General features: G+C 63.7%; 56 protein-coding genes and 2 pseudogenes (2 of these 58 running past the window's edge). 27 read left to right on the plus strand and 31 right to left on the minus strand.

Annotated features, from left to right (window positions below; all coding sequences use genetic code 11):
• The 4 genes from AC1DEK_RS24755 to dctA form a co-directional block, all read left to right on the plus strand.
• Positions 1-575, plus strand: the final stretch of a protein-coding gene (locus AC1DEK_RS24755) for a CaiB/BaiF CoA transferase family protein (RefSeq protein WP_478127955.1). Its footprint begins 616 nt before the window's first position; only the last 575 of its 1,191 coding nucleotides appear in the window; its start codon lies beyond the left edge, outside the window; its stop codon occupies positions 573-575.
• A 10-nt stretch (positions 576-585) separates the two neighbouring features.
• Positions 586-1,416, plus strand: a complete 831-nt coding sequence (locus AC1DEK_RS24760; protein ID WP_478127956.1) for an HpcH/HpaI aldolase/citrate lyase family protein — start codon at positions 586-588, stop codon at positions 1,414-1,416.
• Positions 1,417-1,458: 42 nt separating this feature from the next.
• Positions 1,459-2,805, plus strand: a complete 1,347-nt coding sequence (locus AC1DEK_RS24765) for a class-II fumarase/aspartase family protein (RefSeq protein ID WP_478127957.1) — start codon at positions 1,459-1,461, stop codon at positions 2,803-2,805.
• 79 nt (positions 2,806-2,884) lie between these two features.
• Complete coding sequence (dctA, locus tag AC1DEK_RS24770; RefSeq protein WP_478127958.1) at positions 2,885-4,219, plus strand: C4-dicarboxylate transporter DctA; 1,335 nt, start codon at positions 2,885-2,887, stop codon at positions 4,217-4,219.
• Between the two features lie 38 nt (positions 4,220-4,257).
• On the opposite strand, the gene AC1DEK_RS24775 is transcribed toward dctA, so the two are convergent.
• The gene (locus tag AC1DEK_RS24775) at positions 4,258-5,187 is read right to left on the minus strand and encodes a LysR family transcriptional regulator (RefSeq protein ID WP_478127959.1); all 930 of its coding nucleotides are present in this window, start codon (positions 5,185-5,187) and stop codon (positions 4,258-4,260) included.
• Between the two features lie 121 nt (positions 5,188-5,308).
• Here AC1DEK_RS24775 and AC1DEK_RS24780 point away from each other — a divergent pair, with 121 nt between their 5' ends.
• Positions 5,309-6,280 (plus strand): Bug family tripartite tricarboxylate transporter substrate binding protein, encoded by a 972-nt coding sequence (locus tag AC1DEK_RS24780; protein ID WP_478127960.1) that lies wholly within the window; start codon positions 5,309-5,311, stop codon positions 6,278-6,280.
• 1 nt (position 6,281) lies between these two features.
• Positions 6,282-8,306 carry a 4-oxalomesaconate tautomerase gene (locus AC1DEK_RS24785; RefSeq protein ID WP_478127961.1) on the plus strand — a complete coding sequence of 675 codons (2,025 nt, stop codon included), beginning with the start codon at positions 6,282-6,284 and terminating at the stop codon, positions 8,304-8,306.
• A gap of 72 nt (positions 8,307-8,378) precedes the next feature.
• Here AC1DEK_RS24785 and AC1DEK_RS24790 read toward each other — a convergent pair whose 3' ends face one another.
• From AC1DEK_RS24790 to AC1DEK_RS24820, 7 genes are all read right to left on the minus strand, one after another.
• Complete coding sequence (locus tag AC1DEK_RS24790) at positions 8,379-9,230, minus strand: SDR family NAD(P)-dependent oxidoreductase (protein ID WP_478127962.1); 852 nt, start codon at positions 9,228-9,230, stop codon at positions 8,379-8,381.
• Positions 9,231-9,291: 61 nt separating this feature from the next.
• Positions 9,292-9,816 carry a carboxymuconolactone decarboxylase family protein gene (locus tag AC1DEK_RS24795; protein WP_478127963.1) on the minus strand — a complete coding sequence of 175 codons (525 nt, stop codon included), beginning with the start codon at positions 9,814-9,816 and terminating at the stop codon, positions 9,292-9,294.
• A gap of 109 nt (positions 9,817-9,925) precedes the next feature.
• The gene (locus AC1DEK_RS24800; protein WP_478127964.1) at positions 9,926-10,927 is read right to left on the minus strand and encodes a Bug family tripartite tricarboxylate transporter substrate binding protein; all 1,002 of its coding nucleotides are present in this window, start codon (positions 10,925-10,927) and stop codon (positions 9,926-9,928) included.
• Positions 10,928-11,036: 109 nt separating this feature from the next.
• On the minus strand, positions 11,037-11,600 hold the full coding sequence (locus tag AC1DEK_RS24805) for a carboxymuconolactone decarboxylase family protein (RefSeq protein ID WP_478127965.1): 564 nt from the start codon (positions 11,598-11,600) through the stop codon (positions 11,037-11,039).
• A 22-nt stretch (positions 11,601-11,622) separates the two neighbouring features.
• A complete protein-coding gene (locus AC1DEK_RS24810) occupies positions 11,623-12,495 on the minus strand; it encodes an SDR family NAD(P)-dependent oxidoreductase (protein ID WP_478127966.1) in 873 nt (290 codons plus the stop codon).
• Positions 12,496-12,688: 193 nt separating this feature from the next.
• A complete protein-coding gene (locus AC1DEK_RS24815; RefSeq protein WP_478127967.1) occupies positions 12,689-13,747 on the minus strand; it encodes a LacI family DNA-binding transcriptional regulator in 1,059 nt (352 codons plus the stop codon).
• Positions 13,748-13,829: 82 nt separating this feature from the next.
• Positions 13,830-14,879, minus strand: coding sequence for a LacI family DNA-binding transcriptional regulator (locus tag AC1DEK_RS24820; protein ID WP_478127968.1), 1,050 nt, complete (start codon positions 14,877-14,879; stop codon positions 13,830-13,832).
• 169 nt (positions 14,880-15,048) lie between these two features.
• On the opposite strand from AC1DEK_RS24820, the gene AC1DEK_RS24825 reads away from it, so the two are divergent.
• The 3 genes from AC1DEK_RS24825 to AC1DEK_RS24835 are packed head-to-tail and all read left to right on the plus strand — an operon-like array spanning position 15,049 to position 17,620.
• Complete coding sequence (locus tag AC1DEK_RS24825) at positions 15,049-16,020, plus strand: Bug family tripartite tricarboxylate transporter substrate binding protein (RefSeq protein ID WP_478127969.1); 972 nt, start codon at positions 15,049-15,051, stop codon at positions 16,018-16,020.
• A gap of 14 nt (positions 16,021-16,034) precedes the next feature.
• A complete protein-coding gene (locus AC1DEK_RS24830; RefSeq protein WP_478127970.1) occupies positions 16,035-16,835 on the plus strand; it encodes an HpcH/HpaI aldolase family protein in 801 nt (266 codons plus the stop codon).
• Positions 16,832-17,620: a TSUP family transporter gene (locus AC1DEK_RS24835; RefSeq protein WP_478127971.1), complete on the plus strand. Its 789-nt coding sequence runs from the start codon at positions 16,832-16,834 to the stop codon at positions 17,618-17,620. The genes AC1DEK_RS24830 and AC1DEK_RS24835 overlap by 4 nt, the downstream gene beginning before the upstream one ends.
• A gap of 3 nt (positions 17,621-17,623) precedes the next feature.
• On the opposite strand, the gene AC1DEK_RS24840 is transcribed toward AC1DEK_RS24835, so the two are convergent.
• Genes AC1DEK_RS24840 through AC1DEK_RS24875 form a run of 8 tightly spaced genes read right to left on the minus strand, consistent with a single transcriptional unit; the run spans position 17,624 to position 25,434 of the window.
• Positions 17,624-18,673, minus strand: a complete 1,050-nt coding sequence (locus AC1DEK_RS24840) for a tagatose 1,6-diphosphate aldolase (RefSeq protein ID WP_478127972.1) — start codon at positions 18,671-18,673, stop codon at positions 17,624-17,626.
• A gap of 6 nt (positions 18,674-18,679) precedes the next feature.
• Positions 18,680-19,603, minus strand: a complete 924-nt coding sequence (locus tag AC1DEK_RS24845) for a PfkB family carbohydrate kinase (protein ID WP_478127973.1) — start codon at positions 19,601-19,603, stop codon at positions 18,680-18,682.
• A gap of 48 nt (positions 19,604-19,651) precedes the next feature.
• Positions 19,652-20,716 carry an ABC transporter ATP-binding protein gene (locus AC1DEK_RS24850; protein ID WP_478127974.1) on the minus strand — a complete coding sequence of 355 codons (1,065 nt, stop codon included), beginning with the start codon at positions 20,714-20,716 and terminating at the stop codon, positions 19,652-19,654.
• A 4-nt stretch (positions 20,717-20,720) separates the two neighbouring features.
• Positions 20,721-21,707, minus strand: coding sequence for an alcohol dehydrogenase catalytic domain-containing protein (locus AC1DEK_RS24855; RefSeq protein WP_478127975.1), 987 nt, complete (start codon positions 21,705-21,707; stop codon positions 20,721-20,723).
• Positions 21,708-21,717: 10 nt separating this feature from the next.
• Positions 21,718-22,530 (minus strand): carbohydrate ABC transporter permease, encoded by an 813-nt coding sequence (locus AC1DEK_RS24860; RefSeq protein WP_478127976.1) that lies wholly within the window; start codon positions 22,528-22,530, stop codon positions 21,718-21,720.
• A gap of 13 nt (positions 22,531-22,543) precedes the next feature.
• Positions 22,544-23,413 carry a carbohydrate ABC transporter permease gene (locus AC1DEK_RS24865; protein ID WP_478127977.1) on the minus strand — a complete coding sequence of 290 codons (870 nt, stop codon included), beginning with the start codon at positions 23,411-23,413 and terminating at the stop codon, positions 22,544-22,546.
• A 9-nt stretch (positions 23,414-23,422) separates the two neighbouring features.
• Positions 23,423-24,154 (minus strand): SDR family NAD(P)-dependent oxidoreductase, encoded by a 732-nt coding sequence (locus AC1DEK_RS24870; RefSeq protein ID WP_478127978.1) that lies wholly within the window; start codon positions 24,152-24,154, stop codon positions 23,423-23,425.
• Positions 24,154-25,434, minus strand: a complete 1,281-nt coding sequence (locus AC1DEK_RS24875; RefSeq protein ID WP_478127979.1) for an ABC transporter substrate-binding protein — start codon at positions 25,432-25,434, stop codon at positions 24,154-24,156. Before AC1DEK_RS24875 ends, AC1DEK_RS24870 begins: the two co-directional genes overlap by 1 nt.
• A gap of 163 nt (positions 25,435-25,597) precedes the next feature.
• On the opposite strand from AC1DEK_RS24875, the gene AC1DEK_RS24880 reads away from it, so the two are divergent.
• Entirely contained in the window at positions 25,598-26,626 is a 1,029-nt protein-coding gene (locus tag AC1DEK_RS24880; protein WP_478127980.1) for a LacI family DNA-binding transcriptional regulator, read from the plus strand.
• On the opposite strand, the gene AC1DEK_RS24885 is transcribed toward AC1DEK_RS24880, so the two are convergent.
• Complete coding sequence (locus tag AC1DEK_RS24885) at positions 26,623-27,000, minus strand: hypothetical protein (protein WP_478127981.1); 378 nt, start codon at positions 26,998-27,000, stop codon at positions 26,623-26,625. The genes AC1DEK_RS24880 and AC1DEK_RS24885 overlap by 4 nt on opposite strands.
• A 228-nt stretch (positions 27,001-27,228) precedes the next feature.
• Here AC1DEK_RS24885 and AC1DEK_RS24890 point away from each other — a divergent pair, with 228 nt between their 5' ends.
• Complete coding sequence (locus tag AC1DEK_RS24890) at positions 27,229-28,320, plus strand: mandelate racemase/muconate lactonizing enzyme family protein (RefSeq protein ID WP_478127982.1); 1,092 nt, start codon at positions 27,229-27,231, stop codon at positions 28,318-28,320.
• Between the two features lie 15 nt (positions 28,321-28,335).
• Here the strand turns inward: AC1DEK_RS24890 and AC1DEK_RS24895 are convergent, their stop codons facing one another.
• Positions 28,336-29,868 (minus strand): tripartite tricarboxylate transporter permease, encoded by a 1,533-nt coding sequence (locus AC1DEK_RS24895; protein WP_478128031.1) that lies wholly within the window; start codon positions 29,866-29,868, stop codon positions 28,336-28,338.
• Positions 29,869-29,870: 2 nt separating this feature from the next.
• The gene (locus AC1DEK_RS24900) at positions 29,871-30,290 is read right to left on the minus strand and encodes a tripartite tricarboxylate transporter TctB family protein (protein WP_478127983.1); all 420 of its coding nucleotides are present in this window, start codon (positions 30,288-30,290) and stop codon (positions 29,871-29,873) included.
• Positions 30,291-30,556: 266 nt separating this feature from the next.
• Here AC1DEK_RS24900 and AC1DEK_RS24905 point away from each other — a divergent pair, with 266 nt between their 5' ends.
• Positions 30,557-30,847: a DUF1330 domain-containing protein gene (locus tag AC1DEK_RS24905; RefSeq protein WP_478127984.1), complete on the plus strand. Its 291-nt coding sequence runs from the start codon at positions 30,557-30,559 to the stop codon at positions 30,845-30,847.
• Between the two features lie 2 nt (positions 30,848-30,849).
• Positions 30,850-31,104 carry a DUF1272 domain-containing protein gene (locus tag AC1DEK_RS24910; protein WP_478127985.1) on the plus strand — a complete coding sequence of 85 codons (255 nt, stop codon included), beginning with the start codon at positions 30,850-30,852 and terminating at the stop codon, positions 31,102-31,104.
• Between the two features lie 39 nt (positions 31,105-31,143).
• On the opposite strand, the gene AC1DEK_RS24915 is transcribed toward AC1DEK_RS24910, so the two are convergent.
• Genes AC1DEK_RS24915 through AC1DEK_RS24925 form a run of 3 tightly spaced genes read right to left on the minus strand, consistent with a single transcriptional unit; the run spans position 31,144 to position 34,651 of the window.
• Complete coding sequence (locus AC1DEK_RS24915) at positions 31,144-31,857, minus strand: TSUP family transporter (RefSeq protein ID WP_478127986.1); 714 nt, start codon at positions 31,855-31,857, stop codon at positions 31,144-31,146.
• Entirely contained in the window at positions 31,854-33,296 is a 1,443-nt protein-coding gene (locus tag AC1DEK_RS24920) for an amidohydrolase family protein (RefSeq protein ID WP_478127987.1), read from the minus strand. Before AC1DEK_RS24920 ends, AC1DEK_RS24915 begins: the two co-directional genes overlap by 4 nt.
• A complete protein-coding gene (locus tag AC1DEK_RS24925) occupies positions 33,293-34,651 on the minus strand; it encodes a uracil-xanthine permease family protein (protein ID WP_478127988.1) in 1,359 nt (452 codons plus the stop codon). Before AC1DEK_RS24925 ends, AC1DEK_RS24920 begins: the two co-directional genes overlap by 4 nt.
• A gap of 146 nt (positions 34,652-34,797) precedes the next feature.
• On the opposite strand from AC1DEK_RS24925, the gene AC1DEK_RS24930 reads away from it, so the two are divergent.
• The gene (locus AC1DEK_RS24930) at positions 34,798-35,826 is read left to right on the plus strand and encodes a LacI family DNA-binding transcriptional regulator (protein WP_478127989.1); all 1,029 of its coding nucleotides are present in this window, start codon (positions 34,798-34,800) and stop codon (positions 35,824-35,826) included.
• 30 nt (positions 35,827-35,856) lie between these two features.
• Here the strand turns inward: AC1DEK_RS24930 and AC1DEK_RS24935 are convergent, their stop codons facing one another.
• A complete protein-coding gene (locus tag AC1DEK_RS24935) occupies positions 35,857-36,570 on the minus strand; it encodes a sugar transferase (RefSeq protein WP_478127990.1) in 714 nt (237 codons plus the stop codon).
• Positions 36,571-36,595: 25 nt separating this feature from the next.
• A complete protein-coding gene (locus AC1DEK_RS24940; protein ID WP_478127991.1) occupies positions 36,596-36,910 on the minus strand; it encodes a hypothetical protein in 315 nt (104 codons plus the stop codon).
• A gap of 317 nt (positions 36,911-37,227) precedes the next feature.
• Between AC1DEK_RS24940 and AC1DEK_RS24945 the strand changes: the two genes are divergently transcribed.
• Positions 37,228-38,343 carry an OmpA family protein gene (locus tag AC1DEK_RS24945; RefSeq protein WP_478127992.1) on the plus strand — a complete coding sequence of 372 codons (1,116 nt, stop codon included), beginning with the start codon at positions 37,228-37,230 and terminating at the stop codon, positions 38,341-38,343.
• Between the two features lie 49 nt (positions 38,344-38,392).
• On the opposite strand, the gene AC1DEK_RS24950 is transcribed toward AC1DEK_RS24945, so the two are convergent.
• Positions 38,393-39,412: a chemotaxis protein CheB gene (locus AC1DEK_RS24950; RefSeq protein ID WP_478127993.1), complete on the minus strand. Its 1,020-nt coding sequence runs from the start codon at positions 39,410-39,412 to the stop codon at positions 38,393-38,395.
• A 120-nt stretch (positions 39,413-39,532) separates the two neighbouring features.
• The gene (locus tag AC1DEK_RS24955; RefSeq protein WP_478127994.1) at positions 39,533-40,522 is read right to left on the minus strand and encodes a helix-hairpin-helix domain-containing protein; all 990 of its coding nucleotides are present in this window, start codon (positions 40,520-40,522) and stop codon (positions 39,533-39,535) included.
• Between the two features lie 155 nt (positions 40,523-40,677).
• On the opposite strand from AC1DEK_RS24955, the gene AC1DEK_RS24960 reads away from it, so the two are divergent.
• Both AC1DEK_RS24960 and AC1DEK_RS24965 read left to right on the plus strand, forming a co-directional pair.
• Positions 40,678-41,130, plus strand: a complete 453-nt coding sequence (locus AC1DEK_RS24960; protein ID WP_478127995.1) for an SET domain-containing protein — start codon at positions 40,678-40,680, stop codon at positions 41,128-41,130.
• Between the two features lie 145 nt (positions 41,131-41,275).
• Positions 41,276-41,635 carry a hypothetical protein gene (locus AC1DEK_RS24965; RefSeq protein ID WP_478127996.1) on the plus strand — a complete coding sequence of 120 codons (360 nt, stop codon included), beginning with the start codon at positions 41,276-41,278 and terminating at the stop codon, positions 41,633-41,635.
• A 16-nt stretch (positions 41,636-41,651) separates the two neighbouring features.
• Here the strand turns inward: AC1DEK_RS24965 and AC1DEK_RS24970 are convergent, their stop codons facing one another.
• The gene (locus tag AC1DEK_RS24970; RefSeq protein WP_478127997.1) at positions 41,652-42,725 is read right to left on the minus strand and encodes a tartrate dehydrogenase; all 1,074 of its coding nucleotides are present in this window, start codon (positions 42,723-42,725) and stop codon (positions 41,652-41,654) included.
• 102 nt (positions 42,726-42,827) lie between these two features.
• Complete coding sequence (locus AC1DEK_RS24975; RefSeq protein ID WP_478127998.1) at positions 42,828-43,763, minus strand: LysR substrate-binding domain-containing protein; 936 nt, start codon at positions 43,761-43,763, stop codon at positions 42,828-42,830.
• A gap of 157 nt (positions 43,764-43,920) precedes the next feature.
• Here AC1DEK_RS24975 and AC1DEK_RS24980 point away from each other — a divergent pair, with 157 nt between their 5' ends.
• From AC1DEK_RS24980 to trhA, 9 genes and pseudogenes are all read left to right on the plus strand, one after another.
• The gene (locus AC1DEK_RS24980; RefSeq protein ID WP_478127999.1) at positions 43,921-44,922 is read left to right on the plus strand and encodes a Bug family tripartite tricarboxylate transporter substrate binding protein; all 1,002 of its coding nucleotides are present in this window, start codon (positions 43,921-43,923) and stop codon (positions 44,920-44,922) included.
• Positions 44,923-45,269: 347 nt separating this feature from the next.
• Complete coding sequence (locus AC1DEK_RS24985; protein ID WP_478128000.1) at positions 45,270-46,457, plus strand: ShlB/FhaC/HecB family hemolysin secretion/activation protein; 1,188 nt, start codon at positions 45,270-45,272, stop codon at positions 46,455-46,457.
• A gap of 62 nt (positions 46,458-46,519) precedes the next feature.
• Positions 46,520-48,079 carry a hypothetical protein gene (locus tag AC1DEK_RS24990; RefSeq protein ID WP_478128001.1) on the plus strand — a complete coding sequence of 520 codons (1,560 nt, stop codon included), beginning with the start codon at positions 46,520-46,522 and terminating at the stop codon, positions 48,077-48,079.
• Between the two features lie 714 nt (positions 48,080-48,793).
• On the plus strand, positions 48,794-49,210 hold the full coding sequence (locus tag AC1DEK_RS24995; RefSeq protein ID WP_478128002.1) for a hypothetical protein: 417 nt from the start codon (positions 48,794-48,796) through the stop codon (positions 49,208-49,210).
• Positions 49,211-49,301: 91 nt separating this feature from the next.
• Positions 49,302-49,778 carry a hypothetical protein gene (locus AC1DEK_RS25000; RefSeq protein ID WP_478128003.1) on the plus strand — a complete coding sequence of 159 codons (477 nt, stop codon included), beginning with the start codon at positions 49,302-49,304 and terminating at the stop codon, positions 49,776-49,778.
• Between the two features lie 119 nt (positions 49,779-49,897).
• A complete protein-coding gene (locus AC1DEK_RS25005) occupies positions 49,898-50,473 on the plus strand; it encodes a class I SAM-dependent methyltransferase (protein ID WP_478128004.1) in 576 nt (191 codons plus the stop codon).
• Positions 50,474-50,617: 144 nt separating this feature from the next.
• Positions 50,618-51,199: a hypothetical protein gene (locus AC1DEK_RS25010; protein ID WP_478128005.1), complete on the plus strand. Its 582-nt coding sequence runs from the start codon at positions 50,618-50,620 to the stop codon at positions 51,197-51,199.
• A gap of 189 nt (positions 51,200-51,388) precedes the next feature.
• The gene (locus tag AC1DEK_RS25015) at positions 51,389-52,342 is read left to right on the plus strand and encodes an RDD family protein (RefSeq protein ID WP_478128006.1); all 954 of its coding nucleotides are present in this window, start codon (positions 51,389-51,391) and stop codon (positions 52,340-52,342) included.
• Between the two features lie 218 nt (positions 52,343-52,560).
• Positions 52,561-52,830 (plus strand): annotated as a pseudogene (gene trhA, locus AC1DEK_RS25020) (PAQR family membrane homeostasis protein TrhA); the annotation flags it as partial.
• A gap of 40 nt (positions 52,831-52,870) precedes the next feature.
• Here trhA and AC1DEK_RS25025 read toward each other — a convergent pair.
• Together AC1DEK_RS25025 and AC1DEK_RS25030 are read right to left on the minus strand one after the other, a co-directional pair.
• Positions 52,871-53,035, minus strand: a complete 165-nt coding sequence (locus AC1DEK_RS25025; RefSeq protein WP_478128007.1) for a hemolysin III family protein — start codon at positions 53,033-53,035, stop codon at positions 52,871-52,873.
• Positions 53,036-53,071: 36 nt separating this feature from the next.
• Positions 53,072-53,966, minus strand: a pseudogene (locus tag AC1DEK_RS25030) (IS3 family transposase).
• A 242-nt stretch (positions 53,967-54,208) separates the two neighbouring features.
• Between AC1DEK_RS25030 and AC1DEK_RS25035 the strand changes: the two are divergent.
• Positions 54,209-54,523, plus strand: coding sequence for a hypothetical protein (locus AC1DEK_RS25035; protein ID WP_478128008.1), 315 nt, complete (start codon positions 54,209-54,211; stop codon positions 54,521-54,523).
• 4 nt (positions 54,524-54,527) lie between these two features.
• Here the strand turns inward: AC1DEK_RS25035 and AC1DEK_RS25040 are convergent, their stop codons facing one another.
• Positions 54,528-55,833, minus strand: partial view of a hydroxysqualene dehydroxylase gene (locus tag AC1DEK_RS25040; protein WP_478128009.1) — the 3' portion only. Its footprint extends 185 nt past the window's final position; only the last 1,306 of its 1,491 coding nucleotides appear in the window; its start codon lies off the right edge, out of view; it ends in the stop codon at positions 54,528-54,530.

Below are 55,833 nucleotides of genomic sequence, written 5' to 3' on the forward strand. Positions count from 1 at the left end.
TGGCGGAGTGGACAAGCTATCCGCTCTACTACGCCTTCGACGGTGCGGAGCCGCCGCCGCGCACCGGCGCGAGCCACGCGACGATCTATCCGTACGGTCCGTTCCCGGCCGGTGACGGCACCACCGTGATGCTGGGCCTGCAGAACGAGCGTGAATGGGTCAGCTTTTGCGACAAGGTGCTGGAGCAACCCGGACTCGCAAGTGACCCGCGCTTCACGGCGAATTTCAAGCGAGTGGCAGAGCGCGTGGCACTGCGCCAGATCATCGTGGACGCTTTCGAGCCGCTGAGCGGCAGGCAGGTGGTCGAGCGGCTCGAACTTGCACAGATTGCCAATGCGCAGGTCAACACCATGAAGGAAGTCTGGGCGCATCCGCAGCTCGAGGCACGGGGGCGCTGGACCCAGGTGGGCACTGCAATGGGACCGGTACCGGCCATGCTGCCACCCGGCACCTGGGACACAGGGCCCCGCATGGACCCGGTGCCTGCACTCGGCGAGCACACGGACGCAATCCTGACCGAGCTCGGCTACAGCGCGTCCGAGATCGTCGGGCTGCACACATCCAAAGCCGTCTGAGGTCGCTGTGATGCCCGCCGAATTGCAATCTGCCGCTCGCACCTATCTCTTCGTGCCTGGGACCAGGCCGGAACGTTTCGACAAAGCGCTGGCCAGCGGCGCCGACACGATCGTGTTCGACCTCGAGGACGCTGTGGCCTTTGACGAGAAGGCCCAGGCGCGCGGCGTCATCGCGGCGTGGCTGCAAGCAGCAAAGCCGGCAGAGCGCTCGCGCATCGTGGTGCGCATCAACGACGCTGGCTCTCGCTGGTTCGCTGCCGACCTCGAGGCTCTGCGCGTCATCCCTGGAACCAGCGTGCTCCTTCCCAAGGCCGAGACCGCTGCGCAGATTGGTGAAATCCAGGCTGCGCTGCCCGGTTCCGCTGTCCTCGCCCTCATCGAAAGCGCGCGCGGCGTCTCCGAAGTGAACCGCATCGCGGCCGCCGGTACGCGGCGCCTCGTGTTCGGCACGCTTGATTTCGCCTTGGACCTTGACATTGACATCTCGACGGATAGCGCAGGGCTTTCCTATGCGGCGAGCCGCATTGCGGTGGCGTCGCGCTTGGCTGGCCTGCCTGCGCCGGTAGCAGGCGTCACCCCCCAGCTCGACGACGAGCGGCGGCTGCTGTCCGACCTTGCCGAGGCGCGACGGTTTGGCTTCGGTGCCAAGCTGTGCATTCACCCACGCCAGGTTCTGCCGGTCCACGCGGGGCTGCGTCCGAGCGCGGAGGCGCTGGACTGGGCCCGGCGGGTGCTGGTCGCCGATGCCGCATCTCCCGGCGTTGCGCGGCTTGACGGACGCATGGTCGACCGGCCCGTCGTCCTTCAAGCGCAACGCACGCTCGCGCTGGCCCGCGACTGACAGACCTGATCAACAACATCCACATCAGAAAGAGACAACAGCATGGCCTCCACCATCATCGATTCGCGCATCTTTGGCGACATGTTCAGCGACGCACGCATGCGCGACGTGTGGTCCGACGAGAACCGCACCGCGAAGTACCTCGACATCGAGCGGGCTCTCGCGAAGGTCCAGGGCGAGCTCGGCATCATTCCCAAGGAAGCAGCCGACGAGATCGTCCGCAATTGCAACCTGTCGCAGATCGACTGGCCCAAGCTGAAGGCCAAGACCGAGCAGATCGGCTATCCCATCATTGCCGTGGTCAACCAGATCAATGCGAACTGCCGGGACAAGCTCGGCGAGTATTGCCATTGGGGCGCCACCACACAGGACATCACCGACACGGCCGCCGTGCTGCAGATGCGCGAAGGGCTCGCACTCGTCGAAGCAGATCTTGATGAGATCGGGGAAGCACTTGCCGCGCTGGCGAAGAGGTACCGCGACACGCCTGTCATCGGCCGCTCCAATCTCCAGCAGGCGACGCCGATCACCTTCGGCTACAAGATGGCCAGCATCCTGGCCGGTGTCGATCGTCATCGTGAACGCCTACGGCAACTCAAGCCTCGCGTCCTGATGGGCGAATTCGGGGGTGCATCGGGAACCTTGTCCTCGCTGGAGAAGGGCGCCATGGAAACCCAGACTGCGCTGATGAAGGAGTTGGGCCTGGCGCAGCCCTTGATCTCGTGGCACACGGTGCGCGACACCATCGCGGAAGTGGGGGCCTTCCTCGGCCTGGTCGGCGGCTCGCTTGGCAAGATCGCCATGGACGTCAAGCTGATGATGCAGACCGAAGTGGCCGAAGTCTTCGAGCCGTTCGCGCCGGGCCGCGGCTCGTCGTCGACCATGCCGCAGAAGCGCAACCCCATCTCCTGCCTCTATATTCACGCCAACATTTCTGTTGCGCGCCAGCATGCGGCGGCGCTGATGGATGCAATGGTGGCGGACCACGAACGCTCGACCGGGCCATGGGAAATCGAGTGGGTGTCGCTTCCCGAGATCTTCTGCCTGATTTCAGGGGCATTGAAACAGACCAAGTTCGTCCTGAAGGGGCTTGAGGTCGACACGACTCGCATGCGCGCCAATATCGACATGACAAACGGTCTCGTGATGTCAGAAGCCGTGATGATGGGGCTTGGCCCGTACATCGGCCGTGAATATGCCCACGATCTGGTGTACGACTTGTGCCGCCAGGCACTCGCCGACAACCGTCCGCTGATCGAGATCCTGGTCGACCACCCGGAGATCCGCAAGCACGTCTCGCGTGCCCAACTCAATGCAATGTGTGACCCGGCCAACAACCTCGGCCAAGCCGGTGTCATGGTCGATCGCGTGCTCAGCGCGCGGCGCTGAGACCGTTCAGTCCGCCGCTTCAATCCAGCCGGCGCAGACCGGTATGCATTCGTGCGCCTTTCAAACCGGAGACAACGTCGTGAACACCCGAAAACTCTTGAAGCTTCTCTATGTGCAGGTCCTGATCGGCCTGATCCTCGGCATCACCGTAGGCCACTATTGGCCGGATTTCGGCGCCAGCCTCAAGCCGATCGGCGACGGTTTCGTCAAGCTGGTGAAGATGATGATTGCGCCGGTGGTGTTCTGCACGATCGTCACCGGCATCACCTCGCTGGGTGATTCAAAGGAAATCGGCAAGACGCTTCTGAAGGCCATGGGTCTGTTCTATGCCCTGACGATCCTCGCGTTGATCACCGGTCTCGTCACCGTCTTGGTCATGCAACCAGGCGCCGGCATGCACATCGATCCAAAGAACCTGGATGCCTCGGTGGCGACACGGTTCGCGAATGAAATTCACATCCATGGCTTTACCGACTTCGTGCTTCACATCATCCCCAATGCCTTCTTCGGTGCGTTCGCCGACGGCGAGGTATTGCCGGTGCTGTTGCTGGCCGTGTTGTGCGGCTTCGGCCTGACCCGCATCGGAACGGCAGCCAAGCCGGTGCTCGAAGGCATCGACGGCTTCTCGCACATGCTTTTCGCGGCGTTCGGCATCATCATGCGACTGGCACCGTTCGGCGCTTTTGGGGCGATGGCCTTCACCGTCGGCCGCTACGGCATCAAGTCGATCGGTTCGCTCGGGTTGCTGATCGGCACTTTCTATGTGGCCTGCATCTTCTTCGTCGTTGTGGTGCTGGGGGTACTGTCGCGTCTGCACGGTTTCAGACTGTGGCAGCTGATGCGCTACATCAAGGAAGAACTGCTGGTCGTGCTCGGCACCTCCTCGAGTGAACCGGTGCTCCCCCGTCTCCTGCTCAAGCTTGAACGGCTGGGTTGCAAGAAGGGCGTGGTCGGGCTGGTGCTGCCGACAGGCTATTCGTTCAATCTCGACGGAACGGCCATCTATCTCACGCTGGCGTCGATGTTCATCGCCCAAGCCTGCGATATCCATCTGTCATGGGGCCAGATCGCATCGATGCTGGGGATCATGCTGCTGACCTCCAAGGGCGCGGCAGGCGTGACCGGCAGCGGCTTCGTCGCGCTGGTGGCCACGCTCACCGTCATGCCCGAACTGCCGGTTGCCGGGGTGGCGCTGATCGTGGGCATCGATCGCTTCATGTCCGAGGCGCGCGCACTCACCAGCACCATCAGCAACGCCGTGTGCTGCGTCGTGGTTTCGATCTGGGAGAACGCCTGCGACAGGGAGGTGCTAAGGCGCGAATTGGCCGCCAACTACGGCGATACCGAGCACGAACTCGAAGGGGGCTCCGTGGACTTGCCAGTGCCGCTCGGGAACACCGGCGCTGCGCACTGACATCCGTCCGAGCCCTGGGCACGGCCCGTTCCTGATCGTCAACTCACCGCGCGGCGGCCTTCCGGCTTGCCGCGCTTTGCTTTCATCCCGGAGAAGAAGGCATAGAGTTGCTGCGCTGCCGGCGACAAAGTCCGGCCTTTGCGCCGGATGAGGCCGATCTTGCGGGTGATCACCGGGTCATGAAGCGGAATGCTCACCAGCAACGGGTGGTCCGCGTCCGGCATCGCGATCGAGGGCACCGCAGCCACGCCGAGTCCCGCTTCCACAAGGCCGAGCATCGTCGTGACGTGCTGAGTCTCGTAGATGCTCTGCGGACGGCCAGGCAGCCCGGAAAGGGCCTGATCCAGCAGCAGCCGGTTGCCCGACGCCTTGCTCACCGAGATGTAGTCGTATTGCGCCAGTTCGGTCCAGCTCACACGGCGCTTTCCGGCAAGCGGATGGTCGCGCCTGCAAGCGGCTACGAAACGCTCTTCCAGCAAGGGCTTGAACTCGATGTCCGGCTCCTCGCCGCCGACGAAGTTCAGCCCGAAGTCGGCCTCGCCCCGCGAAACGGCCGAGAGCACTTCGTTGGCGCTCGCATCGAAGACCCTCACCCGGATCTTGGGGTATCGCTCGTGGTAGCGCGAAATCACCTGCGACAGGAAGTAATAGACGGTCGAAGGCACGCAGGCGATCGTCACCTCGCCCATTCGGGTGGCCGCCACGCCGCGGATGCCCAGGAGCGTGTGGTCAAGGTCGTCCAGGAGTTGCTGGACTTTTCGATCGAAGTCGCGCCCCACTGAGGTCAGGCTCACGCGCCGGGTGGTGCGATCGAGCAGTCGCACGCCCAGCGCCTCCTCGAGCTTTTCGATGCGTCGACTGAAGGCCGGCTGCGATACATGCAGCGCCTCGGCAGCCTTGCGAAAGCTGTTGAGCTCGGCCACGGCCCGGAATGCTTGCAGGTCGTTGAGATTGAAGTTGATGGGCATGACGGAAAGCTCCTGAGCAACATCACTGATCCACAGTTTGCATCAATCGATCATCAACATGCAATTCACAGAAGCCTGCGAAGAGCGGACCATTCGATCCAGGTCCACCGGAGCAGACAAATTGAACACCCAGAAGATTCGCGGGATTGCCGCGGTTGCGTTGGCGGCATCCTTGGCTTGTGGCAGCGCGGCAGCGGCCTTTCCTGAAAAGTCGCTCACGCTCATCGTCCCGACTGCGCCAGGGGGCGCCAACGACGCCATGGCACGCGTCATCGGGCAAGCCATGTCCGCGATCCTCAAGCAGCCCGTCATCGTCGACAACAAAGCTGGCGCCAACGGTGCGATCGCCAGTGAATATGTGATGCGTGCGGCGCCTGACGGCTACACACTCATGCTGGGCTATATCGCCACGCATGCAATGAACCCGGCGCTGCAAAAGCTGCGCTACGACCCTTCCAAGGACTTCGAACCCGTCGGCATGGTCGGGTCGTCGGCCACGGTGATGGTGCTCAATCCAACTGTCAAGGCAGGCAATGCGAAGGAAGTCGTGGCGATGCTGAAGGCTGCGCCGGACAAGACCAGCTACGCATCCGCGGGCAATGGCACCGCGCCGCACTTTGCGGCCGAGATGTTCAAGCTTTCGACCGGCACCAGCATGCTGCACGTGCCCTACAAGGGATCCGCGCCGGCGATTACCGACACCATGGGTGGCCAGACGCAAATCATGTTTCCAAGCCTCTTTACGGCGATGCCCTATGTCAAGGCCGGCAAGTTGAGGGCTGTGGGCGTGGCAGGGCCCAGGCGCTCGGCGCTCATGCCCGACCTGCCAACCCTGCAGGAGCAGGGCATCGCGGACGTCGACGTCTCTCAGTGGTACGGCATCTTCGCGCCGGCCAAGACGCCGAAGGCGGTGATCGAGCAGCTCAACAAGGTGCTCAATGAAGCACTTGCCGACAAGAGCGTGGTCAAGCGCCTGGAGGACCACGGTGCCGAAGTCTCGACCATGACGACCGACCAGATGCGCACCTACGTCGCGCAGGAGCAGATCAAGTGGAAGAAGGTGGTTCAGGCCGCCAAGATCACCGCAGATTGAGATGAACAGGTCTATCCCTTGCGTGCTGATGCGCGCCGGTACTTCACGGGGTCCATTCTTCCTGCGCGAATGGCTGCCGGACGGCGACGAGGCCCGTGATCAGGCGCTGATCGGCGCCATCGGCGCGTCGGACCCGTTGCAGCTCGACGGCGTGGGCGGCGGCAGCACGCTCAACAGCAAGGTCGCCATCGTGTCGCGTTCGTCTCAGCCGGGCTGCGACATCGACTATTTGTTCGCGCAGGTAGGCGTCGGCCATCGTTCCATCGACACCCGGCCGAATTGCGGGAACATGCTATCTGGCGTCGCGCCTTTCGCGATCGAACAGGGGTTGATTCCTGCGACGAACGGCACCACCAGCGTTCGGGTCTACAACGTCAACACCAGATCGCGCATCGACGTGACGGTGCGAACGCCCGGCGGCCGCGTCACTTACGAAGGCGACGCGCGCATCGATGGGGTGGCCGGCACGTCGGCGCCGATCCTGCTCAACTTTCTCGACGCGTGGGGGGCGGTCACGGGGCAGGTCTTCCCGACCGGCCGGCGCATCGACACGATCGGCGGTATGGAGGTGACGTGCATCGATGCCGCCATGCCGCTGATGATCGTGCGCGCCGGCGATCTCGGTCTCACCGGGCGCGAGAAGCCTGCGGCGCTCGATGCGGACGCGACCCTGCTCGAGCGCCTGGAGACCCTTCGGCTGGAGGCCGGGCGCAGGATGGGTCTGGGCGACGTATCCAACAGCGTCATTCCAAAGCCGGTCCTGGTGAGCGCTGGCGAATTGAAAGACAGCATCACCTCGCGCTACTTCACTCCGCGCAAATGCCATTCATCACATGCCGTGACCGGAGCGATCGGAGTGGCGAGCGCGTTTGCGCTGCCGGGGACAGTCGCGAGCGGGCCAGCGCGCGAACCGGGGCTCCACAAGCTGGTCGTATTGCATCCTGCGGGACAGATCGACGTCGAAGTCGAGTTGAGGGGCAGCGGCGGTGCCGCGCGCGTGGAACGCGCGGCCCTGGTCCGCACGGCGCGAAAGATCATGCAAGGCGAACTGCATCTACCCGACTATGTGTTCTCCCGTCCTGAAGCACGAGACGCGGAGTCGTGCGACTTCCCGCACAAGGCTCTGACCATCATCGTGCCGACCCGCGCTGGTGGGGGCAACGACACCATGGCTCGCATCATCGCGGCCAAGCTGGCCCCGCTGCTCGGCCAGCAGGTGCTGGTTGACAACCGGGCCGGGGCGAATGGCGCCATCGCCAGCGAATACGTGGTGCGCTCTGCGCCCGACGGACATACGCTGATGTTTGGCTACGTCGGTACGCACGCGATGAACCCGGCCCTGCAAAGCTTGGGCTACGACCCGGTCAGCGATTTCGAGCCGGTCGGGCTGATCGGTTCTTCGCCGACCTTGATGGTCACTCATCCTGATCTGGATGCTGCCGACCTGCACGCGATCGTCGCCAGGCTCAAGGGCGCACCGCGCTGTTTCAGCTACGCATCCGCCGGCGAAGGGACGCCGCCGCACTTTGCCGCCGAACTGTTTCAGCTCAGCACCGGGACGAGCATGGACAGTGAAACATACGAGGGAGCGGCGCCTGCGATTGCTGACACAGTCATGGCTCGAACGCAGATCATGTTCCCCAGCTTGTTCACCGCATATCCGTTCATCCGTGCGGGCCAGCTGCGCGCGTTGGCAGTGGCAGGACCGAAGCGTCTGAAGGCGCTTCCTGCGGTGCCGACACTCGCAGAGATGGGCGTAGCGGGGGTCGATGTCGTGCAATGGTATGGACTGTTCGCGCCAGCCGGTACACCGGCCGCAGCCATTGATCGCCTCAACAAAGCGCTGAACGATGTGCTTGTCGATCCAGAGGTCGTCGAACGCTTCGAAAGCCACGGCGCGCGCACCGAGCCCGGAAGTGCCGATGCGCTTGCGCAAAGGATGAAGGAGGATCTGGACCGTTGGCGCCGAGTCGTCGCTCAGGCAGAGATTGCACCGAAAGAGTCGCGCCCACTCGATCTTGATTGACGCGTGGGTCCCAGCGGCTTGGTGCCAGCGTGACGAAGGCCCTCATCGTCTGTGGGGCAGGCGTCGGGCGGCTTACGTGCGAGCCACGCCCACGCCCAGCCCGCCATCGACCATCAGCGCGTGCGCGTTGACGTAGCTCGATTCATGAGAGATCAGGAACAGACAGCTGTATGCCACTTCCCAGCCGGTGCCCTGGCGGCCGAAAGGCACGGCCGCCGCGCGGCTCGGCCGGCGCCGTGAGGCGTCGCGGCCCATGGGGGTGTCCATGAGGCCCGGCAGCACTGCGTTGCAGCGGATGCCCTTGGGCTCGCCAGCTACCGCGATGGAGCGCGCGAGCGCCACCTGCGCTGCCTTCGATGACTCGTAGGCCGGATTGCGCCCGGTGTTGCGCACCGCTGCCAGCGAGGACATCAGGACGATGGACGAGCCCGGCGACATCACCTCCAGCGCCGCTTGACTGAACAGCATGTGACTGCGCACGTTGACCGCGTACTCCTCGTCCCATGTAGCAGCAGATTGGTTGGCGAGCGGCAGCGCGCGAGAGATGCCGACGTTGAGCACCATCCCGTCGAGTCCGCCCAGGCGTTCAGTGCAACGCCGCACCAGCGGCGCAATCGCGGCGGCATCGCGCACATCGGCCACTTCGGCGAAGGCCCTGCCGCCTTCGCGTTCGACCAGTTCGCAGGTCCGGTCCACCGCGGGCTGCGACATGTCCACGCAGGCCACACTCGCGCCTTCGCGTGCGAACAGCAGCGAGATCGCACGGCCGTTGCCCACCGGCGGGTCTTCTTCGGGAATGTCGCGCTGGCCGGCGCCGATCACAAGCACGCGACGGCCCTGTAGCCGGCCGCGGCCGGGCGCCCGGCCCAGCGTTTCTTCGTGCATCTGAAGGGCGGGTGCGAGTTCCTGGGGAGCGAGGTTCATGGTTCTGGGAGCTGTTGTTGTCGGAAAGAGCAAAGGGTGGATGCCCGGCGGGCGGTGCGGTTCACTCGATCGTGCCGGGTGGTTCGATGTCGACTTCGAAGTTCTCGAGAAATCGGCTGACCAGCATGTAAAAGCCGATGACCAGCGTGAGCTCCGCGACGATGCCCGGCGAAAGCCGCTCGCACAGCGCCTCGAACATCGCGTCGGGCGCCTTCACATGCAGCAGCACCTGGTCGGTGTAGGCAAGCACCATCTTCTCGGTCTCGTCCAGCGCGGCGGTGTTGGCACCTTTGTCGAGCGCCGCGATCTTGTCTTCTGCGAGTCCCACGCGGCGGGCGACTCGCTTGTGCTGGTGCACCTCGTAGGACGCGCCGCTCAGGATCCCCACGCGGAGGATCGCAATCTCGCGCAGCCTGGAGTCGAGCTTGTTGTCACGCAGGATCGCACCGCCCAGAGCGAGGAAGCCCTCCGCGGCCTTGCCCGCGTGCGGGAGCATTCGGTAGAGGTTGAGCGGCGGGCGCGAAGCGATGAGGCGCGTGTACGACTCGGGAGCCTGCGCGAGGTCGAAGTAGGGAATGCGGGCCATGTGTCTCGTGAAGTGGTTGGAGGGAATGAAGGAATGCCCGGGCCCGCGTTGCGGGCGCCGGCCGGTCACACTGCTCGAGGCAGATCGCCCGCGTGCGGCGTTTGCCGCCTCAACGGGTTTCTCCGACAGTGCTCGCGATCAATGATTTGTAGAGCGCCACTTCGTCGGTCAACATCTTCTGGATTGCGGGCAGGTCATCCATCATCGGTTCTGATCCGTTCGCGCGGAGCGATGCCGGGTACTCGTGACCATTCAACACGCGACGGACCGCTGCCTTGAGCTTCTCGGTGACGGGAGCGGGTGTTTCGCTGCGGACCAGAAAGATGTCCCAGCTGTAGTAGGAGAACTCGGGAAAGCCGCTTTCGGCCACCGTCGGTACGTCGGGATAGTTCGGATGCCGCGATGTGCCGGTCACTGCGAGCGGGCGGATCTTGCCAGCCTTGATGAGCTCCTGTGTTGCCGTGGCGTCGCCATAGGCGATGTCGACACGCCCGGCAGCAAGATCTGGCAGGGCGACCGGATATCCCTTGTACGGCACGTTCTGCAGCTTGATGCCGGCCATGTTGGCGAGCCGCTGCGACGTCAGGTAGTAGCCATCCGAGTAGGTGGCAATGGTGAGCGGATTGGGCCTGGTTTTCGCGACTTCGGCCAAGGCACGCATCGAGGTGATTTTCGAGTCGGGCGGCACGGTGAAGATGGCCGGCGCGCGCAGCATGCCTCCTATCGGCTTGAAGTCCTTGAACGGGTCGTAGGGCAATGTTTTGCCGAAGGCGACGGGGATGGTCATTCCTGAGGAACTCCCCACCAGCAAGGTATAGCCATCGGCCGGCGCCATTTTGACGCCCGAGAAAGCAATCACCCCGTTGGCGCCGGGACGGTTGTCCACCACCACCGGCTGGCCGATTTCCTTGGAAAGCGCATCGGCAAAATTGCGTGTGCTGGTATCCAAGCCGTTGCCGGCGGGAAACATCAGGATGATTTTGAGCGGTCGGTCCGGAAATCCCGACTCCTGCGCCGCAGCGCCAGCACTCATCAAGAGCGCAGCGCTCGCGGTCGCGGCCATCGCGAGAACCGCCATTTGTCGACGAGTTCCGATAAAGGTGATGTTCACTGGTCTTCTCTCCTTCGCTTTCAGGCCATAGGCCTAGACACTGTCTCCCTGAGTAAAAAAAAGACGGCTTGACTGTCGCGTTGTCTCCTGAGGCGAAAACCAGGCCCTCTCACATGCGCGCGAGGTACTCCTCGTAGCCCGGCTCGAGTTCAACGTCCATCGTCTGCAGGAAGCGACTCACGCACACGTAGAAGCTTGCAGTCAGCACCAGCTCTACGACGGCCGCATCGTCGAAGCCGCAAGCCTTGAGCTGCACTACCGTGGCCTCGGAGGCCGAGGGGCCACGAGTGACCTCCTCGGCGAGCTGAAGGACGGCGCGCTCGCAGGCATCGAAGAGGTCGGAGGCGCGCCAGTTCGCGAGCGCATCGATCTGCGCATCGCTCACGCCGGCGGCGATGGCCATCGGCAAGTGGTGCGCCCATTCGTAGGCGGTGCCGGCGACCTGCGCGCCACGCAGAATCAGCAGCTCACGCACGGGGCGCGAAGTCTTGGCGTTCAGGCGCAGCGGCCAGGCGAAATCCAGCCAGGCGCGAAACATCTCCGGCGCGGTTCCAAGCACGCGATACAGATGGGGCATGTGGAAGTCGGGCCCGCGCGCCGCGCGAACCTGATCAAACAGGCTTTTCGCGGCGGGGTCTTCGGGATGATCGGGAAGCAGGGGAACGCGGGGCATGGCGTGGTCTTTCGAAATGGGCTCAGGCGGCCTTTGCTTCGGGCTTCGGGTCGGGCTTGAGGCCCGGCGAGGGCGCGTTGCCCGCGGTGGTGCCAGCGTCCACCGGCAGGATCACGCCCGTCACCCAGCGAGCCTCGTCGCTTGCAAGGTAGGCCACGGCATGGCCTACATCCCACCCAGAGCCCTCTGTCTGCAGCAATGAGCGCTTGCGGCGCTGTTCGCGCACCTCGGGGGTCATGCGCCCTGCGACCATCGGCGTGTAGACCATGCCCGGCGCCACACAGTTGACGCGGATGCCCTCGACGCCGTGGTGCGCGGCCATGGCGCGGGTCATGTTGACCACCGCCCCCTTCGAGGTCGGATAGAGCAGGGCCGGTGTGCCGCCGATCAGCCCGGCAACCGAGGCGATGTTGACGATGGCGCCGCTGCCGACCTTGCGCATCTCGGGGATGGCGTACTTGGCCATGAGCATCATTGAAGTGACGTTGACGCGCAATGCGCGGTCCCACTCCTCGACGTCGAGGTCGACCGCGTTGCCGGCGGGCCCGCCGATGCCGACGTTGTTGACGAGGATGTCGAGGCGCCCCCAGGCCTCGACCGCGCTGGCCACCGCCTGGCGGCACTGCGCGGCCTCCGACACGTCGCATGCCGCGGCGAGGGCTATGCCACCGCCGGTCGAGATCATGCGTTCGGTCTCGCGGGCGGCCTCCAGCTGCATGTCGAGCAGCAGCACCCGAGCGCCACGGCGTGCGAGCAGGATGGCCGCGGCACGGCCATTGCCAATCTCGGCGGTGCGCGAGCCAGCGCCAGTCACGATGGCGACACGCCCTTCGAGGCTGCTGCTCGCCGCTTGGGAATGGGTCGTTGAGGAAGGAATGGATGAGATGGTGTTCACGGCGAGGGCACCCGGCCGATCAGTGGGCGCAATGAATGAATGACGTCCCGCAGCTTAGGACCGCATCTGAGTACAAGGAACGGTGTTTCTCCTAGGGTGAAACGTTTCATCAAGAGGTGTATGGCCGATGTGATCGGCGCTCGCGCGCGCGACCGTGAGGCGAGTAGAACGAGTGGAGAGCGCGAAGGCGCGCTCAGTTCGGCATGCTTTTGCGGCGCTTCGATGGCTGGGCCGGGGCCGGCCCGCACGAGCCGCGCAGCACGAACTGCGTGGGCACGATCACGCGTCGCGGTGGCGCGTCTGTCATTTCGCGCATGCGCTCGAGCAGCATCCTTGCGCCGTCTTCCACAACGAGATCGAGGTTGATCGTCACGCTGCTGATTGGCGGGCGGTGGCTGCGCGCGAAGTCCGGGTCGCCCATGGTGACGAGCGAGATGTCCTGCGGAATGCGCAAACCTTGTGCGGCGATGGCGTTCAGCACGTCAGCGAGCACGCTTGTGCCAAGCGTGACGAGGGCCGTCGGACGCACCCGGCCCTCGAGCAGTCGGGTGACCTCCTCGAAGGCCGGGCTGGTCGAGGTCGCAAGCCGCACCAGGTGCTCAGGCCGCGTCTCCAGGCCGTTCGCCTTGAGCCCGGCCTTGAAGCCCTCGATGCGCCGGCGCATCGGTCGGTTCTGCGTGCCAGCGACCAGCAGGCCGATGTCGCGGTGGCCAAGGCTCGCGAGGTGCCGCACTGCTTCCCTCATGCCGCGCCCATGGTCGAACAGCAGCTGGTCCTGCTCGACGTCCATGTCGCGGTCGAGGATCACCACCGGCATGCCCAGCTTCTCGACCGCCTCCAGAATCGCGGGATCGCGTTCATTGCCCGGCGCGATGAGCGCACCGTCCATGCGTCGGCTCTTGAACATCGAGAGGATTTCGAGCTCACGTTGCGGATCGTTCAGGCTGTTGGCCAACAGCACCATGTAGCCGGCCTTGCGCAGCTTGGCCTCGAAGCTGCCGTAGAGTCTGGCGTACAGCGGGTTGGAGACGTCGGTGAGCATGCACCCCACTGTGCTCGAACTGCGCGAGCGCAGCGTCTTCGCCGCATGGTTGACCTGATAGTCGAGCTCGCGCATTGCGCGCTCGACGCACTGGCGCACCTCGGGGCTGACGTTCTCGACGTTGTTGATCACCCGCGAGACGCTGCCGAGCGACACGCCCGCGAGCGTGGCCACATCCTTGATGCTCGCCTTGCCGGCCTTGGGGTTCATATCGTGTGAGCTCTTTCCCGAAGCGCGAGATTCTATGCAAGACGAAGCTGAGCGCGGTGCCGAGCGCCGCCTTGGGCGATCCTCAGCGAACGATGCGAGAACTGTCGCGCACGACAAGGCGGCAGGGCACGACGTGCAGTTGCCGCGGTATGGGCTCCCTTTGCGGGCCTTGCGCCATCAACTCGAGCACCAGGCGCGCGGCTTTCATGCCGATCTCGTAGGGCGCGGGACGCATGGTGGTGAGGGCAGGGTGCAGGTGCGCCGCAATGGGTGCATCGCCAAAGCCCGAAACGGCGCAATCGCTGGGCAATTGGAGGCCCAGCGAAGGCGCCTGCAGAATTGCGCCGGCAGCCATGCTGTCGTTCGCGAACACGATGGCTTGCGCGCGCGTTCGCCGAGGTTCCTGCTGAAGGCGGCGCATCACCTCCGCGCCCGCTTCGAATTCATCGGCTGCTTCGGTGGTCGTGACGATGTCGATCTTCAAGCCGGCGTCGCGCATCGCCGCCGCATATCCCATCGCGCGTTGCTGCGCGCGAAAGTCCTGTGACACGGGCCGCATCGCGAAACGGATGCGTCTGGCGCCCTGTTCGATGAAGTGCCGCGCGAGCTCCACCCCCACCTGATCATGCGGAAAGCCGACTTGGTGAAACGGCCGCCCCGGCACGAGGCCCCAGGTCTCGACGACCGGCGCACGCACTGCGCGCAGCAGCGCTTCGGTGTCGGGTGTGTGGTCGTCGCGCGTGACGATGAGCGCGCTCGGGTGCCAACCCGCGAAGGCGCGAACGGCACGTTCCTCGAGCTGCTGCGAGTAGTCCGTGTTGGCCAGCAGCAGTTGCAGGCCCGCGGTGTCGAAACCGTCGGTCATGCCGCGCACAAGGTCGGCAAAGGTCGTGCTCGCGGTGTTCTGCATCACCGCGCCCACCACGCGCGCCTGGCCCGAGGCGAGCCGGCCTGCCACCTGGCTCGGGACATAGCCTGTGGCCGCGATCACCTCGCGCAGCCGCTCTCTGACCGCCTGCGACACCTTGTCGGGCGCATTGAAATAGCGCGACACAGTGATCGACGACACGCCGGCCAGAGCCGCTACATCGTGGATCGTGTGCGTGACCAGCTTGCGTCGCGGCGCGCGCACGCGCGGCTCTTCCGAGGCGCGGGCGGGGAGGGGTTTCTTGAGGGTTCGAGGCATTGACGGGGAGCGCGGTGAACTATACATTCGAGCGAAATGTTATCGGTAACATCATCCACCGCAAAAACGGCTGCGGACTGAGCCATCGCTCGATTACTGGACGGAGACACAAGACATGAAAGTTCGCTTGGCCCTCGCAGCCTCGCTCGCATTCGCATCGGCGCTCTCGGCTCACGCCGAGGGCACCTTTCCCGACCATCCGCTGACGCTGCTCGTGCCGTACCCCGCAGGCGGCGTGGCCGACCAGATCGCGCGCCCGCTTGCGCAGGCGCTGTCGCAGCGGCTGGGCCAGCCCGTGGTCATCGACAACCGTGCAGGGGCCAACGGCAACATCGGCTCGGCGTGGGTGGCGCGCACTCAGCCGGCCGACGGCTACACCATGCTGCTGGGCTCCACCAGCACCCTCACGGTGAACCCCGCGCTCTACAAGTCGGTGGGTTACGACGTGCTCAAGGACCTGCAGCCCGTCACGCTCACGCACCAGATGCCCAATGTGCTGGTGGTCGGCGCAGCCACGCCTTACAAAAGCGTGGCCGATGTGATCGCAGCCGCGAAGAAGAAACCCGGCGACCTTGTCTTCGGCTCGGCCGGCAATGGCAACACCATGCATCTCACGGGCGTGGAGTTCCAGGACAAGGCCGGCGTGAAGCTCACGCACGTGCCCTACAAGGGCGGCCCGCCCGCGCTCAACGACGTGCTCGCGGGGCAGATCCCGATGATGTTCCACAACCTGCCGGCGGTGGTCTCGTACAAGAAGGCGGGCAGCGTGCGCGTGCTCGCGGTGGCCGACACCAAGCGCTCGCCCGTCATGCCCGACGTGCCCACCTTCGCGGAGGCCGGCGTCCCGGGTGTGGTGAATATCGTGTGGAACGGCATCCTCGTGCGCAGCGGCACGCCCGCGCCGGTGGTGGAGCGCCTGAACAAGGAGTTGCGCGCCATCCTGCAGTCGCCCGAATTCCGCAAGCCCCTGGAGGCACAGGGCTACGAGGTGCTGTCGTCCACGCCACAGGAGATGGGCGCGCTGATCGCCAAGGACACCCCCGCCATGGCCGCCGTGGTCAAGCAGGCCGACATCAAGATCGACTGAACCGAACGCTCCGCATGAACGACCCTCTTCACAACGCATTCCGCCACCGTCTCACTCAACCCGGCACGATGCTGGGTACATGGCTCATGTCGGGCATTGCCAGCACCGCCGAAGCGCTGGGCCGCGCCGGCTTCGACTGGCTGCTGGTCGACCAGGAGCATGTGCCCATCGACGAGCGCGACACGCTTCACATCCTGCAGGCACTGGCCGGCACGACTGCTGCGGCCGTGGTGCGCCTTGCGGCCAACGACCCGGTGCTGTTCAAGCGCGCACTCGACCTCGGCGCGCAGACGGTGATGGTGCCCTTCGTGGAGAGCGCGGAAGAAGCGCGCCGCGCCGTGTCGTATGCGAAATACCCGCCCGAGGGCATCCGAGGCTATGCGGCCATGCATCGCGCAAGCGGCTATGGCACCGCGAAAAACTACAACGCTCGCGCCAACGACTCGGTGTTCACCGTGGTCCAGCTCGAAACCCCGCGCGCCGTGGCCGCGCTCGAGGACATTGCGGCCGTGAAGGGCGTCGATGCGCTGTTCCTCGGTCCCGGGGACCTGTCGGCGAACATGGGCCACATCGGCAACATCCTGCATCCCGAGGTGCAGGACGTGATCGCCGACGTTGCTGCGCGCTGCCGCAAGATCGGCATGCCGTGCGGCATCGTGGGGCCGACGCCGGCGGTGGTGTCGAGCTTCATCGCCATGGGCTATTCGTTCGTGGCCGTGGCCTCGGACCTGGGCATGCTGATGCAGCAGGCCACGGCCTTCATCCAGGCCATTCAGCCGAGCCTGGCGCGCGGCTTCGACAGCAGCGTGTATTGATATCCAACGCAGAGGTCGTGCAGGCGCTGTATTCACAGGCCGGCCCGGTGCTGGTCTTCATGGCTTGCGTGGCGCTGGCCACCTACACGCAGAACCTCACGGGCTTCGCCTTCAGCCTGGTCCTGCTGGGGCTGGTGTCGGTGTTTCATGTCGCCACGGTCAGTGACGCGGCCAACGCAGCCATGGTGCTGAGCCTGGTCAACGCGTGGACCTATTTTCGCGCTCGGCCCGGCGTGGTGCCCTGGCGCTTGATGCTGCCCGCTCTCAAGGGCAGCACCTTGGGCGTGATGGCGGGACTGGCGCTCCTCGCGTGGCTCAGCGGCAGCGCTGTGTCGTGGCTGCGCGGCTTGCTGGGGCTTTCGATTCTCGGTTGCGCGGCGCTGCTGATCTTGCAGGGCAAGCCGCTGGCACGGGTGTCGCGCCCGTGGAGCTTCGGGCTCATAGGCGCTCTCTCGGGCTTGCTGGGCGGCCTGTTCGCGAGCTCGGGGCCGCCCATCGTGTTCCACATGTACCGCCAGCCCCTGGACCGCGAACTGGTGCGCCGCGCTTTGCTATTGATGTTCGCTTTGAACTCGCTGGTGCGGCTGGTGATCGTGCTGGCGATGGGGCATTTCTCGCTGCGCTCCGCATTGTTGGCCGCCTGCGCGCTGCCCATGGTCTATGGCGCCACGCGGCTGCACCACAAGCTGCCGAACCGGTTGAAGCCTGAGACGCTGAAGTGGCTGGTAGGCGGCCTGCTGGCCGCCGCAGGTTCGACGCTGATCGCGACCGCGTGGGCGCAATAGTGCTCAGGCGTAGGCGGCGCAGAACTCGCCTTCGGTCTTCATGCTATCGAAGGCGCTGTAGTCGGCCTGCCAGGCGTTGCCCGCGCGCAGCGTGAGCGCTTCGAGTTCGGCGAGCGTGGCGCTGCCTTCCTTGCGCAGTTGCTCGGCGCAACGCTCCAGATCGGGGAAGTTCTGCAGCGCGGCCCACCAAACGGCACGGCCCGCCAGAAAGCCGTGCGCGCCGGCCGCATAGGCGTACTCCATCACACGCACGAACTGCGGCGAGGTCACGCCCGCGGACAGCATCACCCACGGAATGTTCGCGCCCTTGCAGATCGCGCCAATCTGGTCGAACCAGGCCTGCGCGGCGAGGTGCGCCGCGCCGCCGTCGCGCGCCGGCAGCGTGGCCCCGGGGAGCGGGCTTTCAAGCTTGAACAGGTCGACGCCGTATTCGGGTTTGGCGAATTCGCGCACGCTTTCGATGACCAGCTCGGGCATCTTTTCGGGCGACTCGATGTAGTCGACCGTGTGGCGCTCGCTCTTGGGGAAGGGGTACACCAGCAGCTCCAGCACCAGCGGAATGTCCCACTGGCGGCACTCGTCGCCGATCTTTCGCACATAGTCTTTCTGGTGCGCGATGACGTCGGGCTCTGCGTCCGGCCGGTACCACGCGAGCACCTTCACGCCGTCGCCGCCGGCGCGCTTGATCTTCTCGACGCTCCAGTCGTTGATCGAGTGCGAGAGCCGGCCGCCGGGAGTGTCCCGGAAACGGTGGTCTTCGAGTGTCACGACCAGCCCGGTGTGTGCGGGCAGTTTCTGCAGCGCGGCCGGAAAGGCGTAGTTGGGGTCGAACAGCATGGCGCTGGCGTGCGCACCGAGTGCGTCGACCAACGCGCGTTTGACATTCACCATGTCGCTGAACTTGACGTCCGCCGGCGCAACGCCCCGCTTGGCGCCGATGAGTTGCGCGATAGGCGGGCGCTGGTCGAGCGCGACCATGGTGAAGTGGCCTTCGGGCGTGGCCATGCGGCGCATGCCCCATTTCTTGCCGAGGTGGAGGGCGGGCGTGGTCATGGTGAGTTACTCCTGGATGGATTCGACGAGGGACATCGCAGTGGCGAAGTCGGGCACGCCGGCGCGTCCGCCGGGCCGTGTGCACTTGATCGCCGCCACTGCGGCGGAAAACTGGAACGCGCGGCGCACGGGCCACTGCGCACCGAGGGCGAAGGCCAAGGCGCCGTGGAAGACGTCGCCGGCACCGGTGGTGTCGATGGCATTCACTTCGAAGGCCGCCAGGGCGTGTTGGCCCGCGGCATCGGCCCAGCGGACGCCGCGTTCGCCGAGCGTCACGGCTGCGAGCTTGCAACCGCGCGAGAGGGCGAACGCCAGTTGTTCGTCGACACTGCCTGCATTGACGGCGTAGCCCGCGAGGCCAGGTTCAGAGAACACGGCGAAGTCGGTGTGGGGCAGCAACAGGTCGAAGATGGCGGCATCGGCCACGTCACCGTCGAGCACGGTCGGCAGGGCGCGTTCGCGTGCGGCGCTGAACAATGCCAGTGCGCCTTCGGGCCAGCGCGGGTCGGCAAGAACAGCGTCGGTTCGGCCCAGCGCTTCGAGTGGCAGCCATGCCGGGTCGATGGGCAGATCCGCGCCGCGGAAGTTCACGATCATGCGTTCGCCGCGCTTGTCGACCACGATGCCCGACAGGGAGGAGCGTGCGCCTGCGAACAGCTTGAAGTGCGAGACGTCGACGCCGAGCGTTGCAAGTTGCGACTTCATCTCGTGGCCGGCGCTGTCTTCTCCTGCGCGGCCCCAGAACTGGACTTGCGCGCCCAACTTCGCGGCGGCGGCTGCTGCGTTGGCGGCCATGCCGCCGCCGCCTTCTCTCACATCATCGGCGCGTGTCTTGCCGCCGCCTTCGGGCAGGGCTTGTACTTGCCACGTGATGTCCAGCGCTGAAAGGCCCAGGCAGATCACGCGGGGGGAGGGGCGTTGCGGGTTCATTTCAGATTCCCAACGGACAGGCATGAGCTCCGCTGCATTTGAATCACCTCAACCATGCAGCACAGCGCCGTGTTGCGCATCGAACAGATGGCACTTTTCCATATCGAACGCCAGCGTGATCGTTTCCTTGGGCCGCACCTGCAACTCGGGTGCGACGCGGGCCACATGCCGCGTACCGGCGCGATCGAAATAGACCAACGTGTCCGAACCCAACGGCTCGACCACGCTGACCTGAACGCGCAGCCCTGGCGCGTCCGCAGGCAAGACTTGAATGTGCTCCGGCCGTACACCCAGCACCGCGGGCCCGGCAACGCCGGCACAACGCGGCGGCATCGAGAACACCGTGCCGTCGTCCATGCGCACGTGCGTGCCCTCGGCTTGCAGGTTGAAGAAGTTCATCGCCGGCGAACCAATGAAGCCTGCAACGAACTGGTTGGCCGGTGACTTGTAGACCTCTTCGGGCGTGCCGAACTGCTGGACGACGCCGGCTTTCAGCACCACGATGCGGTCGGCCATGGTCATCGCCTCGACCTGATCGTGCGTGACGAAGATCATGGTGGTCTTCAGCTGCTGCGACAGCGCCTTGATCTCGGTGCGCACCTCGGCGCGCAGTTTGGCATCGAGGTTGGACAACGGTTCGTCGAACAGGAAGACCTTCGGGTTGCGCACCATCGCGCGCCCCATGGCCACCCGCTGGCGCTGGCCGCCCGACAGGGCCCTGGGCTTGCGGTCGAGGTAGGGCTCGATGCGCAGCATCGCTGCAGCGCGGTCGACACGGCGCGTGATTTCGTCCTTGGGCGTGTTGCGCATCTCCAAGCCGAAGCCCATGTTGTCGCGCACCGTCATGTGCGGATAGAGCGCGTAGTCCTGGAACACCATCGCGATGTCTCGCCGTGCTGGAGCCACGTCGTTCACGCGCGTGTCGCCAATGTAGAGGTCGCCCTCGTCGATGGGCTCCAGCCCCGCGATGATGCGCAGCAAGGTCGACTTGCCGCAGCCCGAGGGGCCGACGAAGACTACGAATTCTTCGTCGCGGATCTCCAGGTCGAGCGAAGGGACCACGGTCACTTCGCCGAAGCGCTTGACCAGGCCTTTCAGACGGATGGACGCCATGCGTTTACTTTCCTGCGCGGTCAAAAGCCAGCAGCGGCTTGACGAGCTCGCCCGCCACGAACCGGCCGAACATCTCGGGCAGTTGGTCGATGCCGAACTGTGCGTCGACCAGCTTGCGATAGCGTTTCTTCTCGCCGCGCAGCAACTCGACGTTGAGAGCGAAATCGCTCTTGGGGAAATAGAAGGTGCGCACCATGTAGAAGTCCTTGCGGCGGATGGCCTTGTTCTCCTGCACCGGCCAGGGCTTGTCGCTCTCTCCGATGAGAATGAGCACGCCGCGCGGCAGCACGATCTCCATACCCAGGCTGCGGGCCGCATGCGCGCCGCTGCATTCCACGATGAGCTTGAAGCGCTTGCTGCTGTCGCCCACCGGATGGCGCCTGGCCCCGAATGATTCGGCCAGCTGCAGCCGCTCTTCCTTCAGGTCCGACACATACACCTCGGTGTAGCCCATGTTCTGCAACGCGATGAGCGCTCCGATACCCACCGGACCCGCTCCCGTCACCAGCACCGGCCCCGTCGTCTCCGGCGGCACCAGCGGCTTCACGAACCGGATGCCGTGCGCGGCCGTGCCGATGGTGTCGAGCAGCAGGGGGGCGAGTTCGTCCTCGATGTCGTCGGGCACGCGCAGCAGGCACTGCTCGGGCACGCTCAGGTATTCGGCGTAGCCGCCGGGGCGGTTCCACCCTACAAGCACCGATTCGTTGAGGCACATCTGCGTGTCGCCCGCACGACACGATTCGCAATGGCCGCAGTGCACCGGGATGTAGACCAGGCAGCGCTTGCCGTCGAGCGCATGGCCCGGCTGCTGCACCACTCCGAAGATCTCGTGCCCCGGCGTGATGGTCGCGCCGTTGAACCATAGCTTGGTGTCCGAGCCGCACAGCGCAGTGCGGCGCACGCGCAGCAGCACCTCGCCGGCGGCAGGCACCGGCATGGGCGCCTCGCCGATGGTGATGTTCCTGTCGCCATGAAAAATTGCAGCTTGCATGAGAGGTCTCCTAGCCTTTGACCGCGCCCATGGACAGGCCCGACACGAGCCTGCGCTGGACGATGAAAGCGAGAATCAGCGGCGGAAGCGCGATGAGGGAAGCAGCCGCCATCAGCGCGCCCCAGTTCGACGCGCCTTCGCCAATGAAATTGAAGGACGCCGCGATGAGTGTCTTGGTGTCACCGTTTGACAGCACGAGCGCGAACAGGAAGTAGTTCCACGAGAACACGAACGACAGGATCGACGACACGACCACGCCTGGCATCACGAGCGGCAGCGCGATGCGCCACAGAATGCGTGGCACGCTGCAACCGTCGACTTGCGCGCTCTCCAGCACACTGCGCGGAATGTTGTCGAAGAAGGGCAGCAGCACCCAGATCACGATGGGCATGGTGATGGCCGCGTGAGTGAGGATCAGCGCCCAATAGCTGCCGATCATCCCGGCCTCGCGGAACATCACGTACCAGGGCAGCAGAAAGAGGGTGCCCGGTGCCATGCGCGCCAGCAGTGTGACCGTGGCGGGCCACGTGATGCGCGTCCATGACACGGCGAACGCCGCCGGAACGCCCAGCAGCAGCCCGATCAGCGTCGAGCCAGCGGTGATGACCGTGCTGTTCCACGTGTAGTGAAGAAACGGCGTGGTGCCGAACAGCGTGCGGTAGTTCTCCAGCGTTGGTGTGAACAGCACCGTCGGCGGATAGGCCGTCACTTCGGCCGAGGGCTTGAAGGACGAGAGCACCATCCACGCGATCGGCAGCAAGATCAGGACCGCCACGAAGGCGATCTGCACGAGGCCCAGGCGCTGCACCAGCTTGCCGTTCATGGACTTGCCTCCTTCACCATGCCACGCGCTTGCGCGCCTGGGTGAGCACCATGACCGCGCCGAGCACGATGGCCGACAGCGTGATCATCAGCGCACTCGAATAGCCAATGTCGAACAGCTCGAAGCCCTTGCGGAAGCCATAGATGTTCAGCGTGTTCGACGCGTTGCCGGGGCCGCCCTGCGTAGTGATGTAGATGATGTCGAAAAAGCGCAGCAGGTCGACGCTGCGCAGAATGGCCGCCGTGACCAGCGTGGGCGCAAGCAGCGGCAGCGTGATGCGCCAGAAGGTATTCCAGCGCGAGGCGCCGTCGATCTGAGCGGCCTCATACACGTTGGGCGGCAGCGATTGCAGGCCGCCGAGCACGATGAGCGCCACGTAAGGCGTCCACTGCCAGGTGTCGATCATGGCCACGGTCGGAATGACCCACACCGGAGAGGCCAGCCAATCGGAACGCGGCAGCCCCACGGCCTGCAGCAGGTAGTTGGCCGCGCCGATGGACGGGTCGAGCACTACCAGCCACATCATGCCGACCACCACGGGGGGTAGCACGAAGGGCGAGATCATCAGGGTGCGCACAATGCCGGACAGTTTCCTGGAGCCGTGCAGCAGCAGCGCGATCCACGTGCCCAGCACGAGTTGCAGAACCAGCGACAGCAAGTAGAGGACGAGCGTGATCTTCAGCCCGTTCCAGAACTCGCCGTCGCCCGCCATCTCGACGAAGTTCAGGCCCCAGTTGAGCTTGGGCTTGGCTCCGAAGCTATACGAATGCAGGCTGAACCACACTGTGTAGGCGAAGGGGAACGCGATCATCGCGGTCGTGAAGATCACGGCCGGAAAGGAGAGAAACGCGAGTTGGCCGCGCGTGCCGATCGATTGGCTCATGCTGCGTCTTCAACCCGCGAGAAAGCCGCCGTCGACGGCCAGCACCGTGCCGGTGACGTAGTGCGCGGCGCGCGAAGCGAGGAACACCGCACTGCCCGCGATGTCGTCAGGCTGCGCCCATTGGCCCAGGGGGATGCGCGACCTGATGCGTTCGTAGTGCGCCTTGTCCTGGCGGCCGGCCGCGTTGATGGCGGTCTCTACATAGCCCGGCGCGATGGCGTTCACGCGCACGCCGCGCTCGGCCCAGGCGAGCGACAGCGACTTGGTGAGCATCACCACGCCGCCCTTGCTCGCGCAGTAGGCGGGAATGAACGGGAGTGCCACGAAGGCGTTCATCGACGCCACGTTGACGATGCTGCCCTTGCTCTTTTCGAGCAGCGGCAGGCTCGCGTTGCACAGGCGGAAGGTGCCTGTGAGGTTCACGTCCAGCACGCGCTGGAAGGTCTCGATCTCGAACTCCTTGAAGCGCGCGAGGATGCCGGCGCAGTTGACCAGCGTGTCGAGGCGATCGAGTCCGCCGACGAACGCGGCGACGGCGTCGTTGTCGGTGACGTCGAGCGTGCGCAACGTGAGCCTGCCGCTCTGTTGCAGCGAGGTGGCTTCGAGTGCCTCGTCGTCGACGCCCGTGGCGATGACGCTGCAGCCCATGTCCATGAAGGCGCGCGAGATGGCGGCGCCGATGTCCCCGGCACCACCGACTACCAGCACGCGGTGGTCCGCGGAGAAGTCGAAGACAGCCATCAGTCTTTGGCGATCAGCGCGTCGAGCTGTTTGTCGGCGTCGGCGCACGCTTGCGCGGGCGTCTTCTGGCCAAGCAGCAGTTCGGTTGCGGCTTGACCGATGAAGTCGCGCGAGGCCGGGTTCTGCACGATCGGATAGCCAACTTCGGAGGTGCCGGTGCGGCTCAGTTCATTCACCGCCGCGACCCATTCGGTGCGCACGGGTTGCTCGTCCATCCACGCCTTGTAGCCCGGCGACTTGGCCACGGCCGCGCGCGGCGGCGCGACGCCGTCGACCGCCAGCTTGGCCTGCACGGCCGGGCTGGTGGCCCACTGCACGAAGTACCAGGCGGCTTCCTTGTTCTTGCTGTGGGCCGACACCGACATCGTCCAGCCGATGACTGTCGGGTGCGAGCCGCCGGGGCCGGCGGGGAGCACGGCCACGGCCGTGTCTTTCAGGCGGGCGCCACCGTCCATCACATTGCGCAGCTCGTTCGACGACTCGAAAGCCATCGCCGCCTTGCCCTCCTTGTAGAGCGAGGAAATTTGATAGAAGCTGTAGTTGACGACGCCGGGCGGCCCGTAGTCCTTGAGCAGCTTGGAATAGAGCGCCAGCGATGCCTGGCCTTCCTTGCTGCATAGCTGCGACTTGTTGTCCTTCATGTAGGTGCCGCCCATGTTGTGCAGGAACACGCTATAGGTGAAGGGCAGGGCGGGCTTGAGGCCGCGCGAGACAAAGGGCGTCACGCCGGGTTCGCAGCTCTTGAGCTTGGCGGCCACGCCTTCGAGCTCGGGCAGGCTCTTGGGCAGCGACACGCCGCACTTCTGGAACAGGTCCTTGCGGTAGTACAGGACAGGGCCCTCGACGTTCATCGGGATGCCGGTGAGCTGCTTGTCGTAGGTCGCGTCCTTGAGCATGCCCGCGCTCAAGTCGGCGAAATCGTAATCTTTGGCGCTGGCGGTTTTGACGAACTCGTTCAGATCGGCATACCACCCGGCCTTGGCGAACTGCATCCCCTCGCGCGAGGGCAGTGACATGAACACGTCGACCTCGTCGCTGCGCGAGTTCATGACCGTGACCAGCCGTTGGCGCATCTGCTGCTCTTGATAGGAGTCGACCTTCAGCGTCATGCCGGTCTGCGCCTCGAAGTCGGCCTTGTGCTTCAGCAGGGCATTGGCCACCGGGTTGTTGTTGGCGAGGAAGGTGATGGTCGTGCCCTGGTGCTTCTTCCAATTGAAGTCCTGTGCATGAACGCCGAAGGCGCACGTGGCCGCGACAGCGAAAGCGATGGCTCGTCTCATGTCTTTGTCTCCTGTGATCGTCATGTAACCGTTTACAAAATTATCTTGGCAAGGACAGAGGCTGTCAACGCAGCGAACCGACTCAATGACGGCAATTCATAGGGGATTTCCCTTGAAGTTTGACCCGGTGGCGCTCGTACCGCTTGCTGTAAACTGTTTCACGATGAAGCCAAAAACAGTCGGTATTCGAGAAGTTGCCAAGCACGCGGGCGTCTCGACGGCTTCGATTTCTCGCGCGCTCAACAACCCCGAATCAGTGAGCCCGGACCTGCGAATGCGCATAGATGCGGCTGTTGAGGTTTTGGGCTACATCCCCGACGCGGCGGCGCGTGCGCTGTCGTCGCGCCGCACGCGCACCATCGGCGCCATCATCCCCACGGTGGACAACGCGATGTTCGCGCGGGGCATCGAGGCGCTGCAGATCTATTTGTCGCTGCAGGGCTATCTGCTGCTGCTTTCAACCAGCGGCTACGAGCCGGAGACCGAAGCGCGCCAAGCGCAGAACATGGTGAGCCGCGGCATCGACGGCCTGATCCTGCGCGGGGACACGCACACCGATGCGCTGCGCAGGCTGCTCGCCTCGCAACGCATTCCGTTCGTGAACGTGGGCGTGTACCACCCGGACAAGCCGTACGCGTCCGTAGGCGGCAACAACGAGGCCGCAGCCTATCGGGCTTGCAGGTATCTCATCGAGCTGGGGCACACCCGGGTCGGCATGGTCGCGGCGATTTCGTCGAACAACGACCGTGCGACGGCGCGCGTTGCGGGCGTACATCGCGCGCTCCAGGAAAGCGGGCTCACGCTTCGGCCCGAGTGGTACATCGAGGTGCCCTATCACCTGGACGATGCGCGCCAGGGCGCACGCTCGCTGCTATCTGCCGCAAAAAGTGACTGGCCCACCGCCGTTGTCTGCGGCAACGACGTGATCGCGTACGGAGTGCTGCTCGAGGCGGAGCGGCGCGGGCTCCATGTGCCCGACGATCTGTCGGTCATGGGCTTTGATGATCTCGAATGGAGCCGCCACCTTCGGCCCAGCCTGACGACCATGCATGTACCGACGGACGAGGTGTGGACGCGGGCGGGGGACTATCTGGTGAAGTCGTTGTCTGGGAAGCAGGTGGCGTTGCATCATGAAGTCGATGTGTCGCTCGTGGTGCGCGAATCCACCGGCAAGCCGCGCCTGATCCGCTAGTCCGGCGCTGTCCGGGCTTTGATCTGGCTTGGGCCCATTTCTGCCGGCGCCAGGCTGATCGCGTGGCGGTCCGTAGCTGGGTAGTGCCGCACGATCTGCTCTCGGTCGATCAGCTTCTTTCGATCCTCGGGATCGATGCTCGGTCGCGTGATCTCGTCCCCGAAGGCGGCGCGAATGGCGGCCATCGAGACCCATGAGGAAACGACCGTGACTTCGGTGCTGCCATCGCCGAGGTCTCGGAACAACGCCGACGATCGCTGGCATCCCTCGAAGGACTGCAACTCCGGAAGCTTCGTACGTTCAAGATGGGCTTGGCACTCCTCGTGCAGCGGGGTAAGGATCCAGAAGGTCCAGGTCCGAAGGATGGCAGTCATGGGGAAGACAGGTGCATGGGTGCGCTTGGAGAAATGAGTCGGGGCGGCCGATTGTGCTCCGACCAGCATGGAGGATGAAAGGGACAAAGTCGCAATCGGCGCGCCAACCGGCGGTTGGGTCCGTTTGGGTGGCTCGGATGCATTTGCGCTCATGCCTGCGGGGTGCAGTACGTCCACTATCCTGGGCCTACTATCCTGGCTTTGTTCGCCCGTCACCGGAGCATTGCAATGCGCAACATCGAAAGAATCACAAGTCATCTGTTCCAGGTTCCGCTTGACGAAGTCCTGACCGACGCGAAGCATGGGGCGCATACCCATTTCGAATTGATCACCGCGACCGTGAGGCTCGCCGACGGCAGGGAAGGCACGGGCTACACCTATACCGGTGGAAAGGGCGGCCATGCGATCAAGGCGATGATCGACCACGACCTGGCTCCAGCGCTGATCGGCATGGATGGCGAGGACGTCGAATCCATTCATGACTTCAGCGAGTGGCACGTTCATTACGTGGGAAGAGGCGGCATTGCTTCGTTCGCAATCTCGGCCATCGACATCGCGCTCTGGGATATCCGCGGAAAGACTCGGCAAATGCCGCTCTGGCAACTGGCAGGCGGCACCGGCAACACTTGCAAGGCCTACTGCGGCGGAATCGACCTGCTGTTCCCCTTGGACAAACTCCTGGCGAATGTGAGGGGCTATCTCGCGCGCGGCGCCAATGCCGTGAAGATCAAGATCGGACGGGAAGATCTTGAAGAGGACGTCGAGCGTGTCCGTGCGGTCCGGCAACTGATTGGCGACGACCTCGCGCTGATGGTCGACGCCAACTATTCGATGAGCGTGGACGAGGCCATCGTCGCTGCCCGGCGCCTCGCGCCTTTCAACATCCTCTGGTTCGAGGAACCGACGATTCCGGACGACTACCAAGGCTACGCGAGGATTGCCGCCGCGACAGGCGTGCCGTTGGCGATGGGCGAAAACCTGCACACCATTCACGAGTTCGACCATGCTTTCGAGCAGGCGGCTCTCTCTTTCATTCAGCCCGATGCTTCCAACTGCGGCGGCATCACCGGCTGGTTGAAGGTGGCCGAACGCTCACGCCGGCATGGCATTCCCGTGTGCTCCCACGGCATGCAGGAGCTGCACGTCAGCTTGCTTGCCGCGCAGCCGAACGCAGGCTGGCTGGAGATTCACAGCTTCCCGATCGACGAGTACACCGCCCGGCCCCTGGTGCTGAAGAACCACCTCGCGGTCGCGCCGCCAGAACCTGGCATTGGCGTCGCGTTCGATTGGGAGAAGCTGGAGCCGTTTCGCGTTCGTTAGCGCTCGCGCCGTGGCTTAGACCTCGGCCGTTTTCACAGGAGGCGCAGCGACCATCCGCCGTAGCGAGTTCTTCTTGCGAATCTGAAAGATGAACGAGACCACCTGCCAGGCGATGAAGAACGCGATGAGCGCCATCAAGGTGCCGCTGATCGGGCGCGTGAAGAAGGTGGTAAAGCTCCCGCGGCTCAGCAGCAGTGCGCGGCGGAAGTTCTCTTCGAGCATCGGCCCGAGGATGAAGCCCAGCATCAGCGGTGCGGCATCCAGCTGCAGTCGCATGAACATGTAGCCCATGAGCCCGAATGCCGCCGTGATGTAGATGTCCTCCAGGCTGTTGTTCACGCTGTAGGTGCCGATGCAGCAGAAGAACAGGATCGACGGGAACAGCACGCTGTAGGGAATCTTGAACACCGACAGCCAATAGCGCACCAGCGGCACGTTCAGCACCAGCAGGAAGACATTGCCGATCCACATGCTCGCCACCAGGCCCCAGAAGAGCTCCGGGTGACTCGCGATCATGTTGGGCCCCGGCTGGATGCCCTTGATGATGAAGGCGGCCAGCATCAGCGCCATCACGGCGTTCTCGGGAATGCCGATGCTCATCAGCGGAATGAAGCTCGTGCGCGCTGCCGCCTCGTCGGCCGCGGCCTGGCCGGCGACACCTTCGATGCAGCCGGTGCCGATCTCGTGCTTGTACTTGCTGACCTTCTTGTCGATGGCGTACGCCGCGAACTGCGCGATCGTGGGGCCGCCGCCGGGCAGGATGCCGAGGAACGAGCCCACGACGCTGCCGCGCAGGGCGCTGGGGATGATCCGCTTGAACTCGGCCCAGGTCGGGATCAGGTTGATCTTGCCGTTGAAGGGCGAGCGTTCTTCCTTCGAGTCGAGGTTCTTCGTGATTTCAGCAATGCCGAAGCAGCCCAGCGCGATGCTCACGATGCCCACGCCGTCGATCAGGAAGGGCAGGTCCAGCGTGAAGCGCGCGAGGCCGCTGTTCACGTCGGTGCCGATCGTGCCGAGCAGCACGCCGATCATGCACATCGCCAGGCCGTTGAGCAGGCTGCCAGTCGTGACGAAGCTCACGCAGACAAAGCCCACCATCATCATGGCGCAGTAGTCGGCCGGTCCGAAGAGGAAGGCCACTTCACCGAGCATCGGCGCGAGGAAGGCCAGCACCAGGATCGCCACCGAGCCGCCGATGAAGCTCGATACCCCCGCAGTGAAAAGCGCCAGTCCGGTCTTGCCCTTGAGCGTCATCTGGTAGCCGTCGATGCACGCGACGATGCTGCTCGCGTGGGGGATCTTCATCGTGATCGCGCTCACGCTGTCGCCGTATTGCGCACCGTAGTAGATGCCCGCCAGCATGATGAGCGCACCCGTAGTGGGGATCGAATAGGTCAGCGGCAGCAGCAGGCTGATGGTGGCCAGCGGCCCCAGGCCGGGCAGCAGGCCCACGAGCGTGCCGACCGTGCAGCCAATCGCGCAGAACATGAGGTTCTGCAGGGTCAGGGCGTGCGAGAAGCCGAACGCCAGGTTGTTGAGGACGTCCATCATCAGTAAAGCGGCAGGTTCAGGCCGAGAAGTTTTTGAAGGACCAGCGCCATTGCGACCAGGCCGGCGGAAATCTTGACGTTGCGCACCCAGGAGTAGGAAGAGCCGGCCAGGGTGGAGCAGAAGACCATGAAGATGATTCCGACGATCATGTTCACGTAGGTGGAGATCAGTGCGAGTCCGCACAGACTCGCGATGATGATGGCGATGTTCTTGAAGTTCAGGTTGAGGCGCACTCGCTCGACATAGAACGCTCGAACCACGGTGATCACGCCAATCACCAACAGCATCGCGCTCACTACCGCGGGAAAGAGTCCCGGCCCCGCGCGACTGAAGTCTCCAATCGGGTAGCGCAGTGCCTGGAGTCCAAAGGCGAGTGAGATCGCCATGAGGAATAACCCTCGGACAAGATTTAGATTCATAGGGTCGTGATGAGTGCGAGTCGATGGGCGGACAGTCCCGCACTCGTGCAATGACTCTCCACATTCCCGAAAGAATGTCGGGCGCCCTATGGTCTTGTCGGCCAACTGAGCGGAGTCTGACCACGGCGTGAGGGAAATTACGTACCGGGCGCGAGGCTCAGCGACTCCTTATGATCAGATTCGCGAGAACCGGCCGGACAGTCCGAAGCTCGGTCCATTGCAATCACCAAAGCACACAATCACCAAAGCACAGAAGGAGAATTCGCATGCCGAAAGCCTATTGGGTCAGCGCGTACCGCGCAGTCAAGGACGCCGACAAACTGGCGGCCTATGCAAAGCTGGCGGGCCCCGCCATCACAGCCGGCGGCGGGCGCTTTCTAGCGCGCGGTGTTCCGGCGCAGGTCTACGAGCGCGGGCTGAAGGAGCGCACGGTCCTCATCGAGTTCGACAGCGTCGAGCAGGCCAGGGCGACGCATGACAGCGCCGACTACCAAGCCGCACTGGCTGCGCTCGGCGATGGGGCCGATCGGGATCTGCGGATCATCGAAGGGGTCTAGCCATGCTGCAGATGCGCCCCGGATGCGAGTGCTGCGACCGGGATCTGCCACCCGATTCGACCGCCGCGCGGATCTGCTCGTTCGAGTGCACGTTCTGCAGCGACTGTGCCGAACAGCGCCTTGGCGGACGTTGTCCGAATTGCGGCGGTGAATTGCTGCGGCGCCCGATGCGCCCAGCGGCCAAGCTCGTGAACTCTCCGGCTTCGACCACGCGAGTGTTCAAGCCCGAGGGTTGCGCAGTCACCGAGTCGACGTGAGCGTTGTCGCGTCGACTCACGGGTGCCGAGCGACGCGCGTCAGATCGCGTGCACGAGCAACACCACGCCGGACGTGATCGCGAAAACCTGAACGAACGCGCGCAAGAACCGGCCGTTGATGCGTTCGTGCACCACGCGGCTGAGTGCAGCGCCAATCAGCAGCGCCGGCAGCAGGCTCAACGCGGCCACAAGCTGCGTTGATTCGATGCGGCCCGTCGCCATCAATGTCGCCAGCGACACCAGCTCTCCCACCAGAAAGCACAAGGCGATGGTCGAACGCACGATGGGCGGCGCATGGTGCTGGTACACCAGCGCCAACGGCGGCCCCCCGATGCCGGTGGCGGTTTCGGTCACGCCGGTGACGAGTCCGGCTGCGACAAAGGCAGGCCGGCCCGGCGAGAACGCCGGCATCACGAGCGTGACGAGCGCAGCGGCGACGGTCGACAATCCGACGAACAAAGCCAGGTGGTTGGCACTCAGCACGGCCAAGACCCACAGCCCACCCGCGGTTCCGAGGACGCGTCCCGCCGTGATCCAGCTCGCACCGCTCCGATCGATCGCGGAACGTTCGCGCCACGCGACATAGAAGTTCAACGGCAGCATCAGGACCAGCACGCACACCGGCAGCAACTCCGGCCGCAGGAGGCCGATCACGGGCGCGACGATGAGCGCGAAGCCCACGCCGCTCGCGCCTTGGACAAAGGCGGCGAACAGAACGGCGAGCGAAATGACGATCAGGTGCTCGACGGTCACTGCGCGGCCCCGATCATTGCAGCCGCCCTTGACTTGCGATGCTGCGCCGCGGTCGGATGCAGGCGCTGGATCGGTGCCCGTGCGATCGCCTCGCCGGCCGCGCGTGCGACCTGCCGCATCAGCGAGCGCGCATCCCAGTCGGTCGGCCAGCCCTTCCAGAGGCGCAGCTTTCCTGCGACGAAGACGGCATCGATCTGATCCCTGTTGCCCAATCGCACGAGGTCCCACGTCAAGTCGACCGAGGTGCACATCTCCGGCGTATCGACGTCGACAAGCAGGAAGTCCGCCTCCTTGCCGGGCGCGATCTCGCCGATCACGTGGTCCAGGCCGATGGCGCGAGCGCCATCGTGTGTGGCATGGTCGAGCCACGTCCAGCCGCCGCCGCATGACGCGTCGCCGATGGCAAGCCCGAAGGCGAGCTTTTGCGCTGCCTCGGCCGCGTCCATGAGGCGGAACGCATCGCTGCGGGTGGCATCCGTGCCGAGTCCGAAGCGGATCCCCATCGCTGCCATCAGGTTGGCCGGCGCGACCGCATTGCCTTTCCACTGGCTTGCGACCGGGTTGTAGCTCACGGCCGTGTCGGTCTGTCGAAGCAGGGCGAGTTCGCCCGGCGTCACCAAGGTGCCGTGCGCGATGAGCACTTGCGGCCCGAGCGCGCCCAGGTGCGCCAGAAGGTCGAGTGGCCGCATGCCGCGTTGGACGACCGAACGTTCCACCGACGCGAGGTGCTCATTGACATGCGTCTGGAAGATCGTGCGTGCCTCCGCGCAAAGCGCCGAGACACCCACCAGCATCTCGTCGGAAGCCGCTTCGGGCACCGAGATCGCGAGCGATGGATGAATCAGCGCCGCGCCCGACCACTTCTGAAGGAAGCGTTCGGCGTGCGCCTTCAAGGCTCTGCGTTCGGCCGGTGTGCTCTCGTTGCCCCCGTCGTTACAGATCAGGCCGAGCACGCAACGAAGGCCCGCCTCCTGCGTGGCTGTCGCGAGCGCGCCGATGTCTCCCTTCGCGCGCGTCCCGGCATCGCAGACGGTGGTGAAGCCTCCGCGCAGCGACTCGAGCGCCGCCAGCTTCGACACGCCATGGACGAACTCGTCGTCCAGACTTGCTTCAAGTGGAACCCAGACGCGGCGAAAGATCTCCGAGGGTTCGCCGTAGGCCAGCGACTTGCCAAACGATTGCGTCAGATGGTGGTGCGCATCGATCATCCCGGGCATCAGTACCTTGCCCGGAAGTCGAAGGGGCGTCAGATGCGGATAGCGGGCGGCCAGCACTTCGGCAGGGCCGATGTCGCGGAACTTGCCGCTCTCGACGAGGACGGCGTGGTCCCGCACCGGTCCTTCGCGCAGCATGAGGTGATCGGGGGCCAGCAGCAGCGAGTCCGCCGCAAGGTGGGATGCAGCGTCGCCGGCATTCAGGGGATAGGTGGAATTCATCATTGGGCGGCCGGTGCCCCTTCCGGGGTCGGCGCTTCGTTGCTGTCGTCGCGGGGCGCCGCGGCGACGTGGTGAAAAAGGATGTTGAGCACGATGGCGGTGAGCGCGCCCATCGCCAGGCCGTTGCCCAGCACGAGTTGCAGCGTTGCCGGGAACTTGCTGTAGAGGCCGGGCACGAGGATCGGCAGCAGGCCCATGGTCAGCGCACCGGCCAGCACGAACATGTTGCTGCGCTCATGCAGGTCGACCTTGCGCAGGATGTCGATGCCGATCGTGCCGATGATCGCGAAGACCACCATCGCGGTGCCGCCCACGACCGCCTCTGGAATCGCACTGGCGAGCCGGCCTAGCGGCGCCGTGAGCGCGATGAGAACCAGGATGGCGCCAGCCGTGGCCGTCACGTAGCGCGAGCGCACGTTGGTGGCGCGCACGATGCCGATGTTCTCGCCGCTCGTGATGATCATCGAAGTGCCGAAGAGCCCACCTGCCAGCGAGATCAGCGCGTCGCCGCGGATGGTTCGCGGCACGACGTCGCGCGGCTCGATCTGCTTGCCGACGACCTCGGCGACCGCAATCGTCTGCCCCGTGGCCTCCACCATTGAAATGACGCTGAAGATCAGGAGCGGCAACGCTGCGACCAGGTCGAAATGCGGCATCCCGAAGGGCAGCAAGGTCGGGAGGCTCCACACCGGCCCGCTCGCCACGCCGCTGAAATCCGTCATTCCGCACACGGCGGCGAGGAGCGTGCCTGCCACGAGTCCCAACAGCACCGCCAGCTGTCCCAGCATGCCCTTGAACACGCGCGCAAAGAGCACCGTGAAGCCGACCGTGGCGAGCGCGAGGCCGATGTGCGCAGGGTCCGAGAACCCGGGTGTGCCCGGCTTGCCAGCGATGATCCCGCCGTAAACCTTGACGAGGTTGATCGACACGAGCATCAGCAAGGTGCCGATGACGATCTTCGGGAAATACTTGATGCAGCGCGAAAAGACCGGCAGCACGAGGAAGTAGAACAGCGCCGTGAGGATCACCGCACCGGAGGCCGTTTGCAGGTCGCGCTGCTGCGCGATGGTCAGGAACATCACGATGGGTGCGCCGCCGGGCACCATCACGAAGGGAAGCCGCGCACCGAACTTCCATGGCCCGAAGGATTGCAGCAATGTCCCGACGCCGCACAGAAGGAAGGTGGCGCTGATCAGGTTGATCGTCAATTCCGACGACAGGCCCAGCGCTTTGGCAATCAGAAAGACTGACGTGATGGGCACGGCGGCCATCACAAGCACATGCTGCAGGCCGAACAGAAGCATCTGCGACCAGGGCAGCACGGCGTCTACGGCAGGGGCGTCGGAAATACGGAACATGATCGATTCCTTGGGATCCGACCGTCCCCAAATCGATTTGGGAGACGGTGCAAAAAAATCCGCCAGTGGCGGGCTGAAGTACATTTCAGGAGGATTCCCAAAACGATTTGGGGAATTCAATCACTGTCTTTGAAAAAGGTCAATGGATGATTCCGAGCACTCTTCGCAAGGTCAACATCAAGGACGTTGCGCGCGAAGCGGGGGTGTCGCCGACCACCGTTTCTCATGCGCTCAATGGCCGCGGGCAGGTCGACGCCGACACGCGGGTGCGCGTCGAAAAGGCGGCCCTGAAGCTCGGCTATCGGCCCAACAGGCACGCGCAGCGCTTGCGAACAGGCGAGGCGCACATGATCGTGCTGCTGTCCTCCATGCCGTTCGCCGTCGCGGGCGGTCCTTCGCGCTTGGGGTTCATGATGGAAATCGCCGCAGTCGCAGCCGCTGCGGCCCTCCACCGCAACCTTGCACTCGTTCTGGCGCCGCCGATGGAAACCGGCAGGGTTCCGCTCGAGTTGCTGGAGGTCGATGGTGCGCTGGTCATCGAGCCGTCCGCCGGCGACGCCAACCTGGACTACCTTGCGCGCCGGGGCCTGCCGGTCGTGACTATCGGCAAGCCCTACGGAATGTCCGAGACTGCGCCGCACGTGGACATTCATTCGAAGGCGACGACTCGGCTTCTGCTCGAGCACCTGCATGCACAGGGCGCGCGACGCGTCGCGATGATCCTGGGCTCGGCGCAGCGCAATTCCTATGTTCAGGCGCGAGCCGCGTACGACGAGTTCATCACCGAGCACCCGCAGCCCTTGCTGTTCGGCATGGCAGATGAGGCCCAGGGTGAGGACGGGGGCTGGGAGATGGCGCGCTCGCTCCTGGCTGCACACGCGGAGATCGACGCTTTCTGTGTGCCAGTGGATGCATTCGCTGTTGGCGCGGTGAAGGCAATCCGCGCGGCCGGCCGGCGCATTCCCGACGATGTGATGGTGGTCACGCGATACGACGGCCTGCGTGCCCGCACCTGCGAGCCGCCTCTTACAGCGGTGGACCTGCATCTCGACGAAGTCGCGCATCAGGCGATCGACTTGCTGTTCGACCATCTCCGAGGCGAAACGGAGCGCCGTTCGGTCGCGGGGCCGACGGCGCAGTTGGTGCTTCGGCAGTCGTCATCCCGCAATCCATGACGCCCGGTCTGGTCGACCGCGCGCAGCCATTCAAGACGATCCGTCCCCACTCAGCACGACCCAGACTGTGCGCACAAGAATTTTTGCATCGAGCCTGAGCGACCACTCGGAGGCATAGCGGGCATCCAGCGCCACACGCTCGGAATAGGGCAGGCGATTGCGCCCGCTCACCTGCCAAAGGCCGGTGATGCCGGGTCGCATCTGGCAGTAGTGCGGCCAGCCGAGTCCGTACAGACTGCGCTGGCGCACCATGCAAGGCCGCGGGCCCACGAGGCTCATGTCGCCCTTGAGCACGTTGAAGAACTGCGGCAGTTCGTCCAGGCTCAGCCTTCTGATCACGCGTCCGACGCGCGTGACGCGAGGATCGTCGTCCAGCTTCTGGAACTCGTTCCAGCGCGCCCGCGCGGCAGGGTTCTGCTCCAGGTGAAGCGCGAGGACCTTGTTCGCTCCTCTCACCATCGTGCGGAACTTGTAGCAACGAAACGGGCGACCGTCCTGACCCAGCCGAACCTGCCCATAGTGCACCGGCCTTCCCATTCCGACGAGCACGACGGCTGCAACGAGCAGGTAGAGCGGACCGAGCATCACGAAGAAGGCCAAGGCCCCGACGATGTCCACCGAGCGCTTGACTGTGCGCTGAGCGGGCGTGAGGCAATACGGCTCCGGGAAGGCCTCTGAAGAAGCGCTGCTCGCGTGCACCCAGCTTGGCACGTCGCGTCGCGCGTAGGGATGGGCAGGGGGCATGAACGGCCTCTTGGGGAATGGCGGTTCAGCGGCCGGCAAGCGCCCAATACCAGAACAGCAATGCCGCCATGAGCAGAACCACATTGAAAAAAAGCGAAGGCCGTGCCTGCTGGCCACCCTTGTCGCCCTTGTGCCCCTTGTCATTGTGAGACTTCGGCGCGGCAGAGTCGTAACTAGCCGCTTCATGCGGCGGCGCCGCAGGCGAGGAGCCTTCGACGACGTTCGCGGCCGTGCGAATGCCGCTGAACTTGCCTGCGCAACCGCGACAGTAGCGCGCGCGGTCGGGATTGGCGGTGTGGCAGGACTCGCAGAACTTCGTCATGGCGGACAGCGAATGCACTCGAGTTGAATTCCATGGTCACCATTGCAAAGCGAAGTCCGGCGACGAGCGCCCGACTCGAAAAAAGCACACGCGGAGACTCTTGTTACTACGCCGGCCCGGCGGGTTTGTAAGACAGCGCCGGATGCTTTTGTCCCAGCGCACGTTGCCAAGCGGCAACTCAAGCGTGCTAAAAATCCACGCGGGCATTGAATACCGGCGGCCATAGGCACAGACTCCGTAGCGCGTATGCGAGTAGCAAGTGAGCGCTGCATCCATTCCTTCGCGTCACCTGCTCCGGCAAAGCTTCTCATCAACATCAACCCAGTGAGGCTTTCATGTTCGATCGACGCGCTTTCGCAATCAGCTGTGTACTTGCCATCCCGAGCGGGGCCTGCCTGGCGCAGACCAGCTTCGCGCCGGACCAGTACTTCGACAACCGCTGGTACATCACGCCATTCGGCACCTACGTGCATCCAGACGACAACTGGAATGCCAAGAACGGCTGGGGCGGAGGCGTCTCGATCGGCAAGCCGATCAACCCCTACTGGAACATCGAGGCGCGCATCCAGTACGAGGAGCTCGACAGCAAGTTCGGCACTGCGTTCGGCGTCTTCAACACCCGCGACAAGTACAAGAACCTCAGCGGCACGCTCGATGCGCAGTGGTTCTTCCTGGGCCGCCAGGGGATCAATCGCTGGCAGTCCAACAGCGTGCAGCCCTATGTCGTTGGCGGTATCGGCGCGCTCGACAACAAGGTCGACACCTTGTTCGCCAGCAGCAGCAGCCACACCAGCTTCACCGCTAATGCGGGGCTGGGCGTGGTCTGGCCGTTTTCGTCCTGGGGCCGCCTGATGGCCGATGCACGCTACCGCTATGTCGACAACGCCAGCAACGTCAGGCTGGCAAGCCGACAGCAGATGAACGACTGGATGTTCACCGTGGGCTTGCAGATCCCGTTCGGCCCGCCGCCTGTCGTGGCGCAGGCGCGGCCGCCGGCGCCGCCGCCCGCAGTGATGCCGCCGCCTCCACCGCCGCCTCCGCCTCCGGCCGCGCGCAACTTCGAACTCAAGGCCGATGGCACCTTCGCCTTTGCCAAGTCGGACTTGACTCCGGCCGGCCGCGCGCGCATCGACAGCACGCTGCATGAGCTCAGGTCCTCCGGCATCCGGCTGCGCTCGATCTCCATCGTCGGGCACACCGACCCGATCGGCAGCCTCGAGTTCAACCAGCGCCTGTCAGTGGCACGTGCCAACTCGGTGCGTGATTACCTGGTCGCCAACGGCGTGCCGGCCAACATCATCCAAACCGAAGGCCGGGGTCCGTCGGAGCTCAAGATCACTGAAGCCGAGTGCCGGGCGCAAGGCAAGGCGAGGAACCGCACCGCGCTCATCGCCTGCTTCGAGCCGAACCGGCGCGTGGATATCCGCGCCACGGGCGAACAGAACTCTTGACGAGTGCAGCGTCTGCGGGTCGCGCTTTCTGCTTTGTCAGCCCGGCCCGCTATTGCGCGTTGAAGTCCGCGGGACTGGGCGCCTTCATCGTCAGCTTGTGCAATGCGGCGATCATTTCCGACAGCTCGTCGGCCTCGTGCAGAAACGCTTGCGCGGAAGCAGAAGTGGATGCGTGCGCACCCTGCGCTTGGGCCAGACGGCGAAGGATGCTTTCCTTCTCCTGCAGCGCGCGCAGGCCGGTCCAAAGCGCTGCGTCGGTGACCATCTCCTGCGACGCCGCCAGTGTCCGCAAGCTGAAGGCGTGGCCGGTGTGACAGCGATAGCGCACCGGATGCTTGTCGTTGAGCTCGAACAACACACCGCCGCAATCCGGGCAACTGAAAGTGGACGCTTCGGCAATGGTTTTCAGGTTTTCCAATCTGTGCTCTCCCAGGCTGACTGCGTGTTCGCGCCGCAGGCCCTCGGGCGCTTCGTGCGTGGTCGCGGTGCTCATGTGCTGCTGTGCCAGATGAAGCAAAAGGTCGGGCATTGCCGAGAGCGGCAACACATGATCAGGCTGCAACGCTGCCATGGCGGCGCGGGGCATGCTGGGCTCGAAGGCGTCGGCCGGGTCCTGCACGATGGCGATGCCGCCGCAATCCTTGATGGCGCAAAGTCCCGCGCTGCCATCGTCGAGCATGCCAGTGAGCACCACTCCCACGGCGCGCGGACCGCACTCCAGAGCGGCAGAACGGAACAACGGATCAATGGCGGGCCGGGCGTGGTGTTCCTTGGGCCCACGGTTCAGTCGAATCAACCCATCCTGCAAGATCATGTGCTGGTCGGGCGGGGCGACATAGATTTTGCCGCCCACCGGTACTTCGCCGTCTCTCGGCTCGACCGCCCGATTCGGCCCACGGCTGTTCAGCAGATCCGGCAGATGGCTGCGATGTGCGCCGATGTGCCGGACGAAAAAAATCGGCGCGGGAAAGTCCTCGCGCAAGGCAGCGGCCAGCCCGAGCATGGCTTGCACGCCACCGGCCGAGGCCCCGACGCAGATGAACGATGGAAGGGGAGGCGGACTCGTCATGTCTTCGCAAAGATAGCCACGAGACCAACCTAGATGGAGATGGCGGCATGTCTTGTAAGACGGCAGCCCTTGCCCCTGAAACCAAATGCCGGCCTCCAGGAAAGCAGTCGCCGCGCCAGTTCAGTTGCGTTGGAGCGCGGGCGTCCTGCGATAGGGCTGCTTGACGACGTACGCGCCAAGAAATCCGCTGATGCGTTCCGCGGCAGCCGAGCCGATTCCTCGGATCGATCTGACATCGTCGCGCGAAGCGGCGCTGCGCAGTGCACCCAATGTCTGGATGCCGCGGGCGGCAAGGAAATCCACCGAAGCACCCAGCCACGGCCGCAATTCCCCGATGGGCGTGTCGGCAGTGGTGGGCGCGACGAGCTCCTTGGTCTCGATCAAGCCTCGACGCCAAAGCTCGATGTGCGAGACCGAACATGCGAACGGGCGGCCGGTCAGCAACAGCGCATCGTAGATTTCGCGCGCCTCGCGTTTGCCGTAGCTCTCGCAAAGCAAGTCCAGCGAGAGCTTGCGCAGGTCGCCGACCGTGGAGTGGCAATGGTCCAGCGCACGCTCGAGCGTCGACACCCTGAGCCCCAACGAAGAAACCGAAGCGGAATCCCTGAGGCCACGAAGCGCCGATGACCGTGCCTCGCTGGAAAGTGCAAGCACTGCCTTGCTTTGCTCAATGGCTCGTTGTCTTTGGTTCGGATTGGGGAGGAACTCCAATCCCACTTGTGCCAATGCGTTTCGCAGACGCGAGAGAGTGTTGGAGCCAATGGAGCCCTGGGCCATCAATTCCCATTCGCTGATGGCAGAGAGATCCTCGATGCAGTAGATGCTCCGCGACGTCAATACTTTGCGAACATCCGTTCGCAATGGAATCTCATCGATGGGTGTCTCGCGGCCGAGTCCGAGGGGGGCGTCCAGCGGCAGGGACGGCTTCGGGTGCCAGTTGAAGTGCGGGAAGTGAAACGGCGTTTCCGCGCTGATCACGCGTTCCCTGACGGCAATGGCATGGCTGCGCCTTGCCTCCAGTATCGCGGAGCGCAGGGCACCCAGGCAGGCCCGCAACTCTTCGTCAGGCAACTGCGCCAAGTCGTTGATCGTTCGGATTTGGCGGGTCATTGCCGCCTCCGCTCCGGATCGGAACGTCCTTTACGGAAAACTACGTATGGCATGGACCTTAGTTTGGCCGTAGGTCGCCGGTGTCCGCAATTGCACTTTGGTGCCAATGCGCGTGACCTCTACAATTCCCGACGATGGCAAAGCGACAAAATCGGATGAATAGCACCCCCTCCATCAGGGTCGGTCCCAGCGGTGTGCATGGACTGGGTGCTTTCGCCACGCGGTCGCTGCCGGCCTTCGCATTGCTGGGCCTCTATGAAGGCCGGCGCTACTCGCCCGAGGAAATCGCAGCCAAGGATTGGGACGACCAGCTCACCTATCTGTTTGCCTTGTCGAATCACGAAACGATCGACGGTGGCAAGGGCGGCAACGGCACCCGTCACCTGAATCACGCATGCGATCCCAACTGTGAAGCGGTCGAGGAATACGACGACGCCGGGCAATTGGTGCTGAAGTTCCAGACGCTCGTGCCGGTGGAGGCAGGGGACGAACTCTTCATCGACTACTGCCTGACGGCGGACGACGGTTCGCCGGCATCGAACTATCTCTGCCATTGCGGCTCGTCCAATTGCCGGGGCACGATGCTTGCGCCTGAAGACGCAGCTTGAGTTCTCTACACACCTTGCCACGTACGTGCGGATACGTGTGGGCCGGGATTTACGGCCGTCGGCGACAGATCGAGAATGGGACCGCTCTGCTCACAGGCCGCATGACGTATGCGACACGCGCGAGCGCTATCTTCAGGAGGCCAGCATGGGTTCCAAGTTCATTCTCGGGCTGTGCGCCGCATCGACTGCCATTTTGGCGGGATGGACGACGATGGCGGCGGCGCAGTCGGACAGCTATGACAGTCTTATCGCGCGCTGTAACGACGGCACGCTGCCGCGCCCGGAGCGGGACGCGTGCATCCGCGATGCCGGCCTCGCGCTGCAGCGTGCGCAACAGGGAAGCTCGGGCAACTCGCAGACCGAGGACCGGTCCACTGTCGTGACGCCTTACGGTTCGTCGCGCGAGGGCACCGATTCGAGCACCACCTACACATCGGACGACGGCCGCGCCGTCATCGTTCCGCCGGCGGGTTCGGCACCGCCCGCGGATGCGGTGACGCAGTAGACGAGGGCGCGGTATTTCATGTCTCCTGGCTCAAGAGGCTGCAAACCGCCTCCGTGACCTGAGCCGTCGTCGCTTTGCCGCCGAGATCCCTGGTGTGCAAGGAGGGCTGGGCAGTGACCTGTTCGATGACGGCCATCAATCGATCGGCTGCGTCTTGCTCGCCCAAGTGCTCCAAGAGCATCACCACGGACCAGAAGGTGCCGACCGGGTTTGCCAAGCCCTTTCCCATGATGTCAAACGCGGAGCCATGGATGGGTTCGAACATCGACGGGTAGCGGCGTTCAGGGTCGATATTGCCTGTCGGCGCGATCCCGAGACTTCCCGCCAAAGCGGCTGCGAGGTCGCTGAGGATGTCGGCATGCAAGTTCGTGGCGACGATGGTGTCGAGCGAAGCCGGCTTGTTCACCATGCGCGCAGTCATCGCATCGACGAGTTCCTTGTCCCACTTCACGGCTGGAAACTCGGCAGCCACCTCATTGGCAATCTCATCCCACATGACCATCGCGTGACGTTGTGCGTTGCTCTTGGTGACCACGGTGAGTTGCTTGCGTGGGCGGGACTGCGCCAGCCGGAACGCAAACCGCAGGATGCGCTCGACGCCCGCCCGCGTCATCATTGAAACGTCCGTGGCGACTTCGATGGGATGCCCCTGATGCGCCCGGCCGCCGACGCCGGAGTATTCGCCCTCCGAATTCTCGCGGACGATGACCCAATCGAGGTCTTCTGACTTGCATCGCTTCAGTGGCGCGTCGATGCCCGGGAGGATGCGGGTCGGTCGCACATTGGCGTACTGGTCAAAGCCCTGGCAGATCTTCAGGCGAAGGCCCCACAGCGTGATGTGGTCAGGAATGTCCGGATCGCCCGCCGAACCGAACAAGATGGCGTCCTTGTCGCGCAGGGAGTCCAGGCCGTCGTCCGGCATCATGGCTCCGTGCTCTCGGTAGTAGTCGCCGCCCCAGGCGAACGTTTCAAACTCGAAGGCGAACTTGTCGCTGCGGGCGGCCAGTTTCTCGAGCACCTTCTGGCCTGCCGGGACGACCTCCTTGCCGATCCCGTCTCCCGGAATGGTTGCAATCTTGTAGACCTTCATGTTCTTTGGACCTCGATGATGGGAGCATTGAACTGTAGGGACTCAGGCGCCGCGCAAGTGGCGTCAGGTTCAAACCGGTCTTAACCTGAAGTCAATGATCCCTCAGCGAAACGTTCGCCCGCTGGCCTGCCATTGAGCGAAGGAGTCGGCGATGAAGTCCACGAAGGCGCGCACTCTGGCAAAGGAGTGCTGATTCCTTGGGTACACCGCATAGATGTCGGCATCGGACGTGTCGTACTGAGGCAGGACGTGGACGAGCCGGCCGCTTTGCAGGTAACGGCCCACGTCCCATTCGGCGCGCATCACGATGCCATGGCCGTCGAGTGCCCAATTGACGGCAATCTCCCCGTCGTTGCTCGTCAGGTTTCCCCGCACCTTGATGACTTGCGCCTCTGGCCGGCGACCCTTGCTGGGGGTCAGGCGCCATACGCCGTAACCCTCGTCGCCCTGGCGAATGGTGATGCAGTTGTGCCGGAGAAGGTCGTTCGGCAACATTGGCATTCCGCGCCGCGCCAGGTAAGCAGGAGACGCGCAAAGCAGGCGTCTGTTCTCTGCGAGCTTTCGGGCGACGACGCGCGTATCCGGCGGCGCTCCAAAGCGGATGCAGACGTCGTATGCATCCTCCGTCAGGGCGGGCGGTCCGACGGAAAGTTGAAGTTGCACCTCGACCTCTGGATGGCGCTTCGTGAACCTTGAGATGAGAGGCGCCACATGACTGCGCCCGAAGCCCAGGGTCGCGTTGACACGCAACAGCCCCCTGGGCTGGGCCTTGCTCGCGCCCAGTGCCTGCTCCAGTTCGTCCACGCCAGCGAGGATGCGCTTCGAATGCTCCAGATAGATTTCACCTTCGGGCGTCAGGCCCATGCGGCGAGTGGATCGGTTGACCAGCGAGAACCCGAGCCGCGTTTCCATCGACGCCAGGTGCTTGCTGATGGCGGCTGTGGAGATTCCAAGTTCTCGCCCGGCGGCGCTCAGGCTGCCCGCCGATGCGAGAGTCGCAAAGAAAGACAGGTCCGACGGCTGAATGCGTTTTGACATTTCGCGATTCTCGCTGCCTTGAAGGGGCAGGTTAACTGCAGGTTAAAGCCGGTTTTCCTTTCATGTCGCTCCTGCCTGCGTCTCGCTGTCTAGAGTCAGACCTCCCGGGCCGGGCTCGCTGGAGGCCTGTCGAAATCCACCAAAGCAGGAGACACCCATGTTCAATCTCAGCCGGCAAGGCGCGCCATGCAGCAGGCGCCGCGCCTTTTTGTCGCTAGCTACTGCCACCCTTTGCCTGAGCGCTGGATTCGCTCAAGCGCAGACCTGGCCTTCGAAGACGATCAGCCTGATCGTGCCCTTCCCAGCGGGAGGTACCACCGACGTCCTCGCTCGTGCGTTGGCTGATCCGCTTGGCAAGGCGCTCGGGCAAGCCGTGATCGTGGAGAGCAAGCCGGGTGCAGGCGCGACCCTGGGCGCTGACTACGTAGCCAAGTCTCAGCCCAACGGCTACACATTGCTCGTGGGCGCGGTGCACCACACCATCGCGACCAGCGTCTACAAGAAGCTGCCATACGACTTCCAGAAGGATTTCGCGCCGCTCACCACCATCGCGATGGTGCCCAATGTCCTGGTCGTCAGCAGCGCATCGCCCGCCAAGGACGTCGCCGGACTGATTGCGTTGGCCAAGTCCGCCAAGGAACCTCTGCCCTATGGCTCGAACGGCAATGGCACCGCGCAGCACCTCATCGGAACGCAGTTTCAGAATGAGACCGGCATCAAGATGCTGCATGTACCTTACAAGGGGAGCGGACCCCTGACTGTCGACCTGCTGGGCGGGCAGGTGGCGATGTCGTTCGACACGGTGACGCCAGTGCTTCCGCACATCCAGGCCGGAAAGCTGCGGCCTCTTGCGGTCACTACGGCGAAGCGTTCGAGCGCCTTGCCTGACGTGCCGACGCTCGATGAAGCAGGATTGAAGGGCTTCAACATCGGCACCTGGTTCGGCGTGTTGGCGCCAGCTGGTACCCCCAAGGACGTTCAGGCGCGACTGGCGTCCGAGATGGTAAAGATCATTCACTCACCCGAGTTCAAGGCGCAGATGGCCAAGATTGGCGCGGAACCTGTGGGCAATTCCCAGCAGGAGATGGCCAGGCAAATTGCGGAAGAGACAGACAAGTTCGCGAAGCTGGTGAAGGACAGCAACATCACGATCGACTGACAGCAGAGTGCGTCTCTAGGCCCCGCCCTCGTGGCGGCATCCTCCTCACGGGCAATGGCTGACACGCGCTGTCGCCAGCGTCCGAGCGCAGCAACGCGCCGCGCCGATGTTCTCGGATCACAAGAGTTGGCTATCGCCCAGCAGGCCGGCACGTCACAGACCAGCTGTTCGACTCTCGTTCGGCGGATAGCGCTTCGCAGCGCGCGTAAGAGATTTCCATTGCACATTCAGACGAGTCTGATGGGCTGCTTTGTCGCAGCCATCCCTAGACTGATCGGCAAGAGGCGTCCGCTATTTCTGCGCGCCAAGAAGCTGATATCCGCGCCCTCCGACGCGGCAACAAAACAATGGCCTTTCTTTCCCGCCGGTGGGCGCGTCCCACGGTGGCTGCTCGCCGCGTTCCGAAACTCTCAGTTCCTGCACTCTCGCCCCTCCTCGTGACGGGGCTGGCCGCGTCGTTCGCGGTTCACGCACAGATCGCATCGACACCTCGTCCCGTCATCGAGGAGCAGCGCCAGCAAGAACGCGAGCGCGCGCTGCGCGAACAGCAGGAACGCGCGGTGGACGCACGCCTTCCTCGTCAAGCAGCTACGAAAACACAGCGGCTGCCAGACAACGAAACGCCGTGCTTCCGCATTGATCGCATGGTGCTCTCTGGCGAGAACTCCGACGACTTTCAATGGGCGCTCGCCGCCACCGCCGGCCCCCAGAGCGACGACTCCCCCGTGGGTCAGTGCCTCGGCACCGAGGGCGTCAACATCGTGCTCGCCCGCATCCAACAGGCGGTCATCGCACGTGGATATGTGACCACACGCGTGTTGGCTGGTTCGCAGGACCTCACCCAAGGCGAACTCACTCTCACGCTGATTCCTGGCCGCATCGCCGCCATCCGCTTCGATGGCGGGGGCGCGCCCACCAGCCTGCGCACGGCCGTCCCCGCGCGAATGGGCGATCTCCTCAACCTGCGTGATATCGAGCAAGGTCTGGAGAACCTCAAGCGCGTGCCCGCCGCGGAGGCCGACATCCAGATCGAGCCCTCGAGTGCCGCGAACGCGCAGCCCGGTGACAGCGATCTTGTGGTCAAGTATGCGCAAACCCGGCGTCCGCGCGCCTCCTTGAGCCTTGATGACAGCGGCACTGAGGGCACGGGCCGCTACCAGGCGGGCGCCACGGTTTCCGTCGACAACCCCTTCGGCTTGAATGACCTCTTCTACGTCAACGCCTCCCACAGCATCGACGGCCACTGGTTCACGAATCCCGACAAGGGCACCGCCGGCCAGATCGTTCACTACTCCGTTCCCTATGGCGACTGGCTATTCAGCGCCACGGCATCGCGGAACGACTACCGCCAGAAAGTGGCCGGAGCCTTTGAGAACTACATCTACCGCGGTGAAAGCAGCAACGCCGGCGTCAGCGTCTCCCGATTGCTGCATCGCGACCAGCACCGCAAGACCATCGCCAGCGTACGAGGCTTCCGTCGCTCCTCAAACAACTCTATTGACGACGCGTCGCGGCTGTGGTGGGAGGAAACCTGAACATCGAAAGCCCGCAAGACACGAGCCGTCAGGTGTCCAGGCAGAGCAGCTCAGGCGCGAACGTGAGCCTATGCATCCCGCCGATCTGCTACGGCGTCAGTACTGTGGGCGGAAGCGCGGCGAGCGCCAAGGCCAGCGGCGATTTTGCGAGTGTGTCCGTGCAGTCGGGCATCAAGGCCGGCGATGGTGGCTTTGCCGTCAACGTGAGGGGCAACACGGATCTGAAGGGCGGCGTCATCAGCAGCACGCAGGACGCGATCGACGCGGGAAAGAACAGCTTCAAGAGCGCCAGCATCACAACCAGCGACCTCGTGAACCACAGCACTTCGAACGGCAGCGGCTATGGGATGAGCGGACGCGTTGGCATGACAGCAGGAGACCAATCTGCGGCGAAGGATACGGGCACGAATGCCGCGCAGAGCGACTCTCGTCCTGGCGGAAGCGCCGGCATCGGCAGCGCCAGCAGCAGCGAGACGAGTGTCACGAAGGCAGGCATTGGCGGAGTCGCGGGCGATGAGAGCGTGAGGACCGGAGACTCCAGCAGCACCGGAGCGTTGGTGAAGGACCGGAACACCCAGACCATCCTGAACGACGTCCAGTCACAAGTGCAGATCACGCAAGAGTTCGGGCAGAAGGCCGCAAGCGCTTGGGGAGAGTATGCCAATGGCAAGCTCGTGGAAGCGCTAAATGGAAACGATCCGGAAGCTGCCGCATGCTGGGGTGACGGCGGTTACTGCAGGGTCGCCGGACATGCGGTGATTGGGGGCCTCGCAGGGGGCGCTGCTGGCGCAGCAGGTGCCGGCCTGGGCGCGGCGACGGTTCCCAACATCGGCGCGGCGGTCGGCAAGCTGGGACTGTCGGGCGCCGCGGCGGATGCTGTGACCGCAGGTCTCGCTGCCGCCGTCGGGTACGCGGCGGGTGGTTCCGGCGGTGCAGCGGGCGCATTCAACGAAGCTGCGAACAACTATCTTTCGAGCGGCCAAGTGCGCGAGATGATGGGTAAGCTGCGCGATTCGCCAACGCAGTCGGAGCGCGACAAGATCTTGAAGGAATACGCCGAGTTGAGTGCGAAGCAAAGCGACACGATCACAGCTTGTTCACCAGCCGAATGCGCGCGAATTGCTGGGGAAATCCAAGGCGGGAAGCAAGCATTGAATGATGCGAAATCGGCGCTACGCGGTTTGGCCGGAGAGTCTTCTTCGTATGGTTCGATTCTGGGAACTCAACGGAGCGACCAACAGTTCGTCTATGCCATTGGAAATGGCTGGGTCGATTCGAACGGGCAGACGCTTGATGTGTCAGCCCACATGAGGGCTCAAGGGAAGGAAATGGCCAACACTATCTCGTCGGCGGCCTCATACGCAAGTGCGGGATGCGCTGCCGCGATCATATGCGCACCCGCCGTGCCTGTGCTTGGCGGCGTAGCATGGGGTGCAAGCGCCGCATCGGATCTTATCTTTGACCCAAATCCTGGTGCTCTGTTGATCGACTCACGAATCGACAAGGCCCTCATAGGTATCGGGAATCATCTCAAAATTCCGACTTTTATAACCACCCCGATTGCGGAGGGTATTAAAAATTCAGGAGAGCTGGGTGACCTGAAAAATCAAATAAAGCCATGAGTCCACATAGAAAAGTGATCCACAAATACTCTGAGCTCGGAACGCTTGGTTTCCTAGGGTTTTTTTTCGAGCATCCATGGATTCGGTATCCCCTCTTCATTTTGGGCGGGCTGCTACTCGGTCTTGGATGGGTGTTGGGCATGCAGATCCAAGCGGAACGGACGCTCTCTAAGAGAAGCGATACGGCTCCATCAGATAGAGACCTGGGATAGTTGGAAATTCTTCACAGTATGAACAACGGCGTCGAAGACGTCGAATTATTTGACTTGTGTGCAACTGACGCGTATCAAAAGCTTTGCATTCGAATTTACCCTTCGATGGATTCGGACGTAGAAAACAATGACTTTACGCACGTTGTTTCACCGCCAAGAACCGAACAAAAAGGGCGGAATTGGTTTACGAAATGAGCTCTGATCTATCTTGATATATCGGCCAAAATGCGCGCGCAGGGGAAGGAAATGGCCAGTACCTTTTCGACTATTGCTGCATACGGTGCTGCCGGCTGTGCGGCATCCGATGCACACCTGCCGCCGCTGTAATTTCAGGCATAGGAATGGGCGCAGACATCGCGAGCACAGTGATGTTTAATAGAAACGCTCCTTCCTTCTTTGCAGGCCTAGGTGTGGATGAAGGTCTCAAAAGAATATATCAATATTTGCATATCTTTCAACTTATTGCCACGCCAATTGGCGAGGTAATTAAAAATTCCGATGAATGGGACGCATGGATTGGGGGAGCCTCGCCTTGAAGAGAATAATCTATCGTTATTCGATTCTGGGTATTCCTTGCGGTCTCCTTGGTCTAATTTTCGACAATGCATTGATGCGAAATTTCCTATTCATAGTTGGCGGCGTTCTCTGCGGCTTGGGGGCGGTTATTCTGACCGAGTTTGAAGCCCGTAGAACGATGGAAAAAAAGGGCATTGATCTAAATGCTGCTTTTGGAGAATCACCCCTCTCGACGCGTCACAAGAGTCGCGCTGAACGGGTGGTTTACGGATGCGCGGTGCTGGGCATCGGGGCAGGACTTTTTGCTATTCCACTTGAACCCGGGTGGATTCCCAAGCTTCTGCTCGTAGCTTCGGGTGCGTCGTGTTGCTTAATTTGGTTTCTTGACCGGGATGGCAAATAGATGGCCCTCACTCCGCCGATGTATGCGTAAGACGCGCGGAACTGCAATCCAATTGATCGTTGCAACACTTTTCCTCCTCGGAGGTTGCGCAATGCGCGACATCAACCCTCAAGCCGCTGCTGCAGAGGAGCGTGTTTTGCACGGGACCTTTCGGTCAGTCACGCCGGGCGCGGCCAAGCTCGTGCTGCGCAGTTCCGGGGCAGGTCACGCCGTCGTCTATTCGGTCGGCACGGCCAGCGAGGCATGTCAGGGCTTCGAGCAAGCGGGCAACGTGGCCTACAGCGGACGCGGCGTGGTCTTCCCATGGATCGCCCGCATGAACGAAAGAACGCGCAGCGCGTTGTTCAAGACACAGCCGTACATAGAGCGCGAGGTAGACCCGGGACGTATCGTCCAATCCAGGCAATCGGCAATTGGCAACAGGCCAACACACCAGCGACCCTGCCCATGGGTACGGGCAACTGTGGCCCGCTTGTCGCGAGATTTCTTCCAGTCGCCGGCCACGTCAATGTCGTTGACTTTGCTTGGCGAGACGGCCTCAGTTGCGCTCAGCTCGAAACGGATATGACCGACCGCTGCGCACCCATGCCGGTGCGGTCCGACGCCACGCAGAGTTGCCCGGCGTCAAAGAGCTTGGCTCCGTAACCCGGCCCCATGCCGAGCAGCACAACCCAAACGATTTTGAAAATGGAACCAATGGAAAAGCCTTGCCCGTCGATCTCTTCCGCCGCAGTCCTGGCGCCGCATTCGCCGCTGCAGGCCTACTACGGTGATGAAGCTGAGCACGCGCAGTTCCTGCGCGGCATCTTCGATGCCACCGCGCCTGACTACGATCGCATCGAGCGCTTGCTGGCGCTCGGCTCGGGACCATGGTATCGGCGTTCCGCATTGAAACGCGCCGGGATCGCAGCCGGAGACGAAGTGCTCGACGTCGGCATCGGAACCGGCTTGGTCGCACGCGAGGCATCGCTACTGATTGGCCCCGGTAGCCGACTGGTCGGAGTGGACCCCAGCCCCGGCATGTTGTGCGAAGTGACGCTGCCGGGCATCGAGCTCTTCGGCGGCCGGGCCGAGGCGTTGCCGCAATCCGATGCGAGCAGCGACTTCCTCAGCATGGGCTACGCGCTGCGCCACATTGCTGATGTGAATGCGGCCTTCGCCGAGTTCTTCCGCGTGCTTCGACCAGGTGGCCGGCTGCTGATCCTTGAGATCACCAAGCCCAAAGGGACCGTCGGCACGGCGCCGCCGGATTCGAGGACGTGAAGCGTCACGTCGAACTCGGAATCTTCTCCGAATACACCGCTGTCAAAAAGGCCTGAGCCCAGTTCGTAGGGGCCGAGGCACCCCGCAATTCCCCGGGGGTGCTCGCCTGCGCCTTCGTTTCATCACTCGTCAACTTCAAAAGCAATGAACCTGTCTCGCCTCCCATTTCTGGCCATCTCTGGGGCCATTCTTCTCTCTGGCTGCGCCACCCGCTTGGAGCAACCCATCAGTGGCTACACATGCTGCAACCTTCGCCCCAGCTACGGCTGGGCCTCTAGCAACAACGTGCTGGGGGGCCCGATTCTCCCGGCCGGCGAGTCGGCGAAGTTCGACAGTGCGAAGCGCGATCTGTATTTTTACGGCACGGTTGGCGGCGAATACATGGCATTGCGCGATGACGCAGCTCGTAGCAATGAAGGTACGCAGCGCTGGCTGCGCCAGATCGTGGTTCCCTCGGACCCCAAGCTGGAGCTCTCAACCTGGAGCCCTGAAGTGCAGAAGGCGGTGTACTCCGCCAAAGTCATGGTTGGCATGACGCGTCGTCAGGTGCTGATGGCCCTCAGCTACCCGTCGCGCGACGACACAAAGGACCTGGAAGCCAGCGCCTGGCGGTACTGGACGGCGCAGGAAGACGAGACGGTCAATGTGCACTTCGGCGCCGACGGCACGGTCAGCGGGTTTTCTGGCAAGCCCTCTGCGGTCCGCACGGTCGAGTTCAAGCGCTGATCCCAGTTGGTAGACCATCGTTCGCAACCTGGTCTCGAAAATCCATCTTTAAAGGGTGCCATGCATCAAGGAATACAGCCCGATGACGATGTACAACTGCCGCCTTCGTCGTCGGCAATCGGCTATGCAGCGGCTTCCTCTGGCAGGACGGTGGGGGAGAAGGTGAACCCGCCATGTCACGCATCGCCATTGGCGGGTGCATGGCGTCGCTACGGCGCACTCTATATCGACATCACGGTCGGCGGCGTGTTGATCCTGGCGTTGCTAGCACTTGTCGGTGGTATCGACCTCGTGGGTAGATCGCTTGCCGCAAGCGCAATCTTTGCGATGACTTTCCTCCCCCTAGTCTTGGGCCTGTGCGTCGTTGCTTATGGAGTATTCGGCAATACGCCGGGCAAGGCACTGTTGGGCCTGCAGGTGATCACAATCGCCGGCGCGCGCCCAACGCTTGGACAATTCGCGCAGCGTCAGGGCGCGTTGTTCCTACAGGGACTTTGGGCCGGTATACCTCTCGCCTCGTTCATCGGCCAGCTGTGGCAGTTCAAGCGCGTTTCTGCAGGTCGACCCGCCAGCTACGACGAGGGCAAGTTCAGTGTCGTTGCTCGTCCGCTTGGCTCAGTTCGCATTGGCGTCTTCTGCCTCATCGGCGTCGGCTTCGTAGTCGGCCATTCATACCTGCAGTCATTGGAATCTTGGACGAATCCAGTGACCAGTGTCAAGGCCAAGCTTCCGAGCGGATGGAACGTGCGTGAGGTCAAGCGCGACAACGGCGGACAGCTCTATATCTTCATCTCGACCAGCCACCAACTTCAAGGGATGCTTTGGCGTGATCACGAGCGCGATGAGATCGCAGCCGCGCACGCGCAGGGGGCGAAGGCAGAGGCACTTATCAGGCGCGGCCTGGCGCGCGACGCGAAAGCGACGGTCGCGGGTTTACCCACATTCGGCCTGACCGGCACCATGGAAATCGAAGGCAAGCGTCGTCCAGTTCTAATAGCGCTCATCCGCGATGGCGCGGATGTCTGGCAGTTCACAGTCATGGGTGATCCGGGTGGCAAGGTCGATGCCGCAGCCGCACAAGCGTTGGGCGAGTCGGTCTTCAAAACAATGCCCCGTACCGGCAATGAGCAAGCCGAACCATGACCATCTTGGCGAGTTGAGTTGTCCGCCAATCACTGCGTCGGGTGGCACGTGGCCCAACCAAATGAAGTGAGGTACTGCTCTCAATGAATCAATTCACTTTGCATGGAACGCGATCGGAATCGCGAGGTGTCCGGACGCGTCAAAGCAGTTCCACGGCGGAGCGCAATCAAACAGCGATGGAAGAGCTGATGAACGCTTTGAGTCATGGCGTCGGGTTCATGCTTGCCGTCGTGTCGTTGCCAGTCCTGGTGTACAGCGCGTCGCAAAGAGGCAGCGCCGCTCCGGTAGTCGGAGCGAGTCTTTTTGCGGGGACGATGATCGTCCTGTATTTGATATCCACTCTGTACCACGCTCTGCCCGCCGGGCGGACCAAGTCCGTCTTCAACAGGCTGGATCACGCGGCCATCTATCTTTTCATTGCCGGCAGCTACATGCCGTTCGTGCTCGGTGTATTGCGTGGCCCTTGGGGTTGGGCGTTGTTCGGGGCGGTTTGGTCCGCGGCAGCGCTGGGCGTAACGGCCAAACTATTCAATCGTCTTCGGCAAAGCGCACTTTTGAGTCGAACAGAAAAACAATGGCCCCAGCCGTGTAGGCAACGCCGCCGGCGACGAGCCAGACCAGGCCACTCGCAGACATACGCTGATACAACGGCACAGCTGCAACCACGGCCACCCAGCCCATCGCGACGTACAAGCCGGTCGACCAAAGCGGAAGTCCGGGGTTGCAAGATTAGTTGATCTCGGTGGTCGTTGAGATGATTCGAATTGCATCGGCAGCGCGCTGGCGATGCAATTCGGCGAACTTCGCTGGCGGCATTCGCTGGCAACTGCTGTGTGGCCTGACCTCGTTGTAGTCCTGTCGCCAGAGCGTGATGGCTGTCCTGGCCCGCGCCAACGTCTCGAACCACTGCCTCAGGCATTCGTCCCTGAACTTGCCGTTGAAGCTCTCGATGTAGCCGTTCTGCATGGGCCGACCGGGCTCGATCAGGATGTGGCGGATGCCGTGACTCTGCGCCCAGCCCATGAAGGCTCTGCTGGTGAACTCCGGGCCGTTGTCAGCGCGAACGGCCAGCGGATAGCCCCTGAAGACCGCCGCCTGGTCGAGCAGCCGCGTCACGTATAGACCCGAGATGCCCCAGTCTACGGAGATGCTCACGCACTCGTGGCTAAAGTCATCGGGCACCGTCAGGCACTTGATGCGCCGGCCGGTGCTCAGGCTATCGCTGATGAAGTCCATGCTCCATACCTCGTTGACCGTGCGGGCCAGTTGCAGCGGCACGCGCTCATTGACCGGCCGCTTGGCCTTCTTGCGCTTGCGCACAGCCAGGTTGGCGGCGCTGTAGAGCCGGTAGACCTTTTTGTGATTCACGCCGGGGAAAAGCGGACGCAGCATGTCGCGGATGCGCCGATAGCCGAAGCGCCGGCGCGCGTGCGCGATCTCGACGATCGAGTTCACGCAGCCGCCTGGCATCGGGCACATCCATGCCGCCGTACTTGGCGCGCCATTTGTAGAAGGTCGCGTCGCTGAAACCGCCCTTGCGGCACAGGTCCTTGGTCGGCAGGCCGGACTCGGCCTGCTTGATGAAACCGATGATTTGCTCTTCGGTGAATCTGCTCTTTCTCATGTCGGTCATTCTCCAAGTTGACGGATTTCACTGCCATTACGCTGGTACGGCTGGGCGGGGCAGGTCATGACAGCCTTCGGGAGGTTACGCCGGGCGCGGCCAAGCTTGTATTGCGCAGTTCCGGTGCAGGACACGCCGTCGTTTATTCGGTCAGCACCGCCAGCGAGCCGTGCCAAGGCCTCGAGACGGTAGGGAACGTGGCCTACAGCGGACGCGGTGTGGTCTTCCCCTGGATCGCCCGCGTGAACGAAAGAACGCGCAGCGCGTTGTTCAAGACGCAGCCCTATATCGAGCACGAACTGGACCCTCGCCAAGGCGTTCAAGTGAAGGCGATCGGCAATTGGCAGCAAGTGAGCACACCCCGCAACCTTGCGACCAGCACCGGCAGTTGCGGACCGCTGGTCACGAAATTTCAACCCGCCGCCGACCACGTCTACCTCGTCGACTTCGTCTGGCGAGACAACCTCAGTTGCACGCAAGTGATCACGGATGCAACCGACCCAAGCACGCTGCGGCCCGTGCAATTCGACCTTGTTCAATCTTGTCCGACGCCATGACACATCAACAACGAGTCGTTCGCTTTCCAGAAGAACTCCGTCGTCTCAGCAGTGCAGGAATGCCTTGCGTGTCCGGCAGGGGTTCCGCAAGGCGCAGCACGCGGCCGTGCGTGGCCGCCACTTCCTCAGCGGCGAGAGCGCCCGAGCGTGCGGCACTTTCCATCGAAAAGGGCAGGCCGGTGGCGATCCAGTCGCCAGCCAGCCACAGGCCCGGGATGCCCGATGGCGCCTCGGGCCGCATCGCCTCGACGCCCGGAGCGGCGCAGGGCACCGCGAGCGGGATGCGATGGATTCGTGCATGCCGCAGGCCTGCCGCTGCCGCTTGCGGGAAGAACTCGGCGAGCTCCCGGCGGGTTTGCGCCACGATGTCGGCGTCGCTCGCGGCCCACGCATTCGCCTCGACGTGGATCGCGTTGCTCGCGACCCATGCGCATCCGTCGTGTGCGGAGCGGATATTGGACAAGTCGTAGAAGTCCATGTTCAGGTCCCCGGGTGCGCTCACCCGCGCCCAGAAGCGCTCGCTGCCCAGCTTGCGATCGAACCACAGCACCGTACTGATGTAGCGGCTCGGCTCCAGTCGCTCGGCGCTTTGCTTCAGGGCGCGCCATCTTGCGCCGGCATTGGCGCCGCGCACTGCAAGACTGGCAAGGCCGTGCGGGTCCAGTGCGAGCACGCCTGCGCGGCCTCGCAGTTGGCTTCCGTCCTGGAGCAAGAAGCCAGCGAAGCGCCCATCTTCGTTCAGCACAACTTCACGCACCGCTGCCGAAGTCCACACGCGACCGCCGGCCGCTTCGACGGCCTTGATGCATCCGGGCGCATAGAGTTCGCTGAGTGCGATGCGCGGGAAGCCGAAGCAATAGCCGCTGCGGCCTAGCAGCAGGCGAAACACCCGCATCATCGAAGCGGCGGAACAGCGTGCGAGCGGTACGTTCAACAAGGCCATCGTCGACGAAGTCCAGAACCAGTCGATGAAGCGTTGGCTGACGCCTCGCTCTTTCAGGTAGCCGAGCGCGTCCTGCCCGTCGAGCGCCAGTGTGGTGGTCTCGTTCAGCCGCATCGCTTCCCAGACCACGCGAGCGTTGGACAGCAGGTCAGCCAACGAAACACAGCGCAATGCATTGCGCAAGTTGGGCAAGCCATGCAGCGGGGGTGGCCAATTCGCCGCGTGCATCCTCAGTTGCCGGCCCGCGTCCAGCAAGGTGATCAAGGGATCGTGTTGCCAGAGCACTTGATCCGCGGTGCCCAGGCGCTCGAGAAGCGACACGAAGTTCCGGTGTTCGCTGGTGATCACGTGCGGGCCGATGTCGACC

The sequence above is a fragment of the Variovorax sp. 10N420 genome (assembly GCF_056394705.1).

Coding starts and splice junctions, on each gene's coding strand:
- AC1DEK_RS24825 (WP_478127969.1), top strand. CDS start 15,049: ATGAAAGTTCGCTTGGCCCTCGCAGCCTCGCTCGCATTCGCATCGGCG.
- AC1DEK_RS24985 (WP_478128000.1), top strand. CDS start 45,270: ATGGCCTTTCTTTCCCGCCGGTGGGCGCGTCCCACGGTGGCTGCTCGC.
- AC1DEK_RS24760 (WP_478127956.1), top strand. CDS start 586: ATGCCCGCCGAATTGCAATCTGCCGCTCGCACCTATCTCTTCGTGCCT.
- AC1DEK_RS24860 (WP_478127976.1), bottom strand. CDS start 22,530: ATGAACGGCAAGCTGGTGCAGCGCCTGGGCCTCGTGCAGATCGCCTTC.
- AC1DEK_RS24890 (WP_478127982.1), top strand. CDS start 27,229: ATGCGCAACATCGAAAGAATCACAAGTCATCTGTTCCAGGTTCCGCTT.
- AC1DEK_RS24785 (WP_478127961.1), top strand. CDS start 6,282: ATGAACAGGTCTATCCCTTGCGTGCTGATGCGCGCCGGTACTTCACGG.
- AC1DEK_RS24935 (WP_478127990.1), bottom strand. CDS start 36,570: ATGCCCCCTGCCCATCCCTACGCGCGACGCGACGTGCCAAGCTGGGTG.
- AC1DEK_RS24930 (WP_478127989.1), top strand. CDS start 34,798: ATGATTCCGAGCACTCTTCGCAAGGTCAACATCAAGGACGTTGCGCGC.
- AC1DEK_RS24920 (WP_478127987.1), bottom strand. CDS start 33,296: ATGATGAATTCCACCTATCCCCTGAATGCCGGCGACGCTGCATCCCAC.
- AC1DEK_RS24905 (WP_478127984.1), top strand. CDS start 30,557: ATGCCGAAAGCCTATTGGGTCAGCGCGTACCGCGCAGTCAAGGACGCC.
- AC1DEK_RS24960 (WP_478127995.1), top strand. CDS start 40,678: ATGAATAGCACCCCCTCCATCAGGGTCGGTCCCAGCGGTGTGCATGGA.
- AC1DEK_RS24790 (WP_478127962.1), bottom strand. CDS start 9,230: ATGAACCTCGCTCCCCAGGAACTCGCACCCGCCCTTCAGATGCACGAA.
- AC1DEK_RS25005 (WP_478128004.1), top strand. CDS start 49,898: ATGGAACCAATGGAAAAGCCTTGCCCGTCGATCTCTTCCGCCGCAGTC.
- AC1DEK_RS24865 (WP_478127977.1), bottom strand. CDS start 23,413: ATGAGCCAATCGATCGGCACGCGCGGCCAACTCGCGTTTCTCTCCTTT.
- AC1DEK_RS24950 (WP_478127993.1), bottom strand. CDS start 39,412: ATGACGAGTCCGCCTCCCCTTCCATCGTTCATCTGCGTCGGGGCCTCG.
- AC1DEK_RS24975 (WP_478127998.1), bottom strand. CDS start 43,763: ATGTCAAAACGCATTCAGCCGTCGGACCTGTCTTTCTTTGCGACTCTC.
- AC1DEK_RS24805 (WP_478127965.1), bottom strand. CDS start 11,600: ATGCCCCGCGTTCCCCTGCTTCCCGATCATCCCGAAGACCCCGCCGCG.
- AC1DEK_RS24850 (WP_478127974.1), bottom strand. CDS start 20,716: ATGGCGTCCATCCGTCTGAAAGGCCTGGTCAAGCGCTTCGGCGAAGTG.
- AC1DEK_RS24830 (WP_478127970.1), top strand. CDS start 16,035: ATGAACGACCCTCTTCACAACGCATTCCGCCACCGTCTCACTCAACCC.
- AC1DEK_RS24765 (WP_478127957.1), top strand. CDS start 1,459: ATGGCCTCCACCATCATCGATTCGCGCATCTTTGGCGACATGTTCAGC.
- AC1DEK_RS24795 (WP_478127963.1), bottom strand. CDS start 9,816: ATGGCCCGCATTCCCTACTTCGACCTCGCGCAGGCTCCCGAGTCGTAC.
- AC1DEK_RS24995 (WP_478128002.1), top strand. CDS start 48,794: ATGGGACGCATGGATTGGGGGAGCCTCGCCTTGAAGAGAATAATCTAT.
- AC1DEK_RS24955 (WP_478127994.1), bottom strand. CDS start 40,522: ATGACCCGCCAAATCCGAACGATCAACGACTTGGCGCAGTTGCCTGAC.
- AC1DEK_RS25000 (WP_478128003.1), top strand. CDS start 49,302: ATGCGCGACATCAACCCTCAAGCCGCTGCTGCAGAGGAGCGTGTTTTG.
- AC1DEK_RS24775 (WP_478127959.1), bottom strand. CDS start 5,187: ATGCCCATCAACTTCAATCTCAACGACCTGCAAGCATTCCGGGCCGTG.
- AC1DEK_RS24970 (WP_478127997.1), bottom strand. CDS start 42,725: ATGAAGGTCTACAAGATTGCAACCATTCCGGGAGACGGGATCGGCAAG.
- AC1DEK_RS24855 (WP_478127975.1), bottom strand. CDS start 21,707: ATGCAAGCTGCAATTTTTCATGGCGACAGGAACATCACCATCGGCGAG.
- AC1DEK_RS24840 (WP_478127972.1), bottom strand. CDS start 18,673: ATGACCACGCCCGCCCTCCACCTCGGCAAGAAATGGGGCATGCGCCGC.
- AC1DEK_RS24845 (WP_478127973.1), bottom strand. CDS start 19,603: ATGAACCCGCAACGCCCCTCCCCCCGCGTGATCTGCCTGGGCCTTTCA.
- AC1DEK_RS24885 (WP_478127981.1), bottom strand. CDS start 27,000: ATGACTGCCATCCTTCGGACCTGGACCTTCTGGATCCTTACCCCGCTG.
- AC1DEK_RS24925 (WP_478127988.1), bottom strand. CDS start 34,651: ATGTTCCGTATTTCCGACGCCCCTGCCGTAGACGCCGTGCTGCCCTGG.
- AC1DEK_RS25010 (WP_478128005.1), top strand. CDS start 50,618: ATGAACCTGTCTCGCCTCCCATTTCTGGCCATCTCTGGGGCCATTCTT.
- AC1DEK_RS24875 (WP_478127979.1), bottom strand. CDS start 25,434: ATGAGACGAGCCATCGCTTTCGCTGTCGCGGCCACGTGCGCCTTCGGC.
- AC1DEK_RS24945 (WP_478127992.1), top strand. CDS start 37,228: ATGTTCGATCGACGCGCTTTCGCAATCAGCTGTGTACTTGCCATCCCG.
- AC1DEK_RS24870 (WP_478127978.1), bottom strand. CDS start 24,154: ATGGCTGTCTTCGACTTCTCCGCGGACCACCGCGTGCTGGTAGTCGGT.
- AC1DEK_RS24965 (WP_478127996.1), top strand. CDS start 41,276: ATGGGTTCCAAGTTCATTCTCGGGCTGTGCGCCGCATCGACTGCCATT.
- AC1DEK_RS24880 (WP_478127980.1), top strand. CDS start 25,598: ATGAAGCCAAAAACAGTCGGTATTCGAGAAGTTGCCAAGCACGCGGGC.
- AC1DEK_RS24980 (WP_478127999.1), top strand. CDS start 43,921: ATGTTCAATCTCAGCCGGCAAGGCGCGCCATGCAGCAGGCGCCGCGCC.
- AC1DEK_RS24900 (WP_478127983.1), bottom strand. CDS start 30,290: ATGAATCTAAATCTTGTCCGAGGGTTATTCCTCATGGCGATCTCACTC.
- AC1DEK_RS24815 (WP_478127967.1), bottom strand. CDS start 13,747: ATGAACCCCAAGGCCGGCAAGGCGAGCATCAAGGATGTGGCCACGCTC.
- AC1DEK_RS24895 (WP_478128031.1), bottom strand. CDS start 29,868: ATGGACGTCCTCAACAACCTGGCGTTCGGCTTCTCGCACGCCCTGACC.
- AC1DEK_RS24910 (WP_478127985.1), top strand. CDS start 30,850: ATGCTGCAGATGCGCCCCGGATGCGAGTGCTGCGACCGGGATCTGCCA.